Annotated in this window: 48 protein-coding genes and 3 tRNA genes (2 of these 51 running past the window's edge); 24 read left to right on the top strand and 27 right to left on the bottom strand. The window is 68.9% G+C overall.

The window, feature by feature from the left end; genetic code table 11:
* Positions 1 to 246, bottom strand: partial view of a type 1 glutamine amidotransferase domain-containing protein gene (locus ACLARN_RS32040; RefSeq protein WP_409495205.1) — the start only. 297 nt of this gene lie to the left of the window's left edge; only the first 246 of its 543 coding nucleotides appear in the window; the start codon lies at positions 244 to 246; its stop codon lies off the left edge, out of view.
* A gap of 100 nt (positions 247 to 346) precedes the next feature.
* On the opposite strand from ACLARN_RS32040, the gene ACLARN_RS32035 reads away from it, so the two are divergent.
* Positions 347 to 1,354, top strand: a complete 1,008-nt coding sequence (locus tag ACLARN_RS32035) for a DNA topoisomerase IB (RefSeq protein ID WP_409495204.1) — start codon at positions 347 to 349, stop codon at positions 1,352 to 1,354.
* On the opposite strand, the gene ACLARN_RS32030 is transcribed toward ACLARN_RS32035, so the two are convergent.
* Positions 1,337 to 2,914: a SpoIIE family protein phosphatase gene (locus ACLARN_RS32030; RefSeq protein WP_409495203.1), complete on the bottom strand. Its 1,578-nt coding sequence runs from the start codon at positions 2,912 to 2,914 to the stop codon at positions 1,337 to 1,339. The two genes, ACLARN_RS32035 and ACLARN_RS32030, sit on opposite strands and share 18 nt — an antisense overlap.
* Positions 2,915 to 3,044: 130 nt before the next feature.
* Between ACLARN_RS32030 and ACLARN_RS32025 the strand changes: the two genes are divergently transcribed.
* Positions 3,045 to 7,724 carry a HAMP domain-containing protein gene (locus ACLARN_RS32025; RefSeq protein ID WP_409495202.1) on the top strand — a complete coding sequence of 1,560 codons (4,680 nt, stop codon included), beginning with the start codon at positions 3,045 to 3,047 and terminating at the stop codon, positions 7,722 to 7,724.
* Positions 7,725 to 8,144: 420 nt separating this feature from the next.
* Here the strand turns inward: ACLARN_RS32025 and ACLARN_RS32020 are convergent.
* Positions 8,145 to 8,218 (bottom strand) — tRNA-Gly (locus ACLARN_RS32020).
* An 85-nt stretch (positions 8,219 to 8,303) separates the two neighbouring features.
* Between ACLARN_RS32020 and ACLARN_RS32015 the strand changes: the two genes are divergently transcribed.
* From ACLARN_RS32015 to ACLARN_RS32005, 3 genes are all read left to right on the top strand, one after another.
* Positions 8,304 to 8,377: transfer RNA gene (locus ACLARN_RS32015), tRNA-Pro, on the top strand.
* Between the two features lie 72 nt (positions 8,378 to 8,449).
* A complete protein-coding gene (locus ACLARN_RS32010) occupies positions 8,450 to 8,890 on the top strand; it encodes a GNAT family N-acetyltransferase (protein WP_409495201.1) in 441 nt (146 codons plus the stop codon).
* 124 nt (positions 8,891 to 9,014) lie between these two features.
* Complete coding sequence (locus ACLARN_RS32005) at positions 9,015 to 10,241, top strand: RNA polymerase sigma factor (protein WP_409495200.1); 1,227 nt, start codon at positions 9,015 to 9,017, stop codon at positions 10,239 to 10,241.
* On the opposite strand, the gene ACLARN_RS32000 is transcribed toward ACLARN_RS32005, so the two are convergent.
* The 3 genes from ACLARN_RS32000 to ACLARN_RS31990 form a co-directional block, all read right to left on the bottom strand.
* Positions 10,234 to 12,000 (bottom strand): M48 family metalloprotease, encoded by a 1,767-nt coding sequence (locus ACLARN_RS32000; RefSeq protein ID WP_409495199.1) that lies wholly within the window; start codon positions 11,998 to 12,000, stop codon positions 10,234 to 10,236. The genes ACLARN_RS32005 and ACLARN_RS32000 overlap by 8 nt on opposite strands.
* Before the next feature lie 370 nt (positions 12,001 to 12,370).
* Positions 12,371 to 12,817, bottom strand: a complete 447-nt coding sequence (locus ACLARN_RS31995) for a nuclear transport factor 2 family protein (protein ID WP_409495198.1) — start codon at positions 12,815 to 12,817, stop codon at positions 12,371 to 12,373.
* Between the two features lie 3 nt (positions 12,818 to 12,820).
* Positions 12,821 to 13,696 (bottom strand): TIGR03619 family F420-dependent LLM class oxidoreductase, encoded by an 876-nt coding sequence (locus ACLARN_RS31990; RefSeq protein ID WP_409495197.1) that lies wholly within the window; start codon positions 13,694 to 13,696, stop codon positions 12,821 to 12,823.
* A 128-nt stretch (positions 13,697 to 13,824) separates the two neighbouring features.
* Here ACLARN_RS31990 and ACLARN_RS31985 point away from each other — a divergent pair, with 128 nt between their 5' ends.
* A complete protein-coding gene (locus tag ACLARN_RS31985) occupies positions 13,825 to 14,628 on the top strand; it encodes a hypothetical protein (protein WP_409495196.1) in 804 nt (267 codons plus the stop codon).
* 233 nt (positions 14,629 to 14,861) lie between these two features.
* On the opposite strand, the gene ACLARN_RS31980 is transcribed toward ACLARN_RS31985, so the two are convergent.
* Complete coding sequence (locus ACLARN_RS31980) at positions 14,862 to 15,671, bottom strand: Fpg/Nei family DNA glycosylase (RefSeq protein WP_409495195.1); 810 nt, start codon at positions 15,669 to 15,671, stop codon at positions 14,862 to 14,864.
* A 1-nt stretch (position 15,672) separates the two neighbouring features.
* Positions 15,673 to 16,146 carry a ribose-5-phosphate isomerase gene (locus ACLARN_RS31975; protein WP_409495194.1) on the bottom strand — a complete coding sequence of 158 codons (474 nt, stop codon included), beginning with the start codon at positions 16,144 to 16,146 and terminating at the stop codon, positions 15,673 to 15,675.
* Positions 16,147 to 16,191: 45 nt separating this feature from the next.
* On the opposite strand from ACLARN_RS31975, the gene ACLARN_RS31970 reads away from it, so the two are divergent.
* Together ACLARN_RS31970 and ACLARN_RS31965 are read left to right on the top strand one after the other, a co-directional pair.
* A complete protein-coding gene (locus ACLARN_RS31970; RefSeq protein ID WP_409495193.1) occupies positions 16,192 to 16,911 on the top strand; it encodes a 2-phosphosulfolactate phosphatase in 720 nt (239 codons plus the stop codon).
* A complete protein-coding gene (locus tag ACLARN_RS31965) occupies positions 16,908 to 17,711 on the top strand; it encodes an MBL fold metallo-hydrolase (RefSeq protein ID WP_409495192.1) in 804 nt (267 codons plus the stop codon). The genes ACLARN_RS31970 and ACLARN_RS31965 overlap by 4 nt, the downstream gene beginning before the upstream one ends.
* A 173-nt stretch (positions 17,712 to 17,884) precedes the next feature.
* Here ACLARN_RS31965 and ACLARN_RS31960 read toward each other — a convergent pair whose 3' ends face one another.
* Entirely contained in the window at positions 17,885 to 18,505 is a 621-nt protein-coding gene (locus ACLARN_RS31960) for a disulfide bond formation protein DsbA (RefSeq protein ID WP_409495191.1), read from the bottom strand.
* Positions 18,506 to 18,672: 167 nt separating this feature from the next.
* Between ACLARN_RS31960 and pepN the strand changes: the two genes are divergently transcribed.
* A complete protein-coding gene (pepN, locus tag ACLARN_RS31955) occupies positions 18,673 to 21,246 on the top strand; it encodes an aminopeptidase N (protein ID WP_409495190.1) in 2,574 nt (857 codons plus the stop codon).
* A 224-nt stretch (positions 21,247 to 21,470) separates the two neighbouring features.
* On the opposite strand, the gene ACLARN_RS31950 is transcribed toward pepN, so the two are convergent.
* The 3 genes from ACLARN_RS31950 to ACLARN_RS31940 all read right to left on the bottom strand — a co-directional run bounded on the left by ACLARN_RS31950 (position 21,471) and on the right by ACLARN_RS31940 (position 23,422).
* On the bottom strand, positions 21,471 to 21,953 hold the full coding sequence (locus ACLARN_RS31950) for a DUF5130 family protein (protein ID WP_409495189.1): 483 nt from the start codon (positions 21,951 to 21,953) through the stop codon (positions 21,471 to 21,473).
* On the bottom strand, positions 21,940 to 22,203 hold the full coding sequence (locus ACLARN_RS31945) for a hypothetical protein (RefSeq protein WP_409495188.1): 264 nt from the start codon (positions 22,201 to 22,203) through the stop codon (positions 21,940 to 21,942). The genes ACLARN_RS31950 and ACLARN_RS31945 overlap by 14 nt, the downstream gene beginning before the upstream one ends.
* Before the next feature lie 724 nt (positions 22,204 to 22,927).
* Positions 22,928 to 23,422, bottom strand: a complete 495-nt coding sequence (locus tag ACLARN_RS31940) for an HNH endonuclease (protein ID WP_076166009.1) — start codon at positions 23,420 to 23,422, stop codon at positions 22,928 to 22,930.
* A gap of 419 nt (positions 23,423 to 23,841) precedes the next feature.
* Between ACLARN_RS31940 and ACLARN_RS31935 the strand changes: the two genes are divergently transcribed.
* The 3 genes from ACLARN_RS31935 to ACLARN_RS31925 are packed head-to-tail and all read left to right on the top strand — an operon-like array spanning position 23,842 to position 26,788.
* Entirely contained in the window at positions 23,842 to 24,819 is a 978-nt protein-coding gene (locus ACLARN_RS31935) for a mechanosensitive ion channel family protein (protein WP_409495187.1), read from the top strand.
* Positions 24,820 to 24,839: 20 nt separating this feature from the next.
* Positions 24,840 to 25,235 carry a globin gene (locus tag ACLARN_RS31930; RefSeq protein ID WP_409495186.1) on the top strand — a complete coding sequence of 132 codons (396 nt, stop codon included), beginning with the start codon at positions 24,840 to 24,842 and terminating at the stop codon, positions 25,233 to 25,235.
* Entirely contained in the window at positions 25,235 to 26,788 is a 1,554-nt protein-coding gene (locus ACLARN_RS31925; protein WP_409495185.1) for a glycoside hydrolase family 13 protein, read from the top strand. Before ACLARN_RS31930 ends, ACLARN_RS31925 begins: the two co-directional genes overlap by 1 nt.
* Positions 26,789 to 26,876: 88 nt before the next feature.
* Here the strand turns inward: ACLARN_RS31925 and ACLARN_RS31920 are convergent, their stop codons facing one another.
* Entirely contained in the window at positions 26,877 to 28,334 is a 1,458-nt protein-coding gene (locus tag ACLARN_RS31920) for an LVIVD repeat-containing protein (protein ID WP_409495184.1), read from the bottom strand.
* Between the two features lie 87 nt (positions 28,335 to 28,421).
* Between ACLARN_RS31920 and ACLARN_RS31915 the strand changes: the two genes are divergently transcribed.
* On the top strand, positions 28,422 to 29,063 hold the full coding sequence (locus ACLARN_RS31915) for a DUF305 domain-containing protein (protein ID WP_409495183.1): 642 nt from the start codon (positions 28,422 to 28,424) through the stop codon (positions 29,061 to 29,063).
* 76 nt (positions 29,064 to 29,139) lie between these two features.
* On the opposite strand, the gene ACLARN_RS31910 is transcribed toward ACLARN_RS31915, so the two are convergent.
* The 8 genes from ACLARN_RS31910 to ACLARN_RS31875 form a co-directional block, all read right to left on the bottom strand.
* Complete coding sequence (locus ACLARN_RS31910) at positions 29,140 to 29,430, bottom strand: hypothetical protein (RefSeq protein WP_409495182.1); 291 nt, start codon at positions 29,428 to 29,430, stop codon at positions 29,140 to 29,142.
* Positions 29,431 to 29,493: 63 nt separating this feature from the next.
* Complete coding sequence (locus tag ACLARN_RS31905; protein WP_409495181.1) at positions 29,494 to 30,129, bottom strand: hypothetical protein; 636 nt, start codon at positions 30,127 to 30,129, stop codon at positions 29,494 to 29,496.
* Positions 30,122 to 30,541 carry an acyl-CoA thioesterase gene (locus ACLARN_RS31900; RefSeq protein ID WP_409495180.1) on the bottom strand — a complete coding sequence of 140 codons (420 nt, stop codon included), beginning with the start codon at positions 30,539 to 30,541 and terminating at the stop codon, positions 30,122 to 30,124. The genes ACLARN_RS31905 and ACLARN_RS31900 overlap by 8 nt, the downstream gene beginning before the upstream one ends.
* Positions 30,541 to 35,514: an NAD-glutamate dehydrogenase gene (locus ACLARN_RS31895; RefSeq protein ID WP_409495179.1), complete on the bottom strand. Its 4,974-nt coding sequence runs from the start codon at positions 35,512 to 35,514 to the stop codon at positions 30,541 to 30,543. The genes ACLARN_RS31900 and ACLARN_RS31895 overlap by 1 nt, the downstream gene beginning before the upstream one ends.
* Positions 35,515 to 35,857: 343 nt before the next feature.
* Positions 35,858 to 38,440: a hypothetical protein gene (locus tag ACLARN_RS31890; RefSeq protein ID WP_409495178.1), complete on the bottom strand. Its 2,583-nt coding sequence runs from the start codon at positions 38,438 to 38,440 to the stop codon at positions 35,858 to 35,860.
* Positions 38,441 to 38,456: 16 nt separating this feature from the next.
* Positions 38,457 to 40,133: an energy-dependent translational throttle protein EttA gene (gene ettA, locus ACLARN_RS31885; RefSeq protein ID WP_409495177.1), complete on the bottom strand. Its 1,677-nt coding sequence runs from the start codon at positions 40,131 to 40,133 to the stop codon at positions 38,457 to 38,459.
* Between the two features lie 96 nt (positions 40,134 to 40,229).
* Positions 40,230 to 40,685, bottom strand: coding sequence for a single-stranded DNA-binding protein (locus tag ACLARN_RS31880; protein WP_409495176.1), 456 nt, complete (start codon positions 40,683 to 40,685; stop codon positions 40,230 to 40,232).
* Between the two features lie 372 nt (positions 40,686 to 41,057).
* Positions 41,058 to 43,079 (bottom strand): cytochrome c oxidase assembly protein, encoded by a 2,022-nt coding sequence (locus tag ACLARN_RS31875; RefSeq protein ID WP_409495175.1) that lies wholly within the window; start codon positions 43,077 to 43,079, stop codon positions 41,058 to 41,060.
* A 42-nt stretch (positions 43,080 to 43,121) separates the two neighbouring features.
* Between ACLARN_RS31875 and ACLARN_RS31870 the strand changes: the two genes are divergently transcribed.
* Positions 43,122 to 43,760 (top strand): histidine phosphatase family protein, encoded by a 639-nt coding sequence (locus ACLARN_RS31870; protein WP_409495174.1) that lies wholly within the window; start codon positions 43,122 to 43,124, stop codon positions 43,758 to 43,760.
* On the opposite strand, the gene ACLARN_RS31865 is transcribed toward ACLARN_RS31870, so the two are convergent.
* Both ACLARN_RS31865 and ACLARN_RS31860 read right to left on the bottom strand, forming a co-directional pair.
* Positions 43,734 to 44,966 carry a sensor histidine kinase gene (locus ACLARN_RS31865; protein WP_409495216.1) on the bottom strand — a complete coding sequence of 411 codons (1,233 nt, stop codon included), beginning with the start codon at positions 44,964 to 44,966 and terminating at the stop codon, positions 43,734 to 43,736. The two genes, ACLARN_RS31870 and ACLARN_RS31865, sit on opposite strands and share 27 nt — an antisense overlap.
* Before the next feature lie 102 nt (positions 44,967 to 45,068).
* Complete coding sequence (locus ACLARN_RS31860; protein WP_409495173.1) at positions 45,069 to 46,247, bottom strand: MFS transporter; 1,179 nt, start codon at positions 46,245 to 46,247, stop codon at positions 45,069 to 45,071.
* Between the two features lie 121 nt (positions 46,248 to 46,368).
* Between ACLARN_RS31860 and ACLARN_RS31855 the strand changes: the two genes are divergently transcribed.
* The 4 genes from ACLARN_RS31855 to ACLARN_RS31840 all read left to right on the top strand — a co-directional run bounded on the left by ACLARN_RS31855 (position 46,369) and on the right by ACLARN_RS31840 (position 49,201).
* Positions 46,369 to 47,418 carry a LacI family DNA-binding transcriptional regulator gene (locus ACLARN_RS31855; protein WP_409495215.1) on the top strand — a complete coding sequence of 350 codons (1,050 nt, stop codon included), beginning with the start codon at positions 46,369 to 46,371 and terminating at the stop codon, positions 47,416 to 47,418.
* 188 nt (positions 47,419 to 47,606) lie between these two features.
* Entirely contained in the window at positions 47,607 to 47,996 is a 390-nt protein-coding gene (locus tag ACLARN_RS31850; RefSeq protein ID WP_409495172.1) for a peptidase inhibitor family I36 protein, read from the top strand.
* 242 nt (positions 47,997 to 48,238) lie between these two features.
* A tRNA-Arg gene (locus ACLARN_RS31845) sits at positions 48,239 to 48,312 on the top strand.
* A gap of 217 nt (positions 48,313 to 48,529) precedes the next feature.
* Complete coding sequence (locus ACLARN_RS31840; RefSeq protein ID WP_409495171.1) at positions 48,530 to 49,201, top strand: MFS transporter; 672 nt, start codon at positions 48,530 to 48,532, stop codon at positions 49,199 to 49,201.
* Between the two features lie 10 nt (positions 49,202 to 49,211).
* On the opposite strand, the gene ACLARN_RS31835 is transcribed toward ACLARN_RS31840, so the two are convergent.
* Complete coding sequence (locus tag ACLARN_RS31835; RefSeq protein WP_409495170.1) at positions 49,212 to 49,622, bottom strand: MarR family transcriptional regulator; 411 nt, start codon at positions 49,620 to 49,622, stop codon at positions 49,212 to 49,214.
* An 87-nt stretch (positions 49,623 to 49,709) separates the two neighbouring features.
* Here ACLARN_RS31835 and ACLARN_RS31830 point away from each other — a divergent pair, with 87 nt between their 5' ends.
* The 3 genes from ACLARN_RS31830 to ACLARN_RS31820 all read left to right on the top strand — a co-directional run bounded on the left by ACLARN_RS31830 (position 49,710) and on the right by ACLARN_RS31820 (position 52,468).
* Entirely contained in the window at positions 49,710 to 50,786 is a 1,077-nt protein-coding gene (locus ACLARN_RS31830) for a substrate-binding domain-containing protein (RefSeq protein ID WP_409495169.1), read from the top strand.
* Positions 50,787 to 50,865: 79 nt separating this feature from the next.
* Positions 50,866 to 51,483: an AmiS/UreI family transporter gene (locus ACLARN_RS31825; RefSeq protein ID WP_409495168.1), complete on the top strand. Its 618-nt coding sequence runs from the start codon at positions 50,866 to 50,868 to the stop codon at positions 51,481 to 51,483.
* Positions 51,470 to 52,468 (top strand): aliphatic amidase, encoded by a 999-nt coding sequence (locus ACLARN_RS31820; protein ID WP_409495167.1) that lies wholly within the window; start codon positions 51,470 to 51,472, stop codon positions 52,466 to 52,468. The genes ACLARN_RS31825 and ACLARN_RS31820 overlap by 14 nt, the downstream gene beginning before the upstream one ends.
* Here the strand turns inward: ACLARN_RS31820 and ACLARN_RS31815 are convergent.
* The gene (locus ACLARN_RS31815; RefSeq protein ID WP_409495166.1) at positions 52,449 to 52,937 is read right to left on the bottom strand and encodes a hypothetical protein; all 489 of its coding nucleotides are present in this window, start codon (positions 52,935 to 52,937) and stop codon (positions 52,449 to 52,451) included. The genes ACLARN_RS31820 and ACLARN_RS31815 overlap by 20 nt on opposite strands.
* A 64-nt stretch (positions 52,938 to 53,001) precedes the next feature.
* Between ACLARN_RS31815 and ACLARN_RS31810 the strand changes: the two genes are divergently transcribed.
* Positions 53,002 to 53,466: an SRPBCC family protein gene (locus ACLARN_RS31810; protein WP_409495165.1), complete on the top strand. Its 465-nt coding sequence runs from the start codon at positions 53,002 to 53,004 to the stop codon at positions 53,464 to 53,466.
* Here the strand turns inward: ACLARN_RS31810 and ACLARN_RS31805 are convergent.
* A complete protein-coding gene (locus ACLARN_RS31805) occupies positions 53,406 to 54,818 on the bottom strand; it encodes an MFS transporter (RefSeq protein ID WP_409495214.1) in 1,413 nt (470 codons plus the stop codon). The genes ACLARN_RS31810 and ACLARN_RS31805 overlap by 61 nt on opposite strands.
* Positions 54,819 to 54,948: 130 nt before the next feature.
* Here ACLARN_RS31805 and ACLARN_RS31800 point away from each other — a divergent pair, with 130 nt between their 5' ends.
* Together ACLARN_RS31800 and ACLARN_RS31795 are read left to right on the top strand one after the other, a co-directional pair.
* Positions 54,949 to 55,377, top strand: a complete 429-nt coding sequence (locus tag ACLARN_RS31800) for a winged helix-turn-helix transcriptional regulator (protein WP_409495164.1) — start codon at positions 54,949 to 54,951, stop codon at positions 55,375 to 55,377.
* An 8-nt stretch (positions 55,378 to 55,385) separates the two neighbouring features.
* Entirely contained in the window at positions 55,386 to 56,390 is a 1,005-nt protein-coding gene (locus tag ACLARN_RS31795) for an ROK family protein (protein ID WP_409495163.1), read from the top strand.
* On the opposite strand, the gene ACLARN_RS31790 is transcribed toward ACLARN_RS31795, so the two are convergent.
* Positions 56,368 to 56,696: the end of an amino acid permease gene (locus tag ACLARN_RS31790; RefSeq protein WP_409495162.1), read on the bottom strand. 1,054 nt of this gene lie beyond the right edge of the window; 329 of the gene's 1,383 nt are visible here — the last part of the coding sequence; its start codon lies off the right edge, out of view; the stop codon is at positions 56,368 to 56,370. The genes ACLARN_RS31795 and ACLARN_RS31790 overlap by 23 nt on opposite strands.

Genomic DNA, 56,696 nt, shown 5'->3' with positions numbered 1-56,696 from the left:
GCCGCCGGGGAGCACGAGCGCGTCGAAGTCGTCGACCGTGACGTCCTTGACGACCCGGTCCACGGTGAACTTGTCCGCCTTGTCGATGTCGCCGTTCATGGCCTGGATCTCGCCGGATTCCAGCGAGACGACCTCGGCCGTGGCCCCGGCGTCGGTGACCGCTTTGCGCGGTTCGACCAGTTCGACCTGTTCCACGCCGTCCGCCGCGAGAATGGCCACGCGGCGCCCGTTCAGCGATGTCGCCATGGGGTTCCCTCCTGTGACTCGTCTTCCGTCCCCGGATTACCCCGGCGCGGAGCCGCCGAACCATGGGCATGAACCGACGTCACGGCGGGTATCAGTCCTCATGCGACTTCGGCGAGCGGACCTGGGGTCCCCCGGCATCCGGAGGCGGCGCAGAGGTCGTGGCTTCGGCTATCTGACCCCCGACGGCCGGCCGCTGAAGGACGAGGACACGATCGAGCGGATCGACGCGCTGGCGATCCCGCCCGCGTGGCGGCGCGTGTGGATCTCGCCGTACGACAACGCGCACATCCAGGCGGTCGGCGTGGACGACGCCGGGCGGCGCCAGTACCTCTATCACCCGGAGTGGCGACGGGCGCGGGACGAGGAGAAACACGAGCGCGTCCTCGCGCTGGCGCGAAAGCTGCCCAAGCTGCGCGAGGCGGTCCAAGAGGATCTCGATTCCCGCGGGCTCACCCGCGAACGGGTGCTCGCCGGTGCGCTGCGCATGCTCGACCTCGGCGTGTTCAGGACCGGCGGGGAGGACTACGCCGACGAGAACGGCACGCACGGGGTGGCGACTCTGCTGTGCGAACACGTGTCGGTCAGCGAAGGCTGCCTCCTCTGCGACTACCCCGCCAAGGGCGGGATCCAGCGGAAGGTCCGGCTGCGGGACGACGGTCTCGTGCGGCTGGTCCGGTCGCTGCGACGGGCACGGGGCGGGGACGTGCGCCTGCTCGCCTATCGCGACGGCCGAGAGTGGCAGGAGGTCCGGGCCGACGACATCAACGAACGGCTCAAGGAACTTGTCGGCGAGGACTTCACCGCGAAGGACCTGCGGACCTGGAACGCCACCGTGCTCGCCGCTTCCGCCTTCGCAGGACAGGAAAAGCCGACCAGTCAGCGTGGCCTGAAACGGATCGAGAAGACCGTGATGACCGCGGTCGCCGAGGGCCTCGGCAACACACCCGCCGTCGCCCGAAAGTCCTATGTGGACCCTCGCGTTATCACGGCCTACCACGAGGATCGGACCATCGAGCGCGCGGCGCGACGAGCGGAGAAGGCGACCGATCCCACCGAGGCCCGCGACATCGTGGAGCGGGCGGTGGTGCGCCTACTGCGCGGGTCGTGAGGCCTCGATGGCGAGGACCGCGATGTCGTCGTGCGTCCCGCTGCCGAGCCAGTCCCGCACCGCGGTGCGGACCCGGCCGACGACCTCACGGCCGGACAGCCCCCGGCAGCCGGTCAGCAGTTCGCGCAGCCGTTCGTCGCCGAACAGGTCCGACGGCCGCTCGTGGTGACGTGCCTCGGTGATCCCGTCGGTGTAGAGCAGGCAGACGTCACCCTCGGCCAGCCTGACGGCCGTCTCGGCGAAGCGGGCCTGCGGGGAGATCCCGACCAGGGTGCCGGGCAGGGTGATCTCGTCGACCCCGCCGCGGCGGCGCACCACCAGCGGCGGGGGATGCCCGCCGGAAGCCAAGGTGACGCCGAGACCGTCTCCGCCCGCCAGCACCGAACCGAGCACCAGCGTGGCGAACCGGCCACTGCCGCCGGTGATGAGCAAGGAGTTGAGCAGGCTCAGCAACGTCGTGTTGTCGCGCTCGACGAGGTTGAGCGCGGCCAGGGTCTGCCGGACCCTGCCGGTGAGCGCGGCCGCCTCGGCGCCCTTACCGCAGACGTCGCCGAGGACGAACATCGCGCCGCCTTCCTCACGCGGCAGGACGTCGTAGAAGTCGCCGCCGACGTCGAGCAGCCCGGCCGACGGCTCGTACCAGACGTCGAACTTGACGCCGGGGACGTCCGGGGGCGGAGTCGGGCGCAGAGTGGTCTCCAGGCCGCGGGTGGCCTCTTCCTGGCGGGCGTAGCGGTGCGCGTTCGCCAGCGCGGTCCCGGCCGCGCGGGCGAACTCGGCCACCGCTCGCGGGTGGTCGTGGCCGAACGCGGGCCCGCCACGCCTGCCGAGCACGACCGCGCCGGTGACCCCGGCGCCGCCGTCGAGCCCCAGCGAGACCACGGTGACCGACGAATGGACGGCGAGGCGCTCCGCGACGACCGTGGGCAGCGTCGCGATCTCTTCCTCCGGGACGGCCTTGACCTCGGGTTCCTCGGCGGAGGCGAAGGTTCCGGCGAGCACCGGCGCCAACTGGGCCGGGACCCGGCGGATGCGGCCGTGCCCGTGGCTGGTGCGGTGGTCGCAGCTCCACCATTCCCATCGGCCGCGGGTGGTGGGCAGCAGGACGAACACGCAGTCGGCGAGTTCGGCCGCGGCGACCTCGGCGATCACCCTCGCCGTCCCGTGCCGTCCCCGTGCGGAGGCCAGCCGCGGCGCCGAAGCGGCGAGGAAGCCGTCCACGCGCGGGCCGTCGGCCGCGACCGCGGAGGTCACCGTCCAGGCGTGCCAGCCGCCGGGCAGCGTCCGGATCCGCGCGGGGAACCGGCGGCCGGTGTGCTCGACATGGCCGACGTCGGGGCCTTCGGCGGTCAGCACCGGGCGGCCGCCGCCGAACAGTTCACGGGCGGCCGGGTTCGACCAGCGCAGCGCGCCGTCGACGTCCTGCACGAGCACCGCGTCACGGACGTCTTCGAGCAGCTCGCGCCAGAACCTCCCGGATTCGGGCAGCGCGCCCTCGCTCGTCCCTGCCGACGGCTCCGAGGGGAGCGACGTCGAGGCCGGGGCCGGCCGTGACACCATTCCCGGACCTCCTCCTGCCTGGCGGGTAGCGCAGTGTGAGCGGGCGGACTGGCTCGAAGTGTAGGTCGAATCATGGCACGCTGATGCGACGACCATGGCTTGGCATGCGTGGTGGAGAGGGTCGACACAGATGACACAGCACTCCCAAAGGGACCGGACCTCCGTGGAAGGTGGTGGCGGCCAGGTGGACGAAGCGACCCTGGAACGCCTGCTCTCGGCGGCCCGTGACCTCGGGGACGGCAACTTCCGGCGGCGGTTCGTGGCGCACGGCGACGGGCTCACGGCCCAGCTCGCCGTCGCCTTCAACGACATCGCCGAACGCAACCAGCGGCTGGTGACCGAACTCCTGCGCGTCCGCGAGGCGGTCGGCAAGGAAGGCAGGCTGACCGAGCGCGTCGCGGCCGAGATCGGCCCCGGCGGCTGGGCCACCGCGGTCGACGTGGTCAACGGGCTGATCGAGGATGTGAGCAGGCCCACCGCCGAGCTCAACCGGGTCCTCGGCGCGGTCGCCGAGGGCGATCTGTCGGAGCCGATGCCGCTGGAAGTCGGCGGGCGGCCGTTGCAGGGTCAGTTCGCCGAAGTGGCGAAGACGGTCAACGGCCTGATCAAGCAGCTTTCCCGGTTCGCGACCGAGGTCACCAGAGTGGCCCGCGAGATCGCCACCGAAGGCCGTCTCGGCGGCCAGGCCGAGGTCCCGGGTGTGGCGGGCACCTGGCGTGATCTGACCGACAACGTCAACGTCATGGCCAGCAACCTGACCGACCAGGTCCGCAACATCGCCCAGGTCACCACCGCGGTGGCGCGGGGCGATCTGACCCAGAAGATCAACGTCGACGCACGCGGCGAGATCCTGGAACTCAAGAACACCGTCAACATCATGGTCGACCAGCTCTCGGCCTTCGCCGACGAAGTCACCCGGGTCTCGCGCGAGGTCGGCAGCGAAGGCCGTCTCGGCGGCCAGGCGCAGGTCCCCGGCGCGGCTGGCACGTGGCGCGACCTCACCGACTCGGTGAACCTGATGGCGGACAACCTGACCGACCAGGTCCGCAACATCGCCCAGGTGGCGACCGCGGTGGCCAAGGGCGACCTGTCGCAGAAGATCAACGTCGACGCCAAGGGCGAGATCCTCGAACTCAAGAACACCCTGAACACGATGGTCGACCAGCTCTCGGCCTTCGCCGACGAAGTCACCCGCGTCGCCCGCGAGGTCGGCAGCGAAGGCCGTCTCGGCGGCCAGGCGACCGTGCCGGGTGTCGCCGGGACGTGGCGCGGGCTCACCGACTCGGTGAACCAGATGGCCGACAACCTGACCGACCAGGTCCGCAACATCGCCCAGGTCACCACCGCGGTGGCCAAGGGCGACCTGACGCAGAAGATCACGGTCGACGCGCGCGGCGAGATCCTCGAACTGAAGACGACCGTCAACACGATGGTCGATCAGCTGTCGTCGTTCGCCGACGAAGTCACCCGGGTGGCTCGCGAGGTCGGCACGGAAGGTCAGCTCGGCGGGCAGGCGCAGGTGCCCGGGGTCGCCGGGACCTGGCGCGACCTCACCGGGTCGGTCAACTTCATGGCGAACAACCTCACCGCGCAGGTCCGCAACATCGCCCAGGTGGCGACCGCGGTGGCGAAGGGCGACCTGTCGCAGAAGATCGCCGTCGACGCCAAGGGCGAGATCCTCGAACTGAAGAACACGCTGAACACCATGGTGGATCAGCTGTCGGCCTTCGCCGACGAAGTCACCCGCGTCGCCCGCGAGGTCGGCAGCGACGGACGGCTCGGCGGTCAGGCCACCGTGCCCGGCGTGGCCGGGACGTGGAAGGACCTGACCGACAACGTCAACTTCATGGCGAACAACCTGACCGACCAGGTCCGCAACATCGCCCAGGTGACCACCGCCGTCGCGAAGGGCGACCTGACCCAGAAGATCATCGTCGACGCGCGCGGCGAGATCCTGGAACTCAAGAACACCGTCAACATCATGGTCGACCAGCTCTCGGCCTTCGCCGACGAAGTCACCCGGGTCTCCCGCGAGGTGGGTACCGAAGGCAAACTCGGCGGCCAGGCGCAGGTGCGCGGCGTCGCCGGGACCTGGAAAGACCTCACCGACAACGTCAACGTCATGGCCGACAACCTGACCGACCAGGTGCGGAGCATCGCCACGGTGACGACGGCGGTGGCGAACGGCGACCTGTCGAAGAAGATCTCGATCGACGCGCAGGGCGAGGTCGCCGTCCTCGCCGAGACGATCAACAGCATGGTCGAGACGCTGCGCGCGTTCGCCGACGAGGTCACGCGGGTGGCGCGCGAGGTGGGCACCGAAGGCATCCTCGGCGGCCAGGCCCGCGTCCCGAACGTGGCGGGCACGTGGAAAGCCTTGACGGACAACGTGAACGTGATGGCCGACAACCTGACCGGCCAGGTCCGCAGCATCGCCACCGTGACCACCGCGGTGGCGCAGGGCGATCTGTCGAAGAAGATCGACATCGACGCGCGCGGCGAGATCCTGGAACTCAAGACGACCATCAACACGATGGTCGACCAGCTGTCGTCGTTCGCTTCCGAGGTCACCCGTGTCGCGCGCGAGGTGGGCACGGACGGCACGCTCGGCGGTCAGGCGGAGGTGCCCGGCGTCGCCGGCACGTGGTCGCGACTGACCGAAAGCGTGAACCAGCTGGCCGGGAACCTGACCACCCAGGTACGGGCGATCGCGCAGGTGGCCACCGCGGTGACCGCGGGCGATCTGACCCGGCACATCACCGTCGACGCGTCCGGGGAGGTGGCCGAACTCAAGGACAACATCAACCAGATGATCGCGAACCTGAAGGAGACCACCCGCGCCAACCGCGAACAGGACTGGCTCAAGACCAACCTGGCCCGGCTGTCCGCGCTCATGCAGGGTCACCGCGATCTCGCTTCGGTGGCTTCGCTGATCCTGTCCGAGCTGACGCCGCTGGTGTCCGCTCAGCAGGGCGCGTTCTTCCTCGCCCGCGAGGACGAGCAGGAAGAGACCGTCCTGGAGAGCATCGCCACCTACGGGCTGGCGAAATCCCAAGCGGGCCTTCGGTTCTCCCCCGGTGAGTCGCTCATCGGCCAGGCGGCGGTCGACCGCCGCACGATACTGGTCCACGAGGCCCCGCCGGAGTACGCGCTCATCTCGTCGGGTCTCGGCTCGGCCGCGCCGGTGAACGTGATCGTGCTGCCGGTGCTGTTCCAGGGCGAGGTACTCGGCGTGCTGGAACTGGCGACGATCAACGCGTTCAGCACCGTCCACATCGACCTGCTGGAACAGCTGAAGGAGACCATCGCGGTCAACGTCAGCACCATCCAGTCCAACTCGCGCACCGAGGCGCTGCTGACCGAATCCCAGCGCCTGGCACAGGAACTGCGCGCACGATCCGAGCAGTTGCAGGCGCAGCAACGGGAACTGCGCCGGTCCAACACGGATCTCGCGGAGAAGGCGGCACTGCTGGCGCAGCAGAACCGCGACATCGAGGTCAAGAACAGCGAGATCGAGCAAGCGCGGCAGGAACTCGAAGAGCGCGCCGGGCAGCTGACCATGGCGTCGCAGTACAAATCCGAGTTCATGGCGAACATGTCGCACGAGCTGCGGACCCCGCTCAACAGCGCCCTGATTCTCGCGAAACTGCTTTCGGAGAACCCGGACGGGAACCTGTCGGAGAAGCAGATCCAGTTCGCGCGGACGATCTACTCGGCGGGCAGCGACCTGCAACAGCTGATCAACGACATCCTCGACATGGCCAAGGTCGAAGCCGGGCATCTCGATCTGCAGATGTCCGACGTCACGCTGCCCGAAGTGGTCGAGTACGTCGAATCGATCTGCCGTCCGCTCACCTCGGACAAGGGCCTGGAGTTCGCCGTCCTGATCGACCCGCCGGTGCCGTCGTCGATCCACACCGACGAACACCGCCTGCAACAGGTGCTGCGGAACCTGCTGTCGAACGCGGCGAAGTTCACCGACGAGGGCGGCGTGCGCCTGCACATCCGGATGGCCGACGCGGGCGAAGTGGAAGCCGAGTCGCTCCGCCAAGCCCCCGGCGTCCTCGCGTTCGCCGTCGAGGACACCGGGATCGGCATCGCCCCGGACAAACTCGCGATCATCTTCGACGCGTTCCGGCAGGCCGACGGCACCACCAGCCGCAAGTACGGCGGCACCGGGCTGGGCCTGTCGATCAGCCAGCAGCTGACGGAACTGCTCGGCGGCGAACTCCGCGTCCGCAGCGAACCCGGCAAGGGCAGCACGTTCACCCTGTTCCTGCCGGTGAGCGCGTCGAATCTGATCGTCCCGACCACCCAGGCGAGCGGTGTCCCGCTGATCATGGCCGTCCCGCAGGTGATCCCGGTGACCCCGTCACTGCGGTTCCACGGCGAGAAGATCCTGATCGTCGACGACGATCTGCGCAACGTCTTCGCGCTGGCCGCCGTCCTGGAGCGCAACGGCCTGGAAGTCATCTACGCCGAGACCGGCGTCGCGGGCATCCGGGCCCTGGAACGGCACGAGGACACCGCGCTGGTCCTGATGGACGTGATGATGCCCGAACTGGACGGCAACGCCACGATCACCGCGATCCGCGCCGAAGCCGCGCACGAGGACCTGCCCGTGATCGCCGTCACAGCGAAGGCGACCGCCGAGGACAAGGCGCGGACGCTGGCCTCGGGAGCGGACGACTACGTGACCAAGCCTGTCGACACCGACAAGCTGCTGGACCTGATCGCTGTGCATCTTGAGGCCGATGCCGCGTCCAGCGGCCTCTCGCAGGCCGTGACCCCCTCGGAGTCCGCCGACTGAGGTTCCGCGTCGAGCGCACCCAATGTGGCGTTGGGTGCGCTCGGTGCGCCCAACGCCACATTGGGTCCGAGCCGACGCGTCGCCTCGGACTGAGGTCGGGTCTCCCGGGCTGCCTCTGCGAGACCGTCCCTGTCACGACCGGGTTTGGAGGGGGTGTGTGGAAATAGGGACGATGAGTGTCCCTATTTCCACACACCCCCTTACCCAGGCCTCATGACAGGAGCGGGTAAGAGCCCTCGACCGAGGTCACTGAACACCCGTGGCGCCAGAGCCCGGTCAGACACGGGTCGGCAAGCACTGTCCTGAAGGCCACCTTTGAGACGCTGATCGTCTCAAAGGTGGCCTTCAGGACAGCCTCAGCTCGGCCCGGAAACGAAAGAACCCGCAGGCCAGAGCGGCTGCGGGTCTCGTTCGGAGCGGTGGAGCGGGTGACGGGAATCGAACCCGCGTAGCTAGTTTGGAAGACTAGGGCTCTACCATTGAGCTACACCCGCGTGCCCCCGAAGTACCGGGTGCGAAAACAGCTTAGCGTGACCCGCTAGGCTGTGTGCACACCCCCCGGGAAGATCGGGGAAGTCACGGGATGTGGCGCAGCTTGGTAGCGCATCCGCTTTGGGAGCGGAGGGTCGCAGGTTCAAATCCTGTCATCCCGACTCGATGAGGCCGGACCTGCGGGTCCGGCCTTTTTCGATCCGGAAGCCCGCGCCCCGAGCAGAAGGAGATCCATGGAGATCCGTCACGCTCTCACCGCCGACGCTCCCGCCGTGACCGCGCTACTCGCCGAGCTGGGCTACCCGGACAACAGCGAGGCCGACGTGCGCCGCCGGCTCGAACGTTGGTCCCGTCATCCCGAGGGTGCCGCGCTCGTCGCCGAATCGGACGGCACCGTGGTCGGCGTCGTCGCGGTGGTGGCGATCCCGCTTTTCGAGAAGGAAGGCTCCGCCGGACGGATCGTGGCCTTGGTGGTGAACGAAACCCAGCGCGGTACGGGGGTTGGACGCGAACTGGTCGCCGCTGCCGAGGCGGAGGCGCTGCGATGGAGCTGCACCGCCATGGAGGTCACCAGTTCCCGCCACCGGACCGGCGCGCACGCCTTCTACCGGGCGCGGGGATACGAGGACCGCTGTGAACGCAGCGCCCGGTTCGTGCGCTATCTGAACTTCTGATCCCTCGAAGGCGACGCTTCGCACTACTCCCCCGTCGCCTGACGACCGCGTTTCGTCCTCTGGTTGCGGTCCTTGCGCGTGCAACTACCGCAACCAGAGGACGAATTGCGGTAAGACTGGCGGCGTGAAGGACGATCGTCAGGTGGAAGCGCTCCTGCGGGAGCTGGCCCCGCAGGTCATCGGGCTGATGGTGCGCAGGCACGGGCAGTTCGACGCCTGCGAGGACGCCGTCCAGGAAGCACTGCTCTCGGCCGCGCAACAATGGCCGGAGCAGGGCATCCCGGACAGCCCGAAATCCTGGCTCACGACAGTCGCGTCGCGGCGCCTGGTCGACGAGTGGCGCAGCGAGAGCGCCCGCCGTCGTCGCGAAGAGAACTCCGCGGTGATGGACCTGGCCGGTCCGGGCGAAGCGTCCACAGTGTCCTCATCGGACGACACACTCACCGTGCTCTTCCTGTGCTGCCACCCTTCCCTGTCCGCACCGTCGCAACTCGCGCTGACCCTGCGCGCGGTCGGCGGCCTGACCACCGGCGAGATCGCGACCGCTTTCCTGGTCCCGGAATCGACGCTGGCCCAGCGGATCAGCCGCGCGAAGCAGACCATCAAGAAGGCGGGCGCGGAGTTCGTCCTGCCTCCGTCCGCCGAACTCGCCGAACGGCTCCGCGTCGTCCTCCACGTGCTGTACCTGATCTTCAACGAGGGCTACACCACCAGCGGCGGCCCCGACCTGCACCGCGCCGATCTGACCGCCGAGGCGATCCGGCTGACCCGGTTGCTCCGCCGTCTCATGCCCGACGAGGACGAGGTCACCGGCCTGCTCGCGCTCATGCTGCTGACCGACGCCCGCCGCGCCGCCCGCGCAGACGAGGACGGCTCGCTCATCCCCCTCGCCGACCAGGATCGCTCACTCTGGAACGCGGAAGTCATCGCCGAAGGGGTCTCGCTGGTGAGCGCGGCGCTGGAAGCGGGTCCGGTCGGGCCGTACCAGGTGCAGGCCGCGATCGCCGCCGTCCACAGTGAGGCGGCCACCGCGGCCGACACCGACTGGTCACAGATCCTCGCGCTGTACGACGTCCTCGAGAAGGTCTCACCCGGCCCGATCGTCACGCTCAACCGCGCCGTCGCGGTCGCCGAGGTCAACGGCCCGGCGGCGGGTCTCGAACTGCTCGCCACGCTCGACGACGACAGCCGGATGAGCCAGACCCACCGCCTCGATTCCGTCCGCGGGCATCTGCTGGAACTGGCCGGGGACACCGGCGCCGCACGCGAGGCCTACGTCCGTGCCGCCGGGAAGACCGCGAGTGAACCCGAAAAGCGGTACCTGACCGGGCGCGCCGAGCGGCTCACCTGAGCACCTGGAGGATCGTCTCGTGCGACTTCTCGTGGACGTAGCCGGTGTAGACGGTGTGGATCCGGTGCTCGGCGCCGTTGAAGAGGGTCACGGTCGCCTTGAGCGGGATGTCGCGCTGCTTCTCCACGTGTGAGAACTCCTCGTACGGCAACCAGATCGCGCCCGCCCGGGCGGCGACCGCGTACGGGGCCTGGGCCATCAGCGCGAGCAGTGCCTCCTTCCCGGAGTCGGCCTCGGTCCCCGGGGCGGGTGAGAAGATCAGGCCGCGTTCGGTGATGACCAGATGGCCGGGCTGATCGTCGAACTTCACGTTCGCCAGCCCGCCGATCACCGGTGCCTCGCCCGGCGAGAGCCGTTCCGTGCCACCGTTCGCGGCCGCCGGGTCGATGCCCAGCCCCGCCAGTGCCGCGCGGGCACGCGCGACATGCTCGGGTTCGCCGATCAGCAGATCCTCGACGAGGTCGAAGTCCAGGAACGACCCGTCGGTGAGGACGAAGTCCGGTTCGTCGTCCCACCGGTGCACGAACCGCATCGTGCCCGCGTCCAGGGCAGCCAGGACGATCGCGGCCGTGAGCCCGTCCTCCGGGATATCCGCTCCCGACAACGTGAGAAGCGCTTCGAGGCTTCCGCCTGGCTGCCCCGACGCCCGGGCGATGGCCCGGTACGCGGTCTCGGCGTCGACCTTCAGCCGCGCCAGTGCCGCCTCACGCGGGTACGTGTCCCAAGGGAGACGACGACGCTCACCGAAGTCGAAAGATGCCTCCTCGAGCCGGGCCGCGGACCGGACGGGGTCGGCGAGCAGGCCCAGTGCCGGGCGTTCGTCCACATCGGACTTGTCGGGCGCGGTTTCCAAGGCCCACAGCCGTTCCGTCGTCGGCGGGTGGGTGTCCCAGCGCGACGGTAGCCGGACGGGCGCGTCGACGGTGGCCAGCCATTCGCGCCGGGCTTCGAGCATCCTGGCGAAACCGCCGTAGACGTCGTCGGGGGCCATCTTGACCGCCGCCCCGGGTTCGACGTGAACGCCCAGGTACCGCGTCCATTCGCCGCCGAGCCGCGCGTGCAGCCGCAACGCCGAGTGCGCGGTGGCCCGTCCGGCGATCCGGCCCATGACCTGGTCAGCCCCGTACTCACGGCGGCGGCTCGCCACCCGCTGGGTGAGGACGAACAGTCGCGCGTAGCCGCGGAACAGCCACGCCAGCGGGTTGATCGTGCTTCGCGGAAAGCGGTCGAGCATCCGCGCGACGGCGACGTGGGAGCGGTAGCCGGTCACGCTGGTCCGGCCGTCGAGCTGCCCGTAGTGGGCGAACTCGTGCGCGAGCGCGGCGCGTGCCTGTGCGCGGGTGAAGGCCTGGAGCGTCGGAAGGCCGATCGACAGGAAGCGGCGACCGGGTTTCAGCCCGAACATCCGCGCCTCCTCGACGACCGACGCCCCCGGCCCGGCGGTGAGCCACACCTGGTCCGGCAGCCGGGTGCCGATCGTCTCCGCCAGTTCGGTGAGGGTCGCCCACAGCTCAGGGGCGTCATCGCGGTAGAGCGGAACCCCTTTCGGCACGAAGGGCACCGGGCGGATCGGCAGGAGCGCCGCGACCCCAGCACCGAACAGCAAGCCCATGCCGAGCCCGGCGAGGATGAACAGCGGGACGTTGTCGATCCCGGCCAGCAGGAAGCCGCCACCGAAGGCGAGCAGGAGGAAGATCAGCGTGTCCAAGGCGTAGAACCCCACGACCAGGACCACGACCTTGACCACGCCGATCCGCATGGCGGGAAACCTACCCGGTGGCGAGGTCCGCGTAGTCCAGATTCGCCGGACCGCCCGCCGACACCGTGCCCGCCTCGGCCTCGTGGACCGGATCGCTTGGAGACCCGGTAGACCACGGTGCCGTGCGCCTGGACGGACGCGCTAATCGTCCCGGTCGAAGTGTTCTCATGGGACAGTGCCACCGCGCGATCCCCGTTGGCCAGCACCGGTCGAGAGCGATGATTTCGGTGTTCTTGAAGATGCCGAACGTCTCCGCGGTCATGCCGCCGTTGCACGTAGTCGGCAAGCGCCTCCGAGTACGCGGCGGAAGAGCACTCGTAGAACGAGCTTTGAGTAAAGAGCGCTCACGAAGAGCGGTCAAGCCCGTGTGTCACTCATCGGCCTTCCTGGCGGTGGCCATGGCGCGCTCGGTCTCCCAGAACGCCCGCATCGACACGATCAGCCCGTCCTCACGCACCCGGTAGACGAACACGCCGTCGGTGTCGACGCGATAGCCGCCGGGCAGATACGTCGTGATCGTCCCGACGTTCGCGACCTCGTCACCGGCCGCGTGGGAGTCGCGGATGGTGAACTGGAAGCGCTCGACGTTCGCGATCGTCTTGTCCCAGAAGGCACTGATCCCGTCTTGCCCATGGTGGCCTTTGCCCTCCTCGTCGAACATGGACGGGCCGATCGGGTCCTCGACGACGGCGTCCCCGGCGAAGAGTTCGAGCCAGGCGGCCTTGTCCCCGGCGGTGACGGCGGTCATCGAGCGGAACGCGGCCTGGCGCGCGGGCGGCTGTGTGGCGGCCGGATCCCAGCAGACGTCGACACCCATGGTTCAGTCTCCGATCTTCGCGATGATCTCGTCGCCGAACTTCTTGATGGAATCCAGCTTCGGGCCGACTTCGGCGTCGAAACCGAGGCCGTCGAACACCCACGGCATGGTGATGATGTCGGTGACGCCGATGTCGCCCTGCTCGCGATAGCCGTCGAGACCGAACTTGTCGATGCAGACGGCCTGGTACTCGAACGGGTCTTCGGCGCGGCCCTGGTCGGCCAGCAGCCCGCGCAACTTGACGATGGTGTCGCGGAGGTCGTCGAACTTCATCATCGCCGACGACCAGCCGTCGGCGACCCTGGCCGCCCGGCGCAGCGCGACGTCGGTGTGGCCACCGATGTAGAACGGCACGCGCGACGGCGGCGTCGGGCTCATCCGGAGCTTGTCGAAGTCGAAGAACTCGCCGTGGAACTCGACCATCCCGCCGCCAAGGATCAGCCGCAGCACCTCGATCGCCTCGTCCACGCGCTTGCCGCGCTTCTCGTACGGGGCGCCGCACCAGCGGAACTCCTCCGGCGACCAGCCGACGCCGAGCCCGAGGCCGAAGCGGCCGCCGGTCAGCGCCGCGACCGAGTTGACCTGGCGTGCCAGCAGGACCGGATTGCGGGAGCCGAGTTTGAGCACGGAGGTGTAGAACGTGAGCCGTTCGGTGACCGCGCCCATCGAGGCGGCCGCGACCAGCGGATCGGCCCACGGCGTCTCCTCGGTCCAGAACCGGCTGCCGTCGGGTGTGTACGGATAGTCGGCCGAGACCGTTTCGGAATAGAACAGGGAATCCGGGAGTGCGATCGAGGAGAACCCCGCCTCTTCGGCGGCGCGGGCGAGCTCGCCCAGCTGATCGAGCGGATTCATCGCGATCGACAGGGTGAACTTCATGAAACCGAACTATAACGTGTTCTAGTTTGCCCCGCCAGTGCGCGCGGTGACCGGGAGCACTGACGGGAACCCCCGGCACACCGGCCGCGTTGATCCGGCAAAGGCCGAACGATTCCTGGAGTGAACCCATGGGCACCGCGATCTTCCTGATCGTGCTCCTCGTCGTCGTGGTCGGCGGCGGCATCTACTTCGCGAAATCCCAGGCGGCGGCCAAGAAGCGCCAGCTGGACGACGCGAAAGCCGACGCACGGCGCCTCGTCGAGCGACTCGGCGGTCAGGTCATGAACATCACCGGCACGGACACCGCCTCCCAGCAGGCAATGGCGGACGCGTCCGAACGCTTCACCGCGGCGGGCTCCCAGATGGAGCAGGCGCAGTCCATCGAGCAGGCACGGCTGGTGCGCGAGACGGCCATCGAGGGCCTCTACTACGTCCGCGCCGCCCGGCTCGCGATGGGCATGGACCCCGGTCCGGAACTGCCCGGCAGCGAAGAGCGCGACCGCGCTGGCAAGGTCACCGAACACCGCTCCGTCGACGTCGAAGGCGAGCACTACGAGGCTTCGCCGGACCCGAGCCAGCGGACGCCGCACTACTACCCCGGTGGCCGCGTGGCCGGCCGTCCGGTACCGCAGGGCTGGTACAGCGAGCCGTGGTGGAAGCCCGCGCTCGTCGCCGGTGCCTGGGGTCTCGGTTCGATGCTGCTGTTCAGCGCGATGTTCTCCGGCATGGCCGGCATCGCGAGCGCGTCGGCCTGGGAATCGGGCTACGACGCGGGCCAGGAGGACGCCGGGGCCGCCGATGGCGGCGGTGACGCGGGTGGTGACGCCGGTGGAGACACGGGCGGGGACGCCGGTGGGTTCGACGGTGGCGGCTTCGATGGTGGCGGCTTCGATGGTGGCGGGTTCGATGGCGGCGGGGGCTTCGACTTCTAAGCCCTGAGAGATGTTATGAACGGACCTTTCATAACAAAATTTGTTATGAAAGGTCCGTTCATAACAGGCCTTTCCACCCTGAGCCGTGCGATGTCCGGCCAGCGCGTGAAGGCCCCCTTGTCGCGCGGAGTCCGCGGCCCAGACGTGGGGCGCCCCACAGCCTCGATGCTATGAACGGCCCGTTACTTGCAAAATTTGCAAGTAACGGGCCGTTCATAGCATCCGGTGGGGGCTCAAGCGGGCTGGCAGGTGGGGCACCAGAAGAGGTTCCGAGCGGCCAGGTCGCTCCGCAGCACTGGAGTCCCGCAAACCAGGCACGGCTCCCCCGCCCGCCGGTAGACGTAGACCTCGCCCCCATGCCGGTCCTGCCGCGGCGCGCGGCCGGTCGCCTCGGGCAGGTGCTCCGGCGCGACCGTGTCGATCCGTCCCACCCGGACACCGTGCCGCATGAGCGTCACGAGATCCGCCCACATGTCGTCCCACAGCCCGCGATCGAGCGCGCGACCGGGGACGAGCGGGGCGACACCGTGCCGGAACAACACCTCGGCGCGGTACACGTTGCCGACGCCCGCCAGGACGGACTGGTCCATCAGCAACGCCGCGATCGACGTCTTGGAGCGGGAGATCCGTTCCCACGCCTTGTCCGGCTTCGCGTCGCGGCGCAGCGGGTCCGGTCCCAGCCGGGCCTTGATCGCGTCGACGCGCGGCGCGTCCAGGAGTTCGCACTGGTTCGGTCCGCGCAGGTCGGCGGAATGCGTCGGGCCGACCAGCCGCATCCGCACCTGGCCGATCGGTTCGCCCACCGGCAGCGGCTCGTCGGAGAACGTTCCGTACAGGCCGAGGTGGATGTGCACCGTCCCGTGTGGACCGTAGTCGTGGAACAGGTGCTTCCCGTACGCCTCGGCCTTCACCAGCACCCTGCCGTCCAAACGGGACGCTTCGGTGCCGAAGCGTCCCTGCGGGCTGCTTACTTCGACAGGGTGACCGGCGAACCGGCGTTTGTGCAGACGTGCCAGGCGATGGAGCGTGTGCCCCTCGGGCATGTCAGTGCTCGGGCAGCGGCGGCGGCCAGCCGGTGTTCTCGTAGTCCAGGATCTGCTGGACGCGGCGACCGTGGCGCTCGTCCGGGCTCGGCGGGGTCGCGAGGAACGCCTCGACGATCTCGGTGGCCTCTTCGGTGGTGTGCATCCGCGCGCCGACGCCGATCAGCTGGGCGTGGTTGTGCTCGCGGGTGAGCTTCGCGGTCTCGACGCTCCACGCGAGGCCGGCGCGAGCGCCCTTGACCTTGTTGGCCGCGATCTGCTCGCCGTTGCCGGAACCGCCGACGACGATGCCGAGGCTGCCCTCGTCCGCGACGACCCGGCGGGCCGCCTCGATGCAGAACGCGGGGTAGTCGTCCACCGCGTCGTAGACGAAGGGACCGACGTCCTCGACGTCGTGGCCCTGCTCCTTGAGGTGGGCCACGAGGTGGTTCTTCAGTTCGAAACCGGCATGGTCGGAGCCAAGGTAAACACGCACAGCGCGGAGTCTGCCATCACGTTCCGGCGCGGGCATGCTGTGGGGGTGGACATCAGGCTCGAATGGGGACCAGAAGGCGTCGGAGCACTGAGCGCCGACTGCGCGGTACTGATCATCGTCGACGTACTTTCCTTCTGCACCACAACGGATCTCGTCCTCGGCAACGGCGGACGGGTGCTGCCCGTTCGCTGGCGCGACCATCGCGGCGAGACCGAAGCGAAAGCAAGGGGCGCCATCCTCGCGGGTGAAGGCGAGTGGACCTTGCGACCTTCGTCTGTGACCGAGATCCCTTCCGGCACGCTCCTCGCGCTCCCCTCCCCCAACGGCGCCACGCTCTGCGACGCCGCCGCCACGACCGGTGCCGAAATCCTGGCGGGATGCCTGCGCAACGCCTCTGCCGTCGCCGCCCGCGCGGCCGAACTCGCGGACGGGCGTCCGATCGGCGTCATCCCGGCCGGGGAGCGCTGGGGGATCGACATGCACACCGAGGCCAAGACGTTCGGACCGCTGCGGCCCTGCGTCGAAGACCACCTCGGCGCGGGCGCGATCGTGGCCGCGCTGAGCGGCTACGGCCGTCTGTCCGCCGAAGCCCGTCTCGCGGCCGTCGCGGCGAAAGCGACCGACATCCCTGAAGCGCTGGCAGAGTGCTCCTCAGGGCGCGAGCTCGCCGCGGCCGGGCACGGGAACGACGTCACCCTCGCCGCACAGCTCGACACGAGCAGCACGGTTCCGGTGCTGCGCAACGGAATTCTGGAGGACCTGTGACTTGGCTCGAACTCGCGGACGGCGTGTACGCCCGCCGCTACGAGGAACTGGACCTGACCGTCGGCCTGGTCGTCGGCACTGACCGCTGCCTGGTCGTCGACGTCCGCGGCGACGTCGAGCAGGGCGCCGAACTCGCCGCGGCGGTGCGGGAGGTCACGCCGCTGCCGTGGTCGGTCGTCTACACCCACGCGCATTTCGACCACGCCTTCGGCACGACGGCGTTCCTGCCCTGTGACGTTTGGGCGCACGAAGGCTGCCTGACCGAGCTGACCGAATTCGGCGAGCAAGCACGGCTCAAGTGGATGGCGAAAATGGAGTCCGAGAACCGGCCGGAGATGGCGGCGGCGCTGGAGCGCACTGTGATCACCATGCCCGGCCGTCTGGTCACCGACACCGCCGAGATCGACCTCGGCGGCCGCGTGGTCGTGCTGCGCTTCCTCGGCCGCGCCCACACCGATCACGACCTGTTCGTGCAAGTCCCTGACGCCGGGGTCATCTACGCGGGCGACGCAGTCGAGAACGCCGAAGCGGGCTTCAGCGCATACTCCTTCAACGAGGACAGCTCGCTCATTGAGTGGGTCGGCGTGATGGACGCGATCCTCGCGCTGGAGCCGAAGACCGTCGTCGCCGGACACGGAGACCCGGTCGACACCGCCTTCATCGAGAAACACCGAGAAGGGCTTCGGGAACTCATCGCACTCAAGGCGCAGATCGCCGCGGGCGACCTCACGACGGACGAAGCCGTCGCGAGGTCCTCCTACCCCGGCGATGTCACCACGGCCGCGCTCGCGACCTCTTAATCAGCGTCTCTCAAAGCGCGCTTTCGGATTTCCGCAGCCGGGCCGCGGCATCGGCTGGTCACTCACTCAGCCGTGTCAGCGGCCCGCCTCCGCAAATCCGAGGCCTCCGGCCGAAAAGAAACGCGCGCGCGTACCCTCGCCCAACCCGCCAACCTCAGGTTGGGAGACACGCCCTAATCGAAGTTGAGATCCCCGCTCCGGGTGCGCTTCAGCTCGAAGAAGTCCGGGTAGCTCGCCAGCGCGCGGGCGCCGTCGAAGACCTTGACGGCGTCCTCGCCGCGCGGGATCGAGCTGAGCACCGGGCCGAAGAAGGCGACGCCGTCGATGTGGATGGTCGGAGTACCGACGTCCATTCCGACCGGATTCATACCTTCGTAGTGACTCTTTTTCAGCGCTTCGTCGTACTCGGTCGACTCCGCGGCGTCGGCCAGCTCAGCCGGGGCGCCGATGGCCTCGAGGGTCTCCTTGATGACCTTCGGGATGTCCTTGTCACCCTGGTTGTGATGGCGGGTGCCGAACTCCGTGTAGAAGTCGCGCAGGGCCTCCTCGCCGTTCTTCTGCGCCAGCGCGGTCGCGACGCGGACGGGGCCCCAGCCGCTGTCGAGAAGCTCCTTGTACTGCTCAGGAAGGTCCTCACGGCCGCTGTTGAGCTCGGACAGGCTCATGATCCGGAACCTCAGGTCGAGGTCGCGGTGCTTCGCCACTTCGAGGATCCAGCGCGAGCTGATCCAGGCGAAGGGACAGATCGGGTCGAAGTAGAAGTCGACCTTGGTCGTCTCGGACGGGGCGGTCATCAGGTTCTCCCAGTGCCATCGTCTGCGGGTGGGCCGGTACACACAGAGTGCTACACAGCGGCCAACATCGGGGCCATCGGCGTTGTTCCCGTCGTCAGCACCGGCCTCCGCATGATTGGATGCCGGTAGTTGGAAACCAAAACCGATACCGATGACCAGAGGTGCCAGTGCCCGCCCCCAACCTGACCCGAGACCAAGCCAAGCTGCGCGCGGAGCTGCTCGACGTCGAGTCCTACGACATCGAGCTCGATCTGACCGACGGCCGCGGCGGTCCCGGTGAGAAGACCTTCACGTCGAAGACGACGATCAAGTTCGCGAGCGCCAGAAGCGGCGAAGCGTCGTGGATCGACATCGTCGCCGAGGGGATCGAGTCGGCCGTACTCAACGGGACGGACCTCGACGTCAGCGGGTACGTCGAGGACAAGGGCGTCGAACTGCCTGGCCTCGCCGAGTCGAACGAACTCGTCGTGGACGCGGTCTGCCGGTACATGAACACCGGCGAAGGCCTGCACCGGTTCGTCGACCCGGTCGACGACGGCGTCTACCTCTACACGCAGTTCGAGACCGCCGACGCCAAGCGCATGTTCGCCTGCTTCGACCAGCCCGACCTCAAGTCGGTCTACCGGCTCACCGTGCTCGCGCCGAAGGACTGGAAGGTCATTTCGAACGCGCTGGTCGAGTCGGCCGAAGAGACCCCGGAAGGGGCCGTCCGCACGGTTTTCGCCGTGTCCGAGCGGATCTCGACGTACCTGGTCGCGCTGATCGCGGGCCCGTACAGCGAGTGGCGCGACGAGTACTCCGACTCCCTCCGCACGATCCCGCTCGGCATCTACTGCCGCTCCTCGCTCGCCGAGCATATGGACGCGGACAAGCTGTTCACCGAGACCAAACAGGGTTTCGCCTTCTACCACGAGAAATTCGCGACCCCGTACCCGTTCTCCAAGTACGACCAGCTGTTCGTGCCCGAGTTCAACGCGGGCGCGATGGAGAACGCCGGCGCCGTCACCTTCCTGGAGGACTACGTCTTCCGGAGCCGCGTCACGCGCTACGCCTACGAGCGCCGCGCCGAGACGCTGCTGCACGAGATGGCGCACATGTGGTTCGGCGACCTGGTCACCATGCGCTGGTGGGACGACCTGTGGCTGAACGAGTCGTTCGCGACCTTCGCGAGCGTGCTGGCCCAGGCCGAGGCCACCGAGTACAAGAACGCGTGGACCAGCTTCGCGAACATCGAGAAGTCGTGGGCGTACCGGCAGGACCAGCTGCCCTCGACGCACCCGATCGCCGCGGACATCGTCGACCTGCACGCGGTCGAGGTGAACTTCGACGGCATCACCTACGCCAAGGGCGCGAGTGTCCTGAAGCAGCTCGTCGCGTACGTCGGGCTCGATCACTTTCTCGAAGGCCTGAAGGTCTACTTCGGCAAGCACGCCTGGGGCAACGCGACCCTCGCGGACCTGCTGGGCGCGCTGGAAGAGGCCTCCGGCCGCGACCTGTCGTGGTGGAGCGCGCAGTGGCTGGAGACCACCGGTCTCAACTCGCTGAGCCCGCGCTACGAGATCGGCGCCGACGGCGCGTACACCGCCTTCGCCGTCACGCAGACCGGCGCCAAGCCGGGTGCCGGTGAGCTGCGCACGCACCGCGTCGCGGTCGGTGTCTACGACGAGGACGAGAACGGCAAAATCGTCCGCAAACACCGCGTCGAACTCGACGTCGACGGCGAGCGCACCGAGGTGCCGGAGCTGGTCGGCCTCCCCGCGGGCAAGCTCGTGCTGGTCAACGACGACGACCTGACCTACTGCACGATGCGGCTCGACCCGGCGTCGCTGACCACGCTGATCGATCGCATCGCCGACATCACCGACCCGCTCCCCCGCACGCTGTGCTGGTCGGCGGCGTGGGAGATGACGCGTGAGGCCGAGCTCAAGGCCCGCGACTTCGTCACGCTGGTCCAGCGCGGCGTGCACACCGAGACCGAGGTCGGCGTGGTGCAGCGGCTGCTGTTGCAGGCGCAGACGGCGCTGAACTCGTACGCGAACAAGGCGTGGGCGGCGGACAAGGGCTGGCCGGAGTTCAGCTCGCGGCTGCTGGAGCTGGCGCAGGGCTCGGAGGCCGGTTCGGACCACCAGCTCGCCTTCGTGAACTCGCTCGCGGGGTGCGTGCTCGACGAGAAGACGCTTCAGATCATCGCGGGCTGGCTCGACGGCACGGCGCCCTTGGAGGGCCTGACCGTCGACACCGACCTGCGCTGGCGCCTCTTGCAGGCGCTCGTCGCGCACGACAAGGCGGAGAACCCCGAGATCGACGCGGAACTCGCCAAGGACGACACCGCCGCCGGACGGCGTCAGGCGGAGCGCTCGCGGGCGCTGCGGCCGACCGCCGACGCGAAGGCCGACGCGTGGCAGCGGGCGGTGTACGACGACGAGCTGCCCAACGCGGTCAGCGACTCGCTCATCACCGGCTTCTCCCACCCTGGCCAGAAACACCTGCTCGGCGACTACGTGACGCGCTACTTCGACGTCATCGACGAGGTGTGGCAGCGGCGCTCCAGCGAGCGGGCCCAGCCGACCGTGGTCGGGTTGTACCCGTCGTGGGCCGTCGAACCGGCGACCGTGACGGCGTCGGACGAGTGGCTGACCGGGGAGCACCCGGCGGCGCTGCGCCGTCTCGTGTCGGAAGGCCGGGCCGGGATCGTGCGGGCGCTGGCCGCCCGTGAGTTCGACTCGCAGGCCGGGCTCTAGTCCCGAAGTGCACTGAAGGGGCCCTTCACCGCATGTGATGCGATGAAGGGCCCCTTCAGCTCTGGCCGAGTCCGACCGTGTGTTATCCGTCCAATCACAGGTGTCATCCGTCTGGAGCGGCCTCGAGAACGGCGCCTTGGCTCCGTGGGCGGGTTCCACAAGCAGTGAAGGCCTCCTTCCCTACCCTCAAGGTAGGCAAAGAGGCCTTCACTGCTCGGAGGTGCTTAGCGCTGCGGAGCGCCCGCCTGGTCGCTCAGCATCCGCAGGGCGTTCACGAGGCCGCCGACGAGGTCGCCTTCCTTGAAGGAGGCCACCATGCTGGCCACGGCGAGCTTCGCGCCGCGGTCGGGCAGGCGGTGCCGGGCCTGCGAGCCCGTCACGATCTCGATGGCGCGCTGGCCGGGCGACACGGCGACGACCACGGAGTCGGCCGGGTCGTCGGTCGAGGCCAGGAGGCCTTCGGCGGTCGCGCGGGTGTCTTCGCCGAGCTCGCCGAGGTACACGCTGAAGTCGAGGCCGGTCTCGCGGCTGGCAAGGGTCAGCGCCTCGTCCAGCCGGGCAAGCTGCTGGGTCGAGAATGGGCTGATCGGCCCAGCCGGTTCGTACATCTTGGCGGCGGAAACCCGGCCGCTGGAGGTAACGGCGGCGCCGTAACCGGGCTCTTCGTCAACAGCGGTGGACGAATGGGTCAGTTCACCAGTTGCCACGAGCGCCTCCCGTCACCGAAGTTCCGCCCGCCGCGCCGATGGCGGTCGCGCCACCCACGTTCGCGTGCGAATGCTTGGCGCCGACACCGTCGGGGTTGGCGCTCCACCACATGGCCGGGTACTCCCACGGCTGCCCCGGCCGGTACCGGGCGACGCCCGCGCCCTTCGACCGCAGCGTGGCCACCCCGCAAAGCGCGTAGATGACCAAGGGGATCACCGCGAAGACCAGGATCGTCTCGACAAGGTTCACGCGCGTGAGCGTATCCGATGCCGACGGACCGCACCCGATCGCACGGGCACCTACCGTTCGTCGTCCGAACGGGTCCGTCCGCCGCTTGCCGCGAAAGCGCTCCCACGTTGGGGCGAAGCCCTCAAGGCCGAAAGGTTGCAACTCAACGTACGGGCGGCCGCACCCGGCGATGTCGTCTTGTCGCGGCCTTGAAATCCTCGTAGCTTTTTCACCTGTACGGGCCTTGCGCCCAGCTCTCTCACCCCAGCAGGTAACGCACCGGTCGCAGGAGGACACGTCATGCAGAGCACCCAGACACCCGGCCAGGCGATCATCGACGACATTTCGTCACTCTTCGAAACTGGATTCACCCCCGGAACGCGTGTGACGGCGGGCACACGGGTTACTCGCGGTACTCGTGTCACTCGCGGTACGCGGGTCACCGCCGGAACCCGGGTCACCCGTGGCACCCGCGTGACCCGAGGCACTCGCGTCACGGCAGGCACTCGCGTCACCCGTGGCACGCGCGTGACCGCAGGCACTCGCGTCACCTGCGGAACCCGGGTCACTCGCGGCACGCACGTCACCCGTGGCACTCGCGTCACCTGCCAGAGCGACTTGTCCCTCGCCGCCTGAGCAGTAGCAAGACCGGCGTACCTGTAGCGGTGCAGAGCTTCACCACGGCATCATCGGCTCGCCCCGGCCGCCCAAAGGCAGCCGGGGCGCCGACGTGTAGAGAACGGGATCAGGCCGCGGTTCCGAGGTACGGCCGCCACAACGGGTCGGCCTCCTTGGAATGGGCGAGCAGCCGCCAGTGCGGCCCGTGCGGGGCCCTCGGCACGACGCGCAGGCGCCAGCCGATCTCGGAGAGCAGCTTGTCCGCCTTCCGATGGTTGCACTTGGCGCAGCAGGCCACGCAGTTCGTCCAGCTGTGGGGACCGCCACGACTGCGCGGGACGACGTGGTCGATCGTCTCGGCCCGCCCTCCGCAGTAGGCGCAGCGGTACCGGTCGCGATGCATGAGCCCGGCCCGGGTCAGCGGTACCTGCGCGCGGTAAGGCACGCGCACGTAGGTACTCAGCCGGATCACCGAGGGCACGGGCAGCGAGACCGAAGCGGCGTGCAGTTCGAGCCCCGCGGGGTCGCCGTGCACCACCTCTGCCTTGCCGCACATCACGAGCACCACCGCGCGCCGCAACGGCAGCGCCGTGAGCGGCTCGAACGTGGCGTTCAACAGCAATACCCGTCTGCGGCCCCATGACGACGCTGTAGTCGTAGTGGGTACCGCCGAAGTCGACGGATCCCGCCCTCTACGCTGTCCGGGCGGGCGGGCAACACCCCCTGGCCGCGTTCCCGGCCCGCCCGGTGGGGCCCCGTGCGAGGGGGCACCTCCCGGATGAGCGCGCAACACGACCTCCGGCGCCTGTCCGGCCAAGGCTTGGCTCGGGACGCCGAGGGGGATGGGTTGTCGGTCTGGCACTCGACCACCTCCACCGGTGCAGGCATAGTCGACCACAGATCAGCCCCAAAGCGCACGTGTGTTACTGGACGTGTCACCTGCGCGCGACCCGGCGGCCATCCGGAATCGGGTATTCCGAATCCCGCCGCGCCGGACAGTGCGAACGAACCCCGCCGAGCACGAAAGGACATTTCTTCTTCGTGAACCTGCTGCCTACCGAACCCCCGGCTTGCACACGAGAAGTCGGCAGCCTGTGTTACCAGGTGTTCCAGGTCACAAACAACGAATGGCTCTCCGCGTCGGCGGGCTGGGTGCTGACGAAGCCGATCAGGATCCTGATGATCATGGCCGTGGCGTTCCTGCTGCGGTACCTGGTCTGGCGCGTGATCAACCGCGTGACGCGGATGCCGAGCGGCTCCAAGAAACTGCCCGCCCTGTTGAGACCGCTGCGGGAGAAGGCTCCCGAGGTGCTCGGGTCGGCGGTGATGGAACGACGCCGCCAGCGCGCCGCCACGATCGGCTCGGTGCTCAAGTCGATGGCGACGTTACTGATCTACGGCATCGCGTTCATCCTCGTGCTGGGTGAATTGGGCATCAACCTGGCGCCGATCATCGCCTCCTTCAGCATCGTCGGTGTCGCGCTCGGTTTCGGCGCGCAGAACCTCGTCAAGGACTTCCTCTCCGGCATCTTCATGATGATCGAGGACCAGTACGGCGTCGGTGACGTCGTCGACGTCGGCGAGGCGTCGGGAACCGTCGAGGCGGTCGGCCTCCGGATCACCACCCTGCGTGACATCAACGGCACCGTCTGGTACGTCCGCAACGGCGAGGTGCTGCGGGTCGGCAACTCGAGCCAGGGCTTCGCGGTCGCCGTCGTCGACGTCCCGCTCAGCTACTCCGCCGACGTCGAGAAGGCCATCGAACTGATGGCCGAGAAGTCGACGGCACTGCTGGAGAGCGAGGCGCTGGCGCCCAACGTGCTGGAGCCGCCCGAGATGCTCGGTGTGGAGACCGTCACGCCCGAAGGCATCAAGGTCCGCATGACAGTGAAGGTCCGCCCTGGCAAGCAGTGGGCCGTGCAGCGCGCGCTGCGGGGGCACCTGCTCGCCGCACTCGACGAAGCGGGCTTCGAACCACCTCTGGGGCGCTTTATGTCGTCCGGCCCCGCAGGCCAGTAGGACAAGGGCAGAATGGAGCTGTGTCCGTGACCGAACCTGACCCCGCCACCGTGTACGAGGCGATCGGCGGTGAACCGGTGTTCACCCGGATCGTCGCGCGGTTCTACGCCGAAGTGGCGGTCGACGAGGTGCTTCGCCCGCTGTATCCCGAGGAGGACCTCGGCCCGGCCGAGGAGCGCTTCCGGCTGTTCCTCATGCAGTACTGGGGCGGCCCGCACACCTACTCGGACCAGCGCGGCCACCCGCGGCTGCGGATGCGGCACGCGCCGTTCAAGATCGGCCCGATCGAACGCGACGCCTGGCTGCGCTGCATCAAGATCGCGGTCGACGAGGAGAACATCGAGGAGCCCTACCGCGGGCAGTTGTGGGCGTACCTGGAGATGGCCGCCAACAGCATGATGAACAGTTTCGTGTGATGGAGCGCGGCGTGACTTGGTGGGACCAGGCGGTCTTCTACCAGGTCTACGTGCGCTCGTTCGCCGATTCCGACGGGGACGGCGTCGGTGACCTCGAAGGCATCCGCGGCAAGCTCGGGTACCTGGAGCTGCTCGGGGTCGACGCGCTGTGGCTGACGCCGTTCTACCGCTCGCCCATGGCCGACCACGGTTACGACATCGCCGATCCACGCGACGTCGACCCGATGTTCGGCACCCTCGGCGACTTCGACGTGCTGCTGACCGAGGCGCACAAACGCGGCATCAAGGTCACCATCGACGTCGTCCCCAACCACACCAGCAACACCCACGCCTGGTTCAAATCGGCGATGGCGGCGCCGCCGGGCAGCCCGGAACGGGATCGCTACATCTTCCGTGACGGGCTCGGCCCGCGCGGCGACCTGCCGCCGAACAACTGGGTCAGCGCGTTCGGCGGCCCGGCGTGGACCCGGATCCCGGACGGCCAGTGGTACCTGCACCTGTTCTCGCCACAGCAACCGGACCTGAACTGGTCGAACCACGAGGTCGCCGCCGATCTGGAGCGCACCCTGCGGTTCTGGCTGGACCACGGAGTGGACGGCTTCCGCATCGACGTCGCGCACGGCATGGCGAAACCGCCGGGCCTGCCGGACATGGACCCGCGGGTGAACGCGATCGGGCCGAGCGAGTTCTACGACCCGCGGTTCGACAACGACCGCGTCCACGAGATCCACCAGATGATCCGCAAGGTGCTCGACGAGTACCCGGGCGCGATGGCCGTCGGCGAGATCTGGGTGACCGACGAGAAACGCCTCGCGCGCTATCTGCGACCGGACGAACTGCATCTGGCGTTCAACTTCCGGCTCGTGCTCACGCATTTCGACGCGGACGCGCTGCGGACGGCCATCGAGCGGTCCTTGGCTGTGCCGAAGTCGGCCGGGGCCCCTGCCACCTGGACGCTGAGCAACCACGACGTCTGGCGGCAGGTCAGCCGGTACGGCGACGGTGAACGAGGGGTGCGGCGGGCGCGGGCGATGGCGCTCGTCGAACTCGCGCTGCCCGGGACGATCTACCTGTACAACGGCGAGGAACTGGGACTCGGCAACGTCGACCTCCCACCCGACGCGCTCGCGGACCCGCGCGCCAAGACCTCCGGCGCCGAATTCGGCCGGGACGCGTCGCGGGTGCCGTTGCCGTGGGAAGGCGATCGGCCGCCGTTCGGTTTTTCGCGGAATCCGCGGACGTGGCTGCCGATGCCGGCCTCGTGGGCGTCGGTGACCGTGGAAGCTCAGCTGGAGGACCCAGCGTCGACGCTGTCGCTGTACCGGCAGGCGATCGAGATCCGTAAGTCGCACAAGGCTTTCAGCGGCGAAGACCTGGACTGGTACGGCGCACCGGCCGGATGTTTCGCGTTCCGGCGGCGGGGCGGCGGGCTGGTCTGCGCGCTGAACACCTCGGCGAGCCCGATCGCGCTGCCGCCGGGCGAGGTGCTGCTGTCGAGCGTGCCGCTGGAGGACGGGAAACTACCGCCGGACGCCGCCGCCTGGCTGGTCTGAGCGTCCCCTTGAGTGCGGTCCCGGATGCTATGAACGGCCCGTTACTTGCAAAATTTGCAAGTAACGGGCCGTTCATAGCATTACCGGATCAGTTGTTGAAGCCCGGGTGCAGCTTGTACTGCGTCTGGGCGTTGAACTGGTTCTGCCGGACGAGCTTCGCCGGGAAGGTCCGCCAGTCGTTGAGGTCCAGGACGTCCAGGCCCTTCACGATGTCGGACGAGAAGATGTAGCCGTTGTACCAGTACGCCGACCAGGTGCCACCGCCGACGAGCTTCTCGTTCGAGAGCGGGCCCCGCTCCCAGTACGCGATCTCCTTCGGCTTCGTCGAGTCGGTGAAGTCCCACACCGAGATGCCGCCCTGGTACCAGGACTGGACCATGATGTCCTTGCCCGGCACCGGAACCAGCGAACCGTTGTGCGCCACGCAGTTCTCGGTCTCGGACTGGAGACGCGGGATCTTGTAGTAGCTGCGGAACTCCAGCTTGCGGTTGTCGCCGCGGCCGGTGATCTCGTAAATGCCGTTGGCGCCGCGGGTGGGGCCGAACTTCTCCAGGCAGGTCGCCATCCCGCCGCCGCCGAGCTCGTCGGTGAAGACGACCTTGGTGGCGTCGTTGTTGAAGGTGGCGCTGTGCCAGAACGCGAAGTTCACGTTGTCCTGGACACGGTTGATGACCCGCGGCTTGAGCCGGTCGGAGATGTCGAGCAGGACGCCGTCACCCATGCAGGCACCGGCCATGAGGTCCTTCTCCGGCAGCGCCGTGAGGTCGTGGCAACCGGTGGTCGCCGAGCGGCGGGTGCCGTCGGGGTTGGTGCCGCCGGGGTTGCCACCGTCGTCCGGCGGGAACAGCACCGGCGTCGCGACGAGCGAAGCCTTCGCCGGGTCCTTCACCGGGACCTTGACGATGGAGAGCTTGTCGTGCGGCGGCTGGCAGTCGGGCAGGTTGGCCGCCGGCGCGTACGACGAGACGTAGATGTAAACGTCCTTGCCGCGCTTGTCCGGCACCACGGTGTTGGTGTGCGAACCGCAGTCGGTCTCGACAGCCGCGACGTACTTCGGCGCCGCGAGGTTCGAGATGTCGAAGATCTTGATGCCCTCCCACGCCGACTTGTCCGACGTGGGCTTCGCGACGCTGTTGCACGAGTTGTCGCTGCGTGCGTAGTCCGTCGACAGGAAGAGCAGGTCGCCGGAGATCGACACGTCGTTCTGCCCGCCGGGGCAGAGGACCTGGCTGACGATCTTGGGGCGGTAGGGGTTGCGGACGTCGAAGACGTTGAAGCCGTCGTACGTGCCGATGATCGCGTGACCCTTGGTGAACGCGATGTCGGTGCCGGTCGAGTCCTTGGTGAACGGTCCCTGCTGCGGGACGTTCGCGATCGACCGGAGATTCGGGCTGTGGACGATCTCGTCCACCCCCGGGATCGTGGTCGCCGACGGCTCCGCGACGACGGCCGGCGCGACGAGCGCGCTGGAGGCCCCGAGGGCGGCGACCGCGGCCGCCGACACGAAGACCCTGGTCAAGCGGCGTTTCAGCCCAGGCTGCAGCACGATATGGCTCTCCTTCCACCCAGCTTTACGCGAACCTTATTCCTTATTTAGGCTCAGCAGATACCGACCAACGGAGGATCTCCCGGGATGAAAAAGAGTTTGACAACCGTGCTGGTCACGGCGGCTTTCGTCGTCTCGGGTTGCACCGCCGACGAACCTCCCGCCGCGCCCGCGTCGAGTGCGCCGGTGATCGCCCCCGGGAAGCCGGGTGAGCAGGCGGGCACCGGCACTCCCGGCCCGGTGAACCGCGATCGGCCCAACGAGGCCGACGTCGAGTACATGACGATGATGATCCCCCACCACCAGCAGGCGAAGGTGATGACCGACCTGGTGCCGGGCAAGACGGCGAACGAGCAGATCCGGGCGATCGCGGGCCGGATCTCGGTCGCGCAGGACGGTGAGGTCACGATGATGAAGACGTGGCTGTCCGACCGCGGCAAGCCCGTCCCCGGCGAGGGCCACGAAGGCCACGGCGGCCATCACGATCACGCGCTCATGCCGGGAATGGCGACCGACGCCCAGCTGGCGGAGCTGCGCGCGGCGAGTGGCGTGGCGTTCGAGAAGCTGTTCCTGGACCTGATGATCGCGCATCACACGGGTGCGCTGACCATGGCCGAGACCCAGCTCGGCAAGGGGGTGGAGGTCAAGGCGCAGGAGATGGCGCAGGAGGTCATCACCGGCCAGTCCGCCGAGATCGAACGCATGAAAACCATGCGCTCGAAGCTCTGACCCCTCCGCAATTCGGCACCTACTTGCGGTAGTTGGCGTCGCGAACTACCGCAAGTAGGTGCCGCATTGCGGAGGGTCAGGCGTCGCCGGAGGAGCCCATGTCGCCGTAGCCGGGGTCGTCGGAGTCGTCGAGGGTGCCCGAGACGATCCAGGTCGCCAGCGCGGCGGCCTGGACGTAGGGCGCCGCCTTCGCCGCGGCCCGTCCGGCCGATTTGGCGCGACCCCACTTCTCCGGGCGTTCGGCGCGTTCCGGCGCCTCCTCGCCCGGCGGGCGCTCGGTCCGCCACGGCGTCTCCTCCGGCCGGACCTCGGCGAGGAAGTCCGCGGTCGGGTCTTCCCCGTCCTTACCGGCGTCCTTGTCGCTCATGGGGACAGCCTGACACCGCGGGCGGCCGGAAGCCACCCGCGGTGCGACGCGGTAAGGAACCTGTCAGAACAGCAGCGGCAGGAGCGCGTGACGGCGCTTGAGGACGGCGCCGTACCGCGCGTCGATGCGCATCCACGAATCCGTCGCGGTGACCCGGACGACGTCGTCGGCGATCGACGAGTCGAGGAAACCCATCCCGGACAGCGCGAACAGGCACCGCATCTGGACCTTGATCTCCAGCTCGTTGCCCGAAACGGTGAGCACCGCCTGGTCCATCAGCGAAGCGGGCGGGTTGCCGTGCGGGCCGACGTTGTCACGGGCCAGCGTGACACCGCGATCGGCCAGTTCGGAGATCACCGTCGCCGGCAGTTCGTCCACCAGCTGCCAGCGTCCCGCCGCGGGCAGTTCGGAGTGCCACATCAGGTCGCGGGCCGGACCCGGATCCATCCGCTCGCCGCCCGCGATGGTCAGCGCGGCGAGCAACTCGTTCCCGGACACCGTGACGTCCGACGGCGTGACGTCGCCGGCGACCGCCCTGGTGGCGAGGACCTCGAACGGGGTCGCGCTCCACGCCTCGACGACGCCGTCACCACGCTGCCGCAACCGCACCAGCGTGTTCTGGTCGAGCCGGACCGCCCTGGCCACGAACGCGCCGAGCGTTTCGCGGTCGCCCGCGTCCGGGATGACGAGCTCAGGCATCCGCGAACCCCTTCTCCAGGAAGGCGCGTTCGTCCTCGGTCAGCCGGCGGGGCCGCTCCGACCCGGTGTCGAACGGTGCGAGCACCGTCTCCGCGGTGACCGCGACCTTGTCGGCCTCGGCTGGCCCGTTGTGCACCCGGTAGCCGAGGGTGAAGCTGGCGTGCTTCAAGTCCTTCAACGAGATCTCCACCCGGATGTCCTGATCGGACACCACGATCGGCGAACGGTAATGGACGGCCAGCTTCACCACCACGATGCCCTTGGGCAGTTCGGTGAGCCCGGCCCGGACGGCGTCCCCGAACAGCAGGGGAATCCGTGCCTCCTCGAGCAGGGTCACCATGTTCGCGTGGTTGACGTGCCCGTAGACGTCCATATCCGACCAGCGCGGCCGGATCAGGGAAATGTAGCTCACTACCGCACCGTGCTCCGGATCTGCCTCGCCGCCACCGACAGCGTCGCCAGGTCGAGCTTGCCGAACTGGCTGATCTCGTCCAGCGCGACGCGGGCCCGCTGCAACCGCGACGCGTTCGCCTGTTCCCAGTGCGCGATCTTCTCGTCCGGGCCGGTGCCCGAATCGCTGTACTTCAACGCGTCCAGGGTGATCGCCCGCAGCGAGCCGTACACGTCGTCCCGCAGCGCGAGCCGCGCGAGCGCGTGCCAGCGGTTGCCGCGTTCGAGACCGCTGATCGACGTCAGCATCTTGTCGACGCCGAGGTGGTCCGACAGCGCGTAGTACAGGCCCGCGGTCTCCGACGGGGTGTGCACCGCGTCGATCCCCGCCTGCTGCTCGGCCATCTCCGCGACGTCGGTGACGTCGAGCAGGCCGAAGGTGTGCAGCAGGAGCGCCACGCGCTGCGCCAGTTCCGCCGGGACACCCTTCTCCATCAGTCGCTCGGTGTTCGCGTCCACCGACGCGCACTCGACACCGCGGAGCAGCTCGTGCGCCCGCGGGGCCAGCTCGCCGACGACCCGGCCGAACCGGTTGATCTCGGCGAGCGGGGCGAGGGGCTGCGGCCGGTTGGTGAGGAACCAGCGGGCGGCCCGGTCGAGCAGCCTGCGGGTCTCCAGCATCATCTCGTCCGCGACCTCGGTCGGCACGACGTTGTCCAGCGCGTCGATCTGCGCCCACAGCGAGGGCAGGTCGTACACGTGGGTGACCACGGCGTACGCGCGGACGGCGTCGGTCGCGGTCGCGTTCATCTCCTCCATCAGGCGGAAGACGTAGGAGATCCCGGCGCCGTCGACGACCTCGTTGGCCACCATCGTCGTGATGATCTCGCGCTTCAGCGGGTGCTGGAAGATCGCGTCGCCGAAGCGCTCCCGAAGCGGCTTCGGGAAGTACTCGGGCAGACGACGTGAGAACACCTCCGAGTCCGGCAATTCGCTCGCCAGCAACTCGTCCTTGAGGTCGAGCTTGACGTGCGCCATGAGCGTCGCCAGCTCCGGCGACGTCAGGCCCTCGCCCGCCTTCTCCAGCGCGCGGAACTCCGCCGAGCTCGGCAGCGCTTCGAGCTTGCGGTCGAAGGCGCCCTTCGCGACCAGTGCCGCGACGAGCCGCTGGTGCACCGAGACCATCGGCCCGGCGTGCGCCCGGCTGACGCCGAGCACGGCGTTCTGCCGGTAGTTGTCGGCCAGCACCAGCTCGCCGACCTCGTCGGTCATCTGCTCCAGCAGTTCGTTGCGCTGCCCGGCGTCCAGTGATCCGGCCGAGACCAGGTGGTCCAGCAGGATCTTGATGTTGACCTCGTGGTCGGAGCAGTCGACGCCCGCCGAGTTGTCGAGCGCGTCGGTGTTGATCTTGCCGCCGGTGCGGGCGAACTCGATCCGGCCGAGCTGCGTCAGCCCCAGGTTCCCGCCCTCGCCGACGACCTTGACGCGGAGCTGCTTCCCGTTGACGCGCAAGGCGTCGTTGGCCTTGTCACCCGCGTCCGCGTGGGTCTCGTTCTCGGCCTTGACGTAGGTGCCGATGCCGCCATTCCACAACAACTCGACCGGGGCCAGCAGGATCGCCTGCATGAGATCGTTCGGCGCCAGCTTCGTGACGTCCTCGCCTAGGCCGAGCGCCTCGCGGACCTGAGGACTGACCGGGATCGTCTTCGCGTACCGCGAGTAGATTCCGCCGCCCTCGCTGATGAGCGAGCGGTCGTAGTCCTCCCATGACGAACGCGGCAGGTCGAACAGCCTGCGGCGCTCGGCGAACGACGTCGCCGAGTCCGGGTTCGGGTCGAGGAAGATGTGCAGGTGGTTGAAGGCGGCCACGAGCCGGATGTGCTCCGAGAGCAGCATTCCGTTGCCGAAGACGTCGCCCATCATGTCGCCGATGCCGACGACGGTGAAGTCCTCGGTCTGGGCGTCCTTGCCCAGCTCGCGGAAGTTGCGCTTGACGCTCTCCCAAGCACCCTTCGCGGTGATGCCCATGGCCTTGTGGTCGTAGCCGACCGAGCCACCGGAAGCGAAGGCGTCGCCGAGCCAGAACTTGTAGTGCGCCGAGACCTCGTTCGCGATGTCGGAGAACTTCGCGGTGCCCTTGTCCGCCGCGACCACGAGATAGCTGTCGTCGCCGTCGTGGCGGACCACGTCGGGCGCCGGCACGGTCTTGCCCTCGACGCGGTTGTCGGTCACGTCCAGCAGGCCGGAGATGAACATCCGGTAGCAGGCGATGCCCTCGTTCAGCTGGGCATCACGGTCCAGGCCCGGGTCACCGGTGGCCGTCGGCGGGCGCTTCACGACGAAGCCGCCCTTCGCGCCGACAGGAACGATGACCGCGTTCTTGACCGCCTGTGCCTTGACCAGGCCGAGGATCTCCGTGCGGAAGTCCTCCCGGCGGTCGGACCACCGCAGACCACCGCGCGCGACGTCACCGAAACGCAGGTGCACACCCTCGATCCGGGGCGAGTACACGAAGATCTCGTACTTCGGCCGCGGCTCGGGCAGTTCGGGCACCGCGCTCGGGTCGAGCTTGAGCGCCAGGTACTGCCGGGAGTTCCCGTCCCCGTCGGTGACGTGGTAGTTCGTGCGCAGCGTGGCGAGGATGACCGCCATCAGCCGTCGCAGGATCCGGTCCTCGTCGAGGCTGGTCACCTCGTCGACCAGCTTGCCGATCTCGGCGGTGAGCTGATCGGTCTGCGACGCGCGGACCTCGGCGCCGAGCGAGAGGTCGAAGCGGGTCTCGAACAGCCGCACCAGCGCGGTGGCGATGTCCGTGTGCGCGAGGACGGTGTTCTCGATGTACTCCTGCGAGAACGGGATCTTCGTCTGGCGCAGGTACCGCGAGTAGGCCCGCAGGATGGCCGCCTGGCGCCAGGTGAGCCCGGCGCGCAGGACGAGACCGTTGAAGCCGTCGACCTCGCAGTCGCCGCGCCAGGCGGCGAGGAACGCGTCCTGGAAGCGGGTGCGGAGGTCGTGGTCGGCGTGGTCGAGCACCTGCGGGTCGATCCGCAGGCCGAAGTCGTAGATCCACGACCGGCCGCCGTCCTCGCGGCGCAGTTCGTACGGCCGCTCGTCGACGACCTCCACGCCCATCCGCTGCAGGACCGGGAGCACCTGGGAGAGGGTGACGCCCTCGCCGCGCAGGTACAGCTTGAAGCGCCGCTCCCCCGGCTCGGCGTCGGCGGGCAGGTAGAACGACATCGAGAGGTCGCCCTCGTCGGTCAGCGACTCCAGGGCACGGAGGTCGGCGAGCGCTTCGAGCGCGCTGAAGTCCTCCTTGTAACCCTCGGGGAACACCGCGGCGAAGCGCTGGCCTTGTTCACCCGCGGACTCCTCGCCCAGCAGGCCGATCGCGACGCCGCTGTCGCCGGCGCGCTCACGGCGCTCGGCGAGGATCGCCTCGACCATCCGGTCGTCCCAGCCGCGGACGGCTTCGTTGAGCCGTTCCTGGATGCGCAGGGTGTCCGGCTCGGACCGCTGAGAGGGATCGGTGTGCACGATGAAATGCACCTGCGCGAGCACGGTTTCCCCGATGCGCGCGCTGTATTCCAGTTGCGTGCCTTCGAGTTCTTCGAGCAGGACCTCCTGCATGGCGAGCCGCGAACGGGTCGTGTAGCGGTCGCGCGGGAGGTACACGAGGCAGGAGTAGAAGCGGCCGTACGGGTCACGGCGCAGGAACAGCCGCAGTCGTCTGCGATCCGACAGCGTGATCGCGCCGGTCGTCGTGGAGTACAGCGAGTCGGTGTCGGCCGAGAACAGGTCCGCGCGCGGCCAGTTCTGCAGCACTTCGAGCATCCGCTGGCCGGAGAAGGACTCCATCGGGAAGCCGGCGCGGTGGATGACCTCGCGAACCCGGTTGCACACCACCGGGATGTCCAGCACGTTCTCGTGCAGGGCGGTGGTGGTGAACATGCCGAGGAAACGGTGTTCGCCGGTGACGGTTCCCTTGTCGTCGAACGTTTTCACGCCGACGTAGTACGGGTAGACCGGGCGGTGCACTGTGGACGGCGCGCTGGCCTGTGTCAGCACCAGCAACGTCGGCGCGAGCGCGGACGCCGCCGTGTCGGGACCGGCGGTGAGGCTGCGCGCGGCCAGGCTGTCCTGGCGCAGCACGCCCAGCCCGGTCGCGAGTACCGCGCGCAAGGCGGGCTCGTCGTTGTCCGGATGCGGGTTGTCGATCAGCTCGTAGCGGCGGTAGCCGAGGAAGGTGAAGTGACCGTCGGCGAGCCAGCGCAACAGCCGGGCACCTTCGGCAATCTCGCGCGAGGACAGCTGCGGCGGGTTCTCGTCCAGCTCGTCGGCGAGACGACGCGCCGTCTCCGCCATCTTGTCGGTGTCCTCGACGACCTCACGCACGTCACCCAGCACCGACGAAAGCCTGTTGTCCAGCTCGCGAGCGCGCGTCGGGTCGGTCACCAGGTCGATCTCGATGTACATCCACGACTCGGCCGCCGAATTCGACGGCGGCTCGGCCGGATCGGCGTCCGGGTGGACCGCCAGCAACTCGCCGGTCAGATCGCGGCTGACCACGACGATCGGGTGCACGATGCGCTGCACCTGCACCCCGTCACGGGCGAACTCGGCCGCGACGGAATCCACGAGGTAGGGCATGTCGTCCGTGACGACCTGCACGACGGTGGCCTCACGCGTCCAGCCGTCTTCCGGCCCCGTCGGGTTCAGCAGGCGCACGGCGGGACGGCCGGGCATCCGGTCCTTGGCCAGCTGGAGGTGCGAACGGACGGCGCCGACGAGGTCGACCGGGTCGTCACCGAGGATCTCTTCAGCGGGGATGTGCCGGTAGTACAGGCGGATCAGGTCGCCGATCTCCGGGGCGTACGCCGCGGCGGCGTCGATCAGGTCGTCCCGGATCTGCTCCGGGTTCGCCGACCGGCGCCGGGCGCCCTCTTCGGTGCCGACATCTTTTCCGGGCAGGGACGAGACTCCCGTCGAGCTCATTTGAGGCAACTCTCCACTGTAGCGAGATTGACACCGCGACCGGCACGACTCTGTACCGGCCCAGACCCAACCTACAGCTCCTGACAGTCGGCTCCACAAGGCCGGGTCATTCCCGCCCGGCGAAGATTTCCCTGCTCAGATACCGGAATCGCCGTGATCGGTTCAGCTACTGACGGGTCACATAGCCGGTCTGTCCGGCCCTGCCCACACCCTGCCGCACCGGGGTGACCAGCACCCCTTGTCGATCGGCCGAACGACGGGCGACCTCACCCGGCCGACTGAATCGTTCAAGCCAGGCTCGGGCTTGCTCTCGCTCCGAAGCAAGGGACCTTTGCTCTCGCGGTCAGTCGCTGCCGTTGGTGCGGTGCCGGTCGCGGCCGTTGACCGGACGCTTTCCCGAGTCCTGGGAGCCGAGTTGTTTCACGAGCGCGGCGGCGCTCGCGGTCCCCGCCTGGTGCTCGGCGAGCGCACGGGCGAGCAGGTCGGCGAGACCGGCGTCCGGCGGCGGCTCGTCCTCCGCGATCGCGCGGGCGTAGCTCTCCGGGAACGGTGTGATGGGCCGCCAAGAGCCGGTGTCGGTCAACGGGTCCAGCGCCGGCGGCATCCGCAGGCGCGGCAGCCACGGATCCGCGACCTCTTCCTTGGCGCCCTTCCGGGGGCTTTCCGGGGTGCTTTCCGGGGCCGGGACGCCGAACGACGGCGTCGGGTCTTCCCGAGGCGGCGGTGCGAGCGGGACCGCGGGTTCGCTGTACTCCACCGGAGGCTGTTCCCGGCGGGTGCGTCCGGTATCGGCGGGTTCTTCGGCGACAGGCACGGGATCCCCGGTGTTGTCCGCACGGCGACGGCCACCGCCGTGCCCGCCGGTGCTCGAGATCCCGAGCCTGTCCAGCACCGATTTCGCCGCCACGGAACCGTGTTCGGCGTCGTGCCTGGTCGTGCGCGAAACGGGCGCGGCGGACCGGCGGACTCGCTCCTCGGCCGCCCACTCGTCGCTCTCCCACAACGGGGCGGCGGTCCCCGGCGGACGCGGCGCTTCGACCTCCGCCGCGATCCGCGGCCGGGGTTCGGCGGCGGGTTCGGGAGCCAGAAGCAGTTCCGGGACAACGGGTTCCGGAGCGGGCACGGGTGCCGGTTCCTCGTACCGCACCGGTACCTCGGGTCGCCGCCGCCGCGCGGCCGGGATCGGTGTTTCGGGCCAGGCGACCGAGGGGTCCGGAGCAACGGTCTCGCGGGCGGCGGTCTCGCGAGGGGCGGTCTCGCGGGCGGCGGGCGCCTCCGGACGGCTGCGCCGCCCGGGCTCCGGCTCGGGACGCGATGTCGGCTCAGGGCGCGACGCAGGCTCCGGTTTCGGAGGCGGCGGCATCAGTTTCGGTGCGGCGGGTTCGCTCTTGGGCTCGAACCTGATCGTGGGCTTGGGTTGCTCAGGTTTCTTCGGCACCCTGCGACGCCAGTCGCTGTCGGACGCCGCGGCTTCACGAGACGGCTCCGGCCGCGACGGCGGCTTCAGCACCGGAGCTTCCGTCTTTTCCGCGGCCGGGGCCACGGAAGGTTCCGCCGGACGCGGAGGCTCGGCGGGGCGCGGAGGCTCGACCGGCATGGTCCGCACCGGCGCGGGCTCCGCCTGCCTGCTGTGCCGCACGGGCTGCGGCGGTTCACGACGAACCGGAGGCTCGGACGCGGCCCGCTTCGGGGGCGCCGCGTCGATCGGCGCCATCACCGCGGTCACCTCCGCCGGAGCCGGCGCGGGTGCCGCAGGGACGGTCGACCGCGCGGCGACGACCCGCAGGACGTCGTCGAGGTCGACCGCGGCGTTCTCGGCCGCGCCGAACTCCCCAAGGAGGACGTTGCAGGCCTGCCTGCGCGCGCGGGCGTGCAGGTGCTCAGCGGCACGGGACCGGTGGAGGCAGCCGATGGCCTCCTCGGCCCGGCCGAGCCGCTCCTCGATCTGCGCGAGTTCCAGCCACAGCCGTGCCGTGACGGCGTGCAGGTTGTGGCCCTCGGTCCCGGCGACCGCTTCGCGCACGAGCATGCCCGCGGCTTCCCCGGATCCCGCGGGCAGCAGGACACGACTGGCCACCGCCAGCCGCAGCCACGCGGCCGGCGAGATCCCGGCGGCCCGAACGGGCGCGTCGAGGACCGGCTGCGCAACCTCCATCGCCATCGCCGTGTCGCCCCGGTCCAGCAACGTGCACACGAGTTGCAGGATCAGCCGGATCCGGACGAGGCCTCCGTCGTCGTCGGGATTTCCGAGCTTTTCGAGCATGCCCAGTCCGGTCCGCGCGGCGTCGGCCGCCGACGTCAGATCGCCGTGACGACGACGGTGCGCCGACACCCCGACCCGCAGCAACGCGCGGATCAGCAGCTGCGAATCCGCCGTCATCGAGCCGTCGCCGAGCACGAGCTTGTCCGCCTCGGCGAGCACCCGGTCCAGCTCCGCCTTGCGGCCGAACTGCGCCAGGCAGCCGACGAGGTGACACATCGCTTCGGCCCGGTGCACCGGTGAGACCGACGGATCCGCCAGCAGCGGACGCAATGCGGCCAGCCCGGTCAGCGGGATGCCGACGCTGCGCGCGCAGACCGCGAGGTCGATCCTCAGCCGAGCGGCGATGTCGCCGTAACCCGCGTGCTCGGCGGCACGCAGGGCGGCCACCGCCCGGCCGACCGTCCGGGGACGACCACCGAGCCGCACCCGGGCGGTCACGACGAGGCTCTCCGCGCGGATCCACTGCTCGTCGGCACCGGCCGCCTCGGCGAGCGCGGCCGCGCGCTCCCCGAGGACGAGGGCGAGTTCGGGCGCCCTCAGGTGCAGGGCGTCCGCTCGTTCGATCAGCCTGCCGACAGCGGACAGGGTTCCCCCGGTGGCAGCCGTCCGCCCACCCACCATGGTGGTGGGCGAGCCCGGCCGTTGGCGCTTGCTGGCTTCCACGGGGAACCCCCGGCCCTCAGTCGCGGGTCAGCTTGCGATGGGTGACGCGGTGCGGACGAGCCGCCTCGGCACCGAGGCGCTCGACCTTGTTCTTCTCGTAGCCCTCGAAGTTACCTTCGAACCAGAACCATTGCGAGGGGTTCTCGTCGGTGCCTTCCCAGGCGAGGATGTGCGTCGCGACCCGGTCGAGGAACCACCGGTCGTGCGAGATGACCACGGCGCAGCCGGGGAACTGCTCGAGAGCGTTCTCCAGCGAACCAAGGGTCTCGACGTCCAGGTCGTTCGTCGGCTCGTCGAGCAGGATCAGGTTCCCGCCCTGCTTGAGGGTCAGCGCCAGGTTCAGCCGGTTGCGCTCACCACCGGAGAGCACGCCCGCGGGCTTCTGCTGGTCCGGGCCCTTGAAACCGAACGCGCTGACGTAGGCACGCGAGGGCATTTCGGTCTGCCCGACGTGGATGTAGTCCAGCTTGTCCGAAACCACCTCCCATACCGTCTTCTTCGGGTCGATCCCGCCACGGTTCTGGTCCACATAGGACAGTTTGACCGTCTCGCCGATCTTGACCTGGCCGTCGTCCGGCTCCTCGAGCCCGACGATCGTCTTGAACAGGGTCGTCTTGCCGACACCGTTCGGCCCGATCACGCCGACGATGCCGTTGCGCGGCAGGTCGAACGACAGCCCGTCGATCAGCACCCGGTCGTCGAAACCCTTGCGCAGCTTCTCGACCTCGACGACCACGCTGCCCAGCCGGGGCCCCGGCGGGATCTGGATCTCTTCGAAATCGAGCTTGCGGTACTTGTCCGCCTCCGCGGCCATCTCCTCGTAGCGGTCGAGCCGGGACCGCGACTTGGTCTGACGCGCCTTGGCGTTGGACCGGACCCATTCGAGCTCGGACTTCAGCCGCTTCGCGAGCTTGGCGTCCTTCTTGCCCTGGATGGCGAGACGCTCACCCTTCTTCTCCAGGTACGTCGAGTAGTTGCCCTCGTAGCCGACGACACGGCCGCGGTCGAGCTCCATGATCCACTCGGCGACGTTGTCCAGGAAGTACCGGTCGTGGGTGACGGCGAGGACGGCGCCGGCGTAGTTCGCGAGGAACTGTTCCAGCCACAGCACGCTTTCGGCGTCCAGATGGTTGGTGGGCTCGTCGAGGAGCAGCAGGTCGGGCGCGGACAGGAGCAGCTTGCACAGCGCGACCCGGCGGCGCTCACCACCGGAGAGGTGCGTGACCGGCTCTTCCGGCGGCGGACAGCGCAGGGCGTCCATCGCCTGCTCCACCGCGGAGTCGATCTCCCACGCGTCGGCGTGGTCGAGGTCCTCCTGGAGCTTGCCCATCTCCTCCATCAGCTCGTCGCTGTAGTCGGTCGCCATCAGCTCGGCGACCTCGTTGAAGCGGTTGAGCTTGACCTTGATGTCGCCAAGGCCCTCTTCGACGTTCTCGCGGACGGTCTTTTCCTCGTTGAGCTCCGGCTCCTGCATGAGGATGCCGACGCTGGCGCCAGGCTGGAGGAAGGCTTCGCCGTTACTGGCCTGCTCGATCCCCGCCATGATCTTCAGAACGGTGGACTTACCCGCGCCGTTCGGCCCCACCACGCCGATCTTGGCGCCGGGGTAGAACGCGGTGCTGACGTCGTCGAGGATGACCTTGTCCCCGACGGTCTTGCGCACCTTCTTCATGGTGTAGATGAACTCGGCCATACAAGCGATCGTAGAGCGAGCCGATCGCGGCCTTGACGGCGGTCACCACCGAACTACCGACGGTCAGCCCGATATCACCGAGGAGCATCGGAATCCTCAAGCCACAGGTGTGTCCTCCAGCGCGGTGACCATGGGATTCCCGGTGGGCGGCGGCGGTAGCGGGATCGCCCTTGGCCGGTCACGCCCGAGCCGCCGGATCTCGGCCGAGCAGCGCGCCAGGTTGGGGCCGATGGAGAAGGCCTCAAGCTCAGGTAGACCGAGAGGTGCCGGGATCTCCTCCGCGGTCTCGGCACCACGCAGCCTCCCGGCCACGATCACCGGATCGCCTTTGCTCAGGCAGGAAAAGGCCGCCATCGCCAGCTTCCGCCAGCAGGTGACCTTGACCGCGAGCTGCCGTCCCTCACCCCATTCCCCTCGTTCCTTGTCGTACCGTCGTTCGACACTCCGCAGGCCGAACGACACGACGTCGTGCCCGTGAATCCGTTCCGGATGGTGGACCGGTTCGCTGGTCAGGTTGCCGATCATGGTCACCCACGTTTCGCCCATCGCCATCACACTCGCCTTTCTCCTCGGTGTTTCCCTTGATCACAGATTGCCTCGGATCAAGGGGCGAAAAAGGACGAGAACCGGATCTGTGGACAACTCCGGGCGTTGTGGGCTTCCTGTGGACAACTCGGGCGGAAGTCGGCGAGCGGGCGGGGAGATGTGGTAGCGCGACGTTTTCGGGTCCGGCCGTGGGTCGCCGGGAGCTTTCCCGCGCGGGTCACGGCCGCTGCCCTCGGTGTCGTGCCGTGTGGTCAGCGTCCCGACCGACCTGGGCCGAGGCTGGCGGTGTTGCAGAAAGTCGTGAAGGCCTCCTTTCCTACGCTCAAGGTAGGGAAGGAGGCCTTCACGGACCTCACCGGTCAAGACACAGCGAGAACTCTAAGAATCCCGCCCCCGGCCCTGATCCGCGAGGTTCTTCAGCATCGCGTTGTAGGCGTTCAGATCCGCGTCGCCTGAGGCGTCTTCGCGGCGATCCCGGCGCCGGGCCTCCCGCTCGTCCTGACGCGCCCACTGCACCAGCAGCGCGACGAGGACCAGCAGGACCGGCAGCTCACCCGACGCCCACGCGATCCCGCCCCCGAGCCGCTGGTCGGTCAGCAGATCGGTGACCCACGGCAGCTTGAGCGACCGGTAGAAGTCCTGGCCGAGCACGGTCTGCATGCCCATCAGCGTGATCCCGAAGAACGCGTGGAACGGCATGGCGGCGAACATCATCCCCAGCCGTCCTAGCGGCGGGAGCCGTCGCGGCGCGGGGTCGACACCGATCACCGGCCAGTAGAAGACGTATCCGGCGAGCAGGAAATGCGCGTTCATCGCCAGATGCGCCCAGTGGTAGTTCAGCGCGGAGTCGAACAGGCCCGAGAAGTACAGGCCGTAGAAGGAACCGACGAACAGCAGCAGCGCGACGATCGGATGCGTCAGGAATCGGGAAAGCGGCGAGTGCACGAAGGCGAGCAGCCACTCACGCGGTCCGGGCGGGGCGTCCTTGCCCGCCGTGGGCAGCGCGCGCAGCGCGAGCGTCACGGGTCCGCCGAGTACGAACAGCACCGGCGCCACCATGGACAGCAGCATGTGGTTGCCCATGTGCACGCTGAACATCGCGGGCGCGTATCGCCCGATGCCGGACGACGTCGCGATCAGCAGCACGAAACAGCCCGCGAGCCACGCGACGGTGCGGCCGGGGGCCCAGGTGTCGCCGCGGCTCCGCAGCCGCCGGAGACCGGCGAGGTACAGCCCGGCGAGAACGATCGCGAGGGTGCCGTAGACGAGGTCGAACCGCCAGTCCGTGAGCAGTCTGAAGACGGTCGGCGGGCCGGAGAGGTCATAGCCGATCAGCAGTTCCGTCGTCGACGGCTGGGTGAACGATTCCTGCGGCGGCGGGGTTTTCGCGAGCCCGGTGGCGATGCCGATCGTGATGAACATGATCAGCACCTCGACCGCGGCGAGCCGCAGCAGCTGCCCGCCGCCCGCGCCGTTCACCAGCCCGGCGACGCCCTTTTGCCGTTGCTGATGCCCGAAGACGCCGAGCAGCAGCAAAGCCACGATCTTCGCGATCACGAGGAGGCCGTAGTCGGTGGTGAACAGGTCGGCGATCCTGATCCGCACCAGCGCGTTGACGAGGCCGGAGACCGCCATCACGATCCAGCAGACCAGCGCCAGCTTGGAGAACCGGGTCGCGGCGAGCTTGAGGTTCTCGCCGCGGCGCCAGCCGAGCGCGAGCAGCGCCACCAGGCCGCCGACCCACAACGCGGCGGCGACCAGGTGGTACAGCAGGCTGTTGGTCGCCATGTCGTGCGAGCCGCCGCTCGCGGAATGCCCGGTGACCGCGACCGGGACCAGGCCGCCGACGGACAGGAAGAACACCACCGTCGTCCAGCCCCAGGTCAGCGCGAGACGGCAGCCGAGCGCGACCAGCAACGCGATCAACGCGGTGAACAGCCAGGCCTTGGGCTGCTCGATGGCGTCCACGAGGTCGATCAGCACCTGCGGCGAGAGGACCTCGGTGAAGGGGCGCCCCGCGCCGTCGGCCGCGGAGAAGAAGATCGACGCGGCGGCGGCGAAGAACCAGACCCAGGCGGCGGCGCCCGCGACGCGGATGGCCGAGTAGCCGTCCGCCGCGAGCGTGCCGGACTTCTGCGGCGGGACGAGGAACGCGGCGAGCAGCAGCGAACCCACGCACAGCACCGAAGCCGCCTCGGCGAGCACCCGGACGACGGTGATGCCGTAACGCGTCACCAGCCCCGGATCCGGCAGGCCCGCGATGACGTAACCGGCGCCACCGGTCAGCGCGACCAGGCCGACGGCCACCACCGCGGCCAGGAGCGCCCCGATCGACACCAGCGGCAGGACACCGGCCTTCCGCGCGGGTGGGGCCGGTTTCGTCTCGGGGTCTGAAGGCACGTCACGAGGGTAAGCCGGACGCGCAAGGGGCAAGATGGCGGCGTGCGGATCATCCTGCTGAGGCACGCCGAGTCACTCGGCAACGTCGACGAACTCGCTTACACGCGGATCCCCGACCACTCCCTCCCGCTGACCGACGCCGGCCGCGAGCAGGCCCGGCAGGTGGGCCCGGAGCTCAGGGAACTCCTCGACGGCGAACGGCCGGCGGTCTACGTCAGCCCGTATCTGCGGACGCGGGAGACGTTGCGGTTACTGGACATCCGCGACGTCTGCGAATGGATCGTGCCGGAGCCGAGGCTGCGGGAACAGGACTGGGGCAACCTCCAGGAACCGCTGGAGCAGGAGGTCCAGAAGCAACGCCGTCACGAATTCGGGCACTTCTTCTACCGGCTCCCGTTCGGCGAGTCCGGCGCGGACGTGGACGACCGGGTCGCGGCCTTCCTCAGCGAGCTGGCGGCCTGCGGCGAAGATCACCCCAAGACCGTGCTGGTCGTCTCGCACGGCCTGACGATCCGGTTGCTGTGCCGCCGTCTCTTCGGCTGGAGCATCGAGCTGTTCGAGTCCCTGTCCAACCCGTCGACCTGCGAATACCGTGTCGTCGAACGCAAAAATGGCGAGTGGACGCTGGACCGCCCGTTCCGCCAATGGCGGGATTCACCCGACGGGGACACGCAGGACTGATTTCAGTTCAGCGGCGCGCAGCGCCCCCTTTGAGGGCGGTGGCGGGGGCATGGATGGAGGAGCGAGGAGCACCACCCTCGTTCCCAGTCCCGGACTGGATTCGATCCGCGCGAAGCCGCCGATTTCCGCCATCCGCGCGATGATCGAGTTTTCGAGGCCGAACCCGCGCCGCCGGTCGCCGACAGCGAAACCGGCGCCGTGATCGCGCACCGTCAGGGAAACCCCGCCACCCATCTCTTCGACGCTGACGACGGCCCGTCTGGTCCCGGAGTGCTTCAGCGTGTTGCGCAAGGCCTCCCTCGCCGCGTCGTGCAGTGCCATTGCGGATTCCTCCGCGAGGTCCGGACCACAGTCGTCCTGGATGACGACCTCGGCCCGCAGGCCCTCGACAGCCATTTCGGCGGCGAGCAGCCGTAGCCGCTGGTGCAGTCCAACCGGCCCCGCCGGTTCGTGCTCGAGGCTGATCCGGAGGCGCATCGCCTGGGCACGGGCGGTGCGACGGACCCGGTCGAGGCTGGCCGCCGGGTCGAGTTCGTCGGCGGGCGCGGGAAGCGCGAACGACTCCATCACCTGGAGGACGGTGTCGTGGACGTCGCGGCGGTGCCGTTCGCGTTCCGCCGCCCTGCCCTGCTGCTCCCCGAATCCGAGCGCGAACCGCATCGACGCGCCGACCAGGCCGACGATCGCGAGGGACGCCACCAGCGCGGTCGCGAGAGTGAGGAAGAGACCGAGCGAGGAGGCCGGGTCCAGCACGGCGTGCAGAACCACCCCGCCGCCGATGACCAGCGACCCCGCCAGCGCACCGCGCAGCAGGGTCCAGATCATCACCGTGCCCATCAGATGGGTCCAGGTGATCGACATGATCGCGATGTCCTGCGCGATCAGCGCGGCGCCCAGGGGCAGGAGCACGGCGGCCCCGGCATCGGCCACCGGCACCAGGCGCGTACCGGCGGGATCGCGGGCGGACCAGCGGAGGATCCAAGCGGCTTCGGCGACGTTCGGCACCAGGTACAGCACCGCGAACGTCCACAGCGCCGACGAACCGCCGGAGCCGGCCGCCCACAGCGCCTCCGCCAGCATCACCAGCCGGAACACCACCGGGCCCAGCACGAGCCGGGGCAACGTGGTCTGCACCAGCCGCGCCGGGATCCCGGGTACCTGGCGACGACCGGTCAGGACCCCTACGCCGCCACCGAGCATCAGCACCCTCACGCCGCTCCTCCCCGGATCAGCCACCCTGAAACAGCGAACGACTCGCATTCATTTCAGTTTACGAGCAATCAGCTTGCCCGGGCCGCGGCGAGGATGTCAACGGGCGACGGGTTCGGACATCTCCTCTCGTTTCGCCGCCCGCGCCGCGGCCAGCGCGGACGGCACGATCAGCGCGGCGGTCAGGCCGACGAACAGGAACGACACCGAAAGCGACGTCACCTGCGCGATTCCGCCGATCAGCGGCGGCCCGGCGAGGAAGCCGGTGTAGGCGATCGCGGTGACGAAGGCGAGTTCCCGCTCGCCTCCGGTGCCGTCGGCGCGTTTGCCGGACGCCCCCGCGAGGCTCAACGCGATCGGGAAGGCCGCGGCCAGCCCGGCACCCGCCAGCGCGAAGCCGACAAACCCGAACACAGGCAGGCTGGCCAGCGCGGCGAGCACGAGCCCTCCCGCGGCGACGCCGGCGCCCACCGCCAGTGCGCGGGTCGCGCCGAAGCGGTTCTGAAGCCAGGCGCCCGCGAGCCTGGCGAGCGCCATGGCCAGGGCGAACCCGGAGTAGGCGAAGGCCGCGGCGCCTTCGCCGACCCCGTGCACGGACGTCATCAGCAGGGCGGACCAGTCCGAACTCGCACCTTCCGCGATCGCCGAGAACAGCGCGATGGCGGCGAGCAGCCAGAGGACAGGACGTTTGATCGGCGGTACCCGCGGCTTCTCGACGGGCCCGGTGTGCGCGGGCCGTGCGCCGGGCACGGCCACGATGACGAAGGCGAGCACCACCAGCGCGGCCAACGCGGCGACGGTGAGATGACGACCCGGCGACCACTGATGCGAAGCCGCGAATCCGGCGGCGACGGAGCCCGCCAGCGCGCCGAAGCTGAACCCGGCGTGCAAGATCGGCATGATGGCCCGCCCGGAACGGCGCTCCACCTCGACGCCCGCGACGTTCATGGCGACGTCCAGCGCGCCGACGCTCGCACCGAGGACGAACAAGGCCCCGGCGAGCATGACGACCGACGTCGAGAAGCCGATCATCGGCAGCGCCACACAGGCGATGATCGTGCTGCCCGCGACCACCGCGCGGGCGCCGTGCCGCTCGATCAGCCGCCCCGAAACCGAGGCCGCGATCAGCATGCCGACGCTGGCACCCAGCAGGGCCAGTCCGAAAACACCCGGTGAGGCGCTCACCCTTTCCGACAACGCCGGAGTCCGCGGCGCCCAGGAGCCGAGCGCGGCCCCGTTGAGCGCGAACACGACGAAAACGGCCGTACGGTCACGCATAAACCCCAGTCCCCTTCCGATTCCTGTTCCCCCAGAATGACTTAAGCGCTTCAGAAAGTCCACCTGTGCCGCCCGGGACTAGACTGCCGCCGTGACCAGCACCCGACGGCGAAGGCCGACGTTGGACGATGTCGCCGACGCCGTCGGGGTGTCGCGTGCGACCGTCTCCAACGCCTACAACCGGCCCGATCAGCTGTCCGCCCAACTGCGCGAAGAGGTGCTGCGCGCGGCCAAGAAAATCGGGTACGCCGGGCCGAACCCGACAGCGCGCAGCCTGGCCACCAGCCGCACCGGCGCGATCGCCGTCCTGCTCGACACGAATCTTTCGACGGCCTTCTCCGATCCGGCGTTGTCGCTCACCCTCGACGCGCTCTCGACCGTCGTCGACCCCGAGGGGCACGCCCTCCTGCTGCTCCCCGGAGACGGCGAGAGCGGCGGCCCGCGCGCGGAGCGGATCCTGACCGCGCAAGCCGACATCGCGGTGGCGTATTCGCTGGCCGACGGTGCGCCGGCGCTGAACGCGGTCCGCGATCGGGGGATGCCGCTGGTGGTGATCGACCAGCCGCGTATCCGCGGTTCCGCGAGGATCGGGGTGGCGGACCGGGCGGGGGCGGCCGCGGCGGCCCGGCATCTGCTCGACCTCGGGCATCGGCGGATCGGGATCTTCTCGGCGCAGTGCCTCTCGGCGCCACGCGGCGGCGAACTGAGCGCGGCGGAGGCCGGGAACAGCCGGTTCCACGACAACCGCGAGCGGATGGCCGGCTACCTGGAGACGCTGGCCGAAGCGGGCGTCCCGGTGGCGGACGTGCCGATCTGGGAGGCGTCCGGACTCTCGGTCGAGGGGGCTCTCCCGAGCGCTTTCGGGCTGCTCGACCGGCATCCGCGGCCGACCGCGCTGTTGTGCATGTCGGACCTGCTGGCGCTGGCGGCGATCTCGGCGGCGAGACACCTCGGGCTGTCCGTTCCGGGTGATCTTTCCGTCGTGGGCTTCGACGACATCCCGCCCGCACGGTGGTCCGAACCACCGCTGACGACGGTCCGGCAGGACCTCGCCGCCAAGGGGCGCGCGGCCGGTGATCTGGTGCTGACCCTGCTGCGCGGGGAAAAGACGCCCGCACCCGCCGAGATCCCCACCGAACTGGTCGTCCGCGAGTCCACCGCGCCCGCTTAGCAGCCGATTTCGGCGGGCGCAATGCGGTTCCGGTGATCTGTGGACAACTCGCCCTGATCGAGCGGCGCACAACTACTTATCCACAGCAGTAGAATTGCGGGCTGACAAAGCCTTCCCGCCGGGTCATCGTGGAATCACACATTCACCGACGGCGATCGAGCCGCCGATCCACGGGGGAGAACCCAGCCATGCAACGACGTTTGACGAACCTGCGCGCACGCCTCCCGCACGTCCTCCTGCTGGCCATGTTCGGCCTGCTGACCAGTACCGGAGTCGCGAGCGCCGCCACCGGGCAGCCCGCACCCGACTGTCAGAAGGGCGAGTTCTGCGTATGGGGCGAAGAATCGTACGGCGGCGCGGTGCACAAATTCGACCTGCGCACCTCCAATCCGGAGGAATGCATTCCCCTGCCTGAAGGGTTCGACGGACATTCGTTCGTGAACCGGTTGAGCAGGGACGTCACGATTTACCAGAGCGAGGAATGCACGACGGAGGGAGATTTCATCACCTATCCGGGTGGCGGCACCTACGTACCCCAGGGGCCGTTCGTGATTCGCGCCCTCAAGATCTGGGACTGACCACCCCGACGGTTCGTGCCGGTCGCTCGCAGAAGAGTCGACTCGCGACCTGCACGAACCCAGGGGCCGCTCCCCCGAAGCGGCCCCGGCCCGTGGGCGCGTCACCCCGCGTCGTGACGCGCTCACGGGCGTTCCAAAAAACGGTGGGCTCGACCTGAAACGATCTGGCGGTGTCAAACGATCGACAGGTTGGCGACGGCTAAGCTGCCGGTGCTGGGCGACACCCAACGTCGCCGACGTCGGCCCTCGTAGCTCAGCTGGATAGAGCAAGAGCCTTCTAATCTCTAGGTCGCAGGTTCAAGTCCTGCCGGGGGCACGTCGCACCTGGTCAAGAGCACATCTTGGCCAGGTATCTCGGCCGCCGCTGGGGCATCGCGCGATGCTCCGGCGGCGACTGCGGGATTACTGGAGAGACCGCGCGCTCCTGACGGAAAAAGATGTCGAAGACTCTCGGTAGTCAGTCACTGTTGCACCGACGGGCTTTCCCCCGAGAAGTGGTCCATCCTCGTCGCCGGTCGCTATAGATTGTGCGCATGTACGTGCCGACGCCGACACAGCACGATCCGCGACCGTCCGCCGGACCGCCCTGGTGGCTGGTCGTCGGGCCCGGATTCGCCGCGCTCATCGGGCTGTTCCTGCTCACCGTGGTCTACCGCTTCGACGGCCGAGCGACCCTGCAAATCGAGCTGGGCATGTCCAACCAGGCCATGCTGCTCAGTGGCCTCGTCGCATACCTCGTCGCGGCCGCGATCGCTTTCCCGGCAGGTCTGTTGCTCGGCGCGCGCTTCCCGACGGCGGTGACCGTGCCCGGGCTCTGTTTGATGCTCCTCGGTGTGGTGCTGATCGCCTTCACCCCTGACAGCGTCCTGTTCCTGGTCGGGCGGGTGCTCAACGGACTCGGCGCGGGTGCGGCCATCGGCGTGACCGTCGCGCTGATCCGGCGGCTCCGCACCGGTCGCGGCGTCGCGGCCGGGGTGATGGCAGGCCTCGGCGTCGTCGCGTTGGCGATCGCACCGTTGCTCGGCGGGCTGCTCTCGGACGCCCTCAGCTTCCGCGTGGTGTACGTGGTAGCCGCGGTGTTCGTGTTCGTCGCGCTCGTCGTCGCCGGAATCATCGGCATCGTCGCGCTGGCGAAGGCGAAGCCGGCGGCACGGCCGATGCCGTACGGCGCGCCGTACCCGCCGCAGGGTCCGCCGCACGCCTGACGCCTGGGCGTCAGCCGCCGAGACTACGCAACGCCATGAGCACTTCATCCGTCACGGCGAGCCGGGCTTCCACCTCGGTCACCTTCGCGGCCACGCGCCGATGCGTCGTGCGACCGCGGGCGCTGAGGTGGACGAGCACCCGGCGCCGGTCGGCGGCGTCGACCTCGCGGTAGGCCTGCGCGGTGGTCACCAGTTTGTCGACGACCCTGGTCAGCGTCGGGGCGGTGGCCAGCGTCCGGTCGGCGAGTTCGGCCATGGCGAGGCCGCCTTTGCCGCTCAGCGCGTCCAGCACCAGCCACTGGTCCAGGGTGAGCCCCTCTTTGACCAGCACCTGCTCCACGTCGGCGGCGACGGCCCTCGCGGCACGGGTGAGCGAGCCGACGAGCGACGGTCCGGCGGTCGTGACGCCGCGTGTCCCCATATCCCGTCCCCTTGCCAAAACCGGACACCCTCGCAATACTTCCAGGTGAAAGCACTTTGACCTTACCGGGCCACCGCACGGAGCGCCATGCCCCTACGCCTCGCCACGCGGACCCGCGACGACACCTGGCGCGTCGCCATGGTGGTCCCGTTGCAGGGGCCCGCCGGGCTGTTCGGCCCGTCCTGCGAGGCGATCACCGACTTGGCCGTCCACGAACTCAACGAATCCGGCGGCATCCTCGGCAGACAGGTCGAGGCCGAGGTGGTCGACGGTGGCGGCTCCCCCGCGCAAGTGGCCGAAGACTTGCGACGCCTGGTCGACGCGGGGCGGGTCGACGCGGTGAGCGGCTGGCACATCTCGTCGATCCGGCACGCGCTCGCGCCGGTCGTGGCCGACAGGGTGCCGTACGTGTACACCTCGCTTTACGAAGGCGGCGAGCGCCGCTCGGGCATCTTCTGCACGGGCGAGACGCCGCGCTGCCAGATCGAACCGGCGTTGCGCTGGCTGCGCGACCACCTCGGCGCCCGGCGCTGGTTCGTCGTCGGTGACGACTATGTCTGGCCACACCGGTCGGCGCGGGCGATCCGGCACTACGCCAAGGATCTCGGCCTGCGCATCACCGGCGAGGCGTTCGTCGGGCTCGGCGCGGGCGATATGTCCACAGTGGTCCGTTCGGTCGAACAGTCCACAAGCGACGGTGTGCTCATGTTGCTGGTCGGGCAGGACGCGGTGCGCTTCAACCGCGCCTTCGCCGCGCGCGGGCTCAGTGACCGGCTGATCCGGTTCAGTCCGCTGATGGAAGAGAACATGCTTCTCGCGAGCGGGGTGAACGCCACCGGGAATCTTTACGTCTCCGCCGCGTACTTCCGGTCCATGGTCACGGCCGACGCGATGGACCTGCTCGGTCGCTACGTCGACCGCAACGGTCCCGGCGCCCCCGCTTTGAACAACGCCGCCGAATCCTGTTACGAGGGCCTGCACACGCTGGCGAAACTCGTCCGCCGCGCGGGTACGCCGGAACTGCCCGCGCTCAACGCGGCGATCGACGGCGTCGCCTATCACGGCCCACGCGGCACGATCGAGTTCCGCGGGCAGCAGGCAGACCAGCACGTCCATCTCGCGATCGCCGACGGCTACGACTTCGAAGTCCTCACCCGGCTCTGAATTCCGCACCTCTTGACTCGGTCCGGCACACCACATACTTTCATTTGGAAATATTCCATATGACGCAGCGGAGGTGGGCATGGGCAACGTTGGCCTGCTCTACGTCGGCGCCGCCTTGATGATCAACGGCCTGATGCTGCTCGGCCGGATACCGCCGCGGTCGGCGGCGGTGCTGAACCTGTTCGTGGGCGCGCTGCAGTGCGTCACCCCGACCGTGCTGATCATCCAGGCGGGCGGGAATCCGGACGCGATCCTCGCCGCGTCCGGCCTGTACCTGTTCGGCTTCACCTACTTGTACGTCGGGATCGCGAACCTCGCCGGCCTGGAACCCGAAGGCATCGGCTGGTTCTCGCTCTTCGTGGCGGGCGCCGCCGTGGTGTTCGCGGGAATCGCGTTCTGGCGTGACGGCGATCCGGTGTTCGGCGTCATCTGGCTGTCCTGGGCACTGCTGTGGACGTTGTTCTTCCTGGTGCTCGGCCTCGGTATGGACCGGCTGACGCGGTTCACCGGCTGGACCGTCCTCCTGCTCAGCCAGCCGACCTGCACGGTGCCCGCCTTCCTCGGGCTGACCGGCGCCTACCGCAGCGACGGCGGGACAGCGCTGCTGGCGGCCGCGATCGCCGTCGCGCTGGTCGCGGCGGCCCTGTTCCTCCAGAAAACCCACCCGGTGAAAAGGAGTCCAAATGCGACACGGTGACATTTCCGCCAGCCCGGACACGGTCGGCGTCGCGGTGGTCAACTACAAGATGCCGCGGCTGCACACCAAGGCCGAAGTCCTCGCCAACGCCCGCAAGATCGCCGAAATGGTGGTGGGCATGAAGTCCGGGCTGCCGGGCATGGACCTCGTGGTGTTCCCGGAGTACTCGACGCAGGGCATCATGTACGACGCGGGCGAAATGTACGAGACCGCGGCGGCCATTCCCGGTGAGGAGACCGAAATCTTCGCCGCCGCCTGCCGGGAAGCCCAGACCTGGGGCGTCTTCTCCATCACCGGCGAACGGCACGAGGACCACCCGAACAAGCCTCCGTACAACACCCTCGTGCTCATCAACGACCGGGGTGAGATCGTCCAGAAGTACCGCAAGATCCTTCCGTGGTGCCCGATCGAGGGCTGGTACCCGGGCGACGAGACCTACGTCAGCGACGGTCCCAAGGGGCTGAAGATCTCGCTGATCATCTGCGACGACGGGAACTACCCGGAGATCTGGCGCGACTGCGCGATGAAGGGCGCCGAGCTGATCGTGCGCTGCCAGGGTTACATGTACCCGGCCAAGGAGCAGCAGGTACTGATGGCCAAGGCGATGGCGTGGGCCAACAACTGTTACGTGGCCGTGGCGAACGCCGCCGGATTCGACGGCGTGTACTCGTATTTCGGCCATTCCGCGATCATCGGCTTCGACGGCCGCACGCTCGGCGAGACCGGCGAGGAGGAATTCGGGATCCAGTACGCGCAGCTGTCGGTGTCGGCGATCCGCGACGCGCGTACCTACGACCAGTCGCAGAACCACATCTTCAAGCTGCTGCACCGCGGGTACACCGGCGTGCGGGACGCGGACGAGGGTGACAAGGGCGTGGCGGACTGCCCGTTCGACTTCTACAAGCTCTGGGTCACCGATGCCAAGAAGGCGCAGGAGAAGGCCGAGTCGATCACCCGCGACACCATCACTCCTCGGCACCCATGATGAGCACCGTCAGCCGGAGACCCCGTGACGTGTGGGCGAAGCTCAGCACCAGTGGGACGAGCACGAGCGCGAGATAAGTCCACAATGGCCAGTGGTACAGGCGGTTCAGGTGCCACGTTTCCTTGAGGGCGATGAAGAAGGCGCCCGCGGTCACGATGAACCAGCCGCGGGCCTTGTTGGCGAAGGTGGCCATGGTGCGCCGCTGCTCGGCCGTGAACGAGTTCATGACCTCGCGGTGCACCTTGCGCCGCCGTCGCCGTTCCTTGGCGATGGCCACCGGCGGCAACAGCCACCACCAGCGCGATACGGGCTCGCCATACGAGGGCCGGGGCACCTCGACCGAACGCAGGTCGCGGAACCGCTCGCCTTCCTCGCGGAGTTCGAGCGCACCCTGGTACATGGGCCCGGCGACGAGGAGCCAGCCACCGAGGAAGGCGGACCAGGCGATGACGTACTCGATGTGGATCACCCTCCCTGGACCACCGCTCGCCGTGATCCCTCGACGGCAGCGTATCGGCCCTAGAATCGGGAGGATGGATAGGATCGACAGCGGCAGCCGGGTGATCGCCGCACCGCCCGCGACCGTCTACAACGCACTTCTCGACCGCGCGGCCCTCGAAGCCTGGCTGCCACCCGAGGGTATGCGCGGCCGCGTCGAACACTGGGATCCCCGGCCCGGCGGCGGCTTCCGGATGACCCTCACCTACCTCGACGCCTCCGACGCCCCCGGCAAGAGTTCGGACGCGACGGACGTCGTCGAAGTCGGGTTCGCCGAACTGCTGCCGCCGGAACGCGTGGTGCAGAAGGCCGTCTTCGAGGCCGACGACCCGTCCTTCGCGGGCACCATGACGATGACCTGGCAGCTCACCGCCGCGGGTGACGGCACCGACGTGACCGTCACCGCGACAGGTGTGCCGTCCGGCATCGGCCAGCCGGATCACGAGGCCGGGATCGCCTCCTCCTTGGCCAACTTGGCGTCCTTCGTCGAAGCGAGCTGACGTCCGGACGCGGTGACGATCGCGGCGAGGACGGCCATCACCAGCGGCACCACGAAGGCCGCCCGGAAACCGCCGAGCGCGGCTTCCCGCGAACCGTCCCCGAGCGCCGCGACGCTCACTGCGGTCACCGCGGACAGTCCGAGCGCCGCGCCGAACTGGAAAGACGTGTAGAGCAGGCCACCCGCCAGTCCCTGTTCGTCTTCGGCGATCCCGTCGGTGGCGACGATCGTCAGTGGGCCGTAGGCGAGGGCGAACCCGAGGCCAAGGAGGATCATCGACGGGAACATCGCCGCGTACGTCCAGTCCATGCCCAGCGGCAGGAAGAGCGCGTACGCCACGACAGCGAGCACGAGGCCGCCGAAGATCACCCGTGTGTTGCCGAACTTCGCCACCAGCCGCGGGGTCAGTGTCGGCGCGAGGATCGCGTCGATCCCGGTCGCCAGCAACGCGAGACTCGTCTCGAGCGTCGACCAGCCCCGGAGTTCCTGGAGGTACAGCGTGACGAGGAACTGGAACCCGAAGAACGAACCGGCGTAGAGCAACGCGCTGATGTTGGCCCGCACCAGCGGACCCGACCTCAGAATGCCCAGTCGCACCAGTGGCGCGGGCGAGCGGCGTTCGATGGCCACGAAGGCCGCCAGCGCGGCCACTCCCCCGGCGAAGGACGCGACCGTCCAGCCCCAGCCCAGCGCCGGGTGTTCCAGCCGGACCACCGCGTAGGCGATCAGCAACATCGCCACGGTCACGGTGACGGCCCCGCCGAGGTCCAGGCGCCGCGAGCCTTGGTCCCGCCCCACCGGTTCCTTGATGAGCCAGAGCGCGGCGGCCAGGATGACGGCGGCCAGGATCACCGGCGTGAAGAACACCCAGCGCCAGTCGATCCTGGTCAGCAGCCCGCCGATGACCAGGCCCAGCGAGAAGCCGCCCGCCGCGGTGCCGGCGTAGAACAGCAGTGCCTTGGTGCGTTTCGGGCCTTCCTCGAAGCTCGTGGTGATGATGGACAGGCCAGCCGGGGTCATGAAGGCCGCGGCGACCCCGGTGACGAACCGGGCGACCAGCAGCATCCAGCCCTCGGTGGCGAACCCGCCGAGCCCGGAGAAGACGAGGAACACCACCAGCCAGGTGAGGAACATGCGGCGGCGGCCGTAGAGATCGGCGGCGCGCCCGCCCAGCAGCATCAATCCGCCGTAGCCGAGCACGTAGGCGCTCACCACGCCGCTCAGCGTCGCGGTCGACAAGTCGAGTTCGGCGCGGATGGACGGCAACGCCACGTTCAGCATCGCGATGTCGATGCCCTCCAGGAAGATGGCGCCGCACAGCACCAGGAGCACGCCCCAGGCCCGCCCGCTCATCCGGTCGGCGGCGCGCGGCGGCGTTCGCGTTGTGATCAAGATCGAAACTCCCTCAGTGGACAAGGGCCGACGGTTACTCATCTGCCGGTCGGTTCCCTCTTGTAACCAAGGTGATCTTCCGTCACCATCGATGACCATGGAAGAAGGCACTTTGAACTCACCCAGTCGTTGTGAACTCACCGAGGCTGACTACGGGGCCTTCCAGTGGGACACCCGCGAGGACTGCGAGGTCCGCCAGATCCTGGACCGGGTGGCGGACAAGTGGTCACTCCTGGTGATCGCGCTGCTCGACGTGAACACCCTCCGGTTCACCGAGTTGAAGTACAAGATCGACGGCATCAGCCAGCGCATGCTCACCACCACGCTGCGTCACCTCGAACGCGACGGGCTCGTGAACCGGACCGTCTATCCGGTCGTGCCGCCCCGGGTCGAGTACGCGCTGACACCACTGGGCATCACGCTGCACAAGACCATCCAGTCACTGGTCACCTGGACCGAGGACCACCAGAGCGAGATCGCCGTCGCGCGGGCCCGGTACGACCAGCGCGTCAACGCCTGAGGAGCCGCATGGCCAGACTTTCCGGCGGGGATCCCTCACTGCTGCGGCGACTCAACGCCATAGCGGTCCTGCGGGCGCTGTACGCGGCCGAAGAACTCACCCTCACGGAACTGGTCAAGGCGAGCGAGGTCTCCCGGCCGACGGTCGAGGAGATCGCCACCGACCTCGGTGAGCAGGGGCTGATCGAGGAGGTCCCGCTCTCCCCCGACGCGCCGAGACCGGTCGGCAGACCCGCGAAGCGGTATCGCTTCCGTCCCGAATCCGGGCACGTCGCCGGACTCGAAATCGGCCCGCACAAGGCGTTGTGCCTGGTCGCCGATCTGCGCGGTGACGTCGTCGGACGGGCGAGGGCCGAGCTCACGCCGGAGATGGACGCTCCCGACCGCCTCGGCGTCGCGCACCGGGTGCTCGGTGCCGCCGTCGAAGGCCGTCCGAACGTCCGGGTGCTCGGCGTCGGCACCACCGGCGTGGTGTCCGGCGGCAAGGTCGTCCGTAGCGAACGCCTGCCCGGCTGGACCGGGCTCGACCTGCCGGCGGAGTTCGGCGGTGGATGCCCGGTGCTGGCGGGCAACGACACGAAGCTCGCGACGCTGGCTGAGCACTGGCGAGGGGCCGCGCACGGTGTCGACGACGTCGTCTACGTGCGGGCCGGGCGGACCGTGTCGCTGGGACTGCTGCTCGGCGGGAAGCTGCACGCGGGCCACAACGGCGCGGCGGGCGAGATCGGCGTCCTGCGCAGGGTCGGCCGGTCCGCGTCCGTGGACAGGTTCGTCGAGCTCGTCGCCGCCACCGTGCTCACCGTCGACCCGCAACTGGTGGTGATCGGCGGCGGACTCGCGCAGGCCGGAGACCTGCTGACGACGCCGCTGCGGACCGAACTGGCCCGCCTGTGCCTGTTCCCGGTGCGCGTCGAGACGTCGATGCTCGGCGACGACTCGGTGGCGCTCGGCGCGGTGCGGCTGGCCCTCAGCCGCGTCGAGCACGAGTTGTTCAGCGTCGCGGACGTCGCCTGAGCAGGCTGATCACCACGATCAGCACGGCAACCGCACCACTGGTGAACAGCTGCGCCCGCGCGCTCGCGTCCGTCCACATGAGAATGAGGACGCCCGCCATCGCGATCAGCGCGACCCAGCTGAGCCACGGGAAGCCCCACATCCGCACCGGAAGGTCCGCGGCGGTGCCGTCCCGTTCCGCCGCTTTCCGCAGCTTCAGCTGGGAGACGGCGACGAAAATCCAGACCAGCAGGATATTCGCCCCGATGGCGTTGAGCAGGAACGGAAGTACGTGTTCCGGGGCGAGGAAGTTCAGCAGTACGGCCA

Source organism: Amycolatopsis sp. cmx-11-12 (assembly GCF_046269425.1).
In the GTDB taxonomy this organism is placed as follows: Bacteria; Actinomycetota; Actinomycetes; order Mycobacteriales; family Pseudonocardiaceae; genus Amycolatopsis.
The sequence above is the reverse complement of the archived record's forward strand: the minus strand, read 5'-3'. Positions and strand labels throughout refer to the sequence as shown.

What these genes read in the sequence shown, in the direction of transcription:
- ACLARN_RS31915 (WP_409495183.1), top strand. Translation starts at nt 28,422, where the DNA reads ATGAAAAAGAGTTTGACAACCGTGCTGGTCACGGCGGCTTTCGTCGTC.
- ACLARN_RS31995 (WP_409495198.1), bottom strand. Translation starts at nt 12,817, where the DNA reads ATGGGTGTCGACGTCTGCTGGGATCCGGCCGCCACACAGCCGCCCGCG.
- ACLARN_RS31960 (WP_409495191.1), bottom strand. Translation starts at nt 18,505, where the DNA reads ATGACCGCCCCGTCCGAGACGACCAAGGTCGACTTCTACTTCGACCCG.
- ACLARN_RS31910 (WP_409495182.1), bottom strand. Translation starts at nt 29,430, where the DNA reads ATGAGCGACAAGGACGCCGGTAAGGACGGGGAAGACCCGACCGCGGAC.
- ettA (WP_409495177.1), bottom strand. Translation starts at nt 40,133, where the DNA reads ATGGCCGAGTTCATCTACACCATGAAGAAGGTGCGCAAGACCGTCGGG.
- ACLARN_RS31905 (WP_409495181.1), bottom strand. Translation starts at nt 30,129, where the DNA reads ATGCCTGAGCTCGTCATCCCGGACGCGGGCGACCGCGAAACGCTCGGC.
- ACLARN_RS31795 (WP_409495163.1), top strand. Translation starts at nt 55,386, where the DNA reads ATGGCCAGACTTTCCGGCGGGGATCCCTCACTGCTGCGGCGACTCAAC.
- ACLARN_RS31805 (WP_409495214.1), bottom strand. Translation starts at nt 54,818, where the DNA reads ATGAGCGGGCGGGCCTGGGGCGTGCTCCTGGTGCTGTGCGGCGCCATC.
- ACLARN_RS31810 (WP_409495165.1), top strand. Translation starts at nt 53,002, where the DNA reads ATGGATAGGATCGACAGCGGCAGCCGGGTGATCGCCGCACCGCCCGCG.
- ACLARN_RS31880 (WP_409495176.1), bottom strand. Translation starts at nt 40,685, where the DNA reads ATGGCGATGGGCGAAACGTGGGTGACCATGATCGGCAACCTGACCAGC.
- ACLARN_RS31840 (WP_409495171.1), top strand. Translation starts at nt 48,530, where the DNA reads ATGTACGTGCCGACGCCGACACAGCACGATCCGCGACCGTCCGCCGGA.
- ACLARN_RS32035 (WP_409495204.1), top strand. Translation starts at nt 347, where the DNA reads ATGCGACTTCGGCGAGCGGACCTGGGGTCCCCCGGCATCCGGAGGCGG.
- ACLARN_RS31990 (WP_409495197.1), bottom strand. Translation starts at nt 13,696, where the DNA reads ATGAAGTTCACCCTGTCGATCGCGATGAATCCGCTCGATCAGCTGGGC.
- ACLARN_RS31985 (WP_409495196.1), top strand. Translation starts at nt 13,825, where the DNA reads ATGGGCACCGCGATCTTCCTGATCGTGCTCCTCGTCGTCGTGGTCGGC.
- ACLARN_RS31835 (WP_409495170.1), bottom strand. Translation starts at nt 49,622, where the DNA reads ATGGGGACACGCGGCGTCACGACCGCCGGACCGTCGCTCGTCGGCTCG.
- ACLARN_RS32000 (WP_409495199.1), bottom strand. Translation starts at nt 12,000, where the DNA reads ATGCGGATCGGCGTGGTCAAGGTCGTGGTCCTGGTCGTGGGGTTCTAC.
- ACLARN_RS31820 (WP_409495167.1), top strand. Translation starts at nt 51,470, where the DNA reads ATGCGACACGGTGACATTTCCGCCAGCCCGGACACGGTCGGCGTCGCG.
- ACLARN_RS31980 (WP_409495195.1), bottom strand. Translation starts at nt 15,671, where the DNA reads ATGCCCGAGGGGCACACGCTCCATCGCCTGGCACGTCTGCACAAACGC.
- ACLARN_RS31860 (WP_409495173.1), bottom strand. Translation starts at nt 46,247, where the DNA reads ATGCGTGACCGTACGGCCGTTTTCGTCGTGTTCGCGCTCAACGGGGCC.
- ACLARN_RS32030 (WP_409495203.1), bottom strand. Translation starts at nt 2,914, where the DNA reads ATGGTGTCACGGCCGGCCCCGGCCTCGACGTCGCTCCCCTCGGAGCCG.
- ACLARN_RS31830 (WP_409495169.1), top strand. Translation starts at nt 49,710, where the DNA reads ATGCCCCTACGCCTCGCCACGCGGACCCGCGACGACACCTGGCGCGTC.
- ACLARN_RS31925 (WP_409495185.1), top strand. Translation starts at nt 25,235, where the DNA reads ATGGAGCGCGGCGTGACTTGGTGGGACCAGGCGGTCTTCTACCAGGTC.
- ACLARN_RS32025 (WP_409495202.1), top strand. Translation starts at nt 3,045, where the DNA reads ATGACACAGCACTCCCAAAGGGACCGGACCTCCGTGGAAGGTGGTGGC.
- ACLARN_RS31895 (WP_409495179.1), bottom strand. Translation starts at nt 35,514, where the DNA reads ATGAGCTCGACGGGAGTCTCGTCCCTGCCCGGAAAAGATGTCGGCACC.
- ACLARN_RS31850 (WP_409495172.1), top strand. Translation starts at nt 47,607, where the DNA reads ATGCAACGACGTTTGACGAACCTGCGCGCACGCCTCCCGCACGTCCTC.
- ACLARN_RS32010 (WP_409495201.1), top strand. Translation starts at nt 8,450, where the DNA reads ATGGAGATCCGTCACGCTCTCACCGCCGACGCTCCCGCCGTGACCGCG.
- ACLARN_RS31825 (WP_409495168.1), top strand. Translation starts at nt 50,866, where the DNA reads ATGGGCAACGTTGGCCTGCTCTACGTCGGCGCCGCCTTGATGATCAAC.
- ACLARN_RS31800 (WP_409495164.1), top strand. Translation starts at nt 54,949, where the DNA reads ATGACCATGGAAGAAGGCACTTTGAACTCACCCAGTCGTTGTGAACTC.